Source organism: Rugosimonospora acidiphila (assembly GCF_039543385.1).
GTDB classification, from domain to species: domain Bacteria; phylum Actinomycetota; class Actinomycetes; order Mycobacteriales; family Micromonosporaceae; genus Rugosimonospora; species Rugosimonospora acidiphila.
Map to the genome: position 1 here is coordinate 1 of NZ_BAABJQ010000032.1, position 57,671 is coordinate 57,671.

General features: G+C 69.8%; 36 protein-coding genes and 2 pseudogenes. 15 read left to right on the forward strand and 23 right to left on the reverse strand.

All coding sequences use genetic code 11. The features are described from left to right. Nucleotides 1–297: 297 nt before the first annotated feature. Nucleotides 298–540, reverse strand: coding sequence for a hypothetical protein (locus ABEA87_RS35245; RefSeq protein WP_345637206.1), 243 nt, complete (start codon nt 538–540; stop codon nt 298–300). Between the two features lie 160 nt (nt 541–700). On the opposite strand from ABEA87_RS35245, the gene ABEA87_RS35250 reads away from it, so the two are divergent. From ABEA87_RS35250 to ABEA87_RS35260, 3 genes are all read left to right on the forward strand, one after another. Continuing rightward, a complete protein-coding gene (locus ABEA87_RS35250; protein ID WP_345637208.1) occupies nt 701–886 on the forward strand; it encodes a DUF2255 family protein in 186 nt (61 codons plus the stop codon). A 322-nt stretch (nt 887–1,208) separates the two neighbouring features. Continuing rightward, nucleotides 1,209–2,195: an aldo/keto reductase gene (locus ABEA87_RS35255; RefSeq protein WP_345637210.1), complete on the forward strand. Its 987-nt coding sequence runs from the start codon at nt 1,209–1,211 to the stop codon at nt 2,193–2,195. Between the two features lie 404 nt (nt 2,196–2,599). Further along, entirely contained in the window at nt 2,600–3,046 is a 447-nt protein-coding gene (locus ABEA87_RS35260) for a hypothetical protein (RefSeq protein WP_345637212.1), read from the forward strand. Nucleotides 3,047–3,055: 9 nt separating this feature from the next. On the opposite strand, the gene ABEA87_RS35265 is transcribed toward ABEA87_RS35260, so the two are convergent. The 9 genes from ABEA87_RS35265 to ABEA87_RS35305 all read right to left on the reverse strand — a co-directional run bounded on the left by ABEA87_RS35265 (nt 3,056) and on the right by ABEA87_RS35305 (nt 21,865). After that, nucleotides 3,056–5,164: a GMC family oxidoreductase gene (locus tag ABEA87_RS35265; protein WP_345637214.1), complete on the reverse strand. Its 2,109-nt coding sequence runs from the start codon at nt 5,162–5,164 to the stop codon at nt 3,056–3,058. After that, nucleotides 5,161–8,253: an alpha-mannosidase gene (locus ABEA87_RS35270; RefSeq protein WP_345637216.1), complete on the reverse strand. Its 3,093-nt coding sequence runs from the start codon at nt 8,251–8,253 to the stop codon at nt 5,161–5,163. Before ABEA87_RS35270 ends, ABEA87_RS35265 begins: the two co-directional genes overlap by 4 nt. Nucleotides 8,254–8,280: 27 nt before the next feature. Beyond that, a complete protein-coding gene (locus tag ABEA87_RS35275) occupies nt 8,281–12,246 on the reverse strand; it encodes a hypothetical protein (RefSeq protein ID WP_345637218.1) in 3,966 nt (1,321 codons plus the stop codon). Nucleotides 12,247–12,280: 34 nt separating this feature from the next. Beyond that, a complete protein-coding gene (locus ABEA87_RS35280; RefSeq protein ID WP_345637220.1) occupies nt 12,281–16,210 on the reverse strand; it encodes a beta-galactosidase trimerization domain-containing protein in 3,930 nt (1,309 codons plus the stop codon). A gap of 83 nt (nt 16,211–16,293) precedes the next feature. Next, nucleotides 16,294–17,466 (reverse strand): mandelate racemase/muconate lactonizing enzyme family protein, encoded by a 1,173-nt coding sequence (locus ABEA87_RS35285; protein WP_345637222.1) that lies wholly within the window; start codon nt 17,464–17,466, stop codon nt 16,294–16,296. Beyond that, nucleotides 17,463–18,320: an NAD-dependent epimerase/dehydratase family protein gene (locus ABEA87_RS35290; RefSeq protein ID WP_345637224.1), complete on the reverse strand. Its 858-nt coding sequence runs from the start codon at nt 18,318–18,320 to the stop codon at nt 17,463–17,465. Before ABEA87_RS35290 ends, ABEA87_RS35285 begins: the two co-directional genes overlap by 4 nt. Continuing rightward, nucleotides 18,317–19,897: a type 2 periplasmic-binding domain-containing protein gene (locus ABEA87_RS35295; RefSeq protein WP_345637226.1), complete on the reverse strand. Its 1,581-nt coding sequence runs from the start codon at nt 19,895–19,897 to the stop codon at nt 18,317–18,319. The genes ABEA87_RS35290 and ABEA87_RS35295 overlap by 4 nt, the downstream gene beginning before the upstream one ends. A 25-nt stretch (nt 19,898–19,922) precedes the next feature. Beyond that, complete coding sequence (locus tag ABEA87_RS35300) at nt 19,923–20,888, reverse strand: carbohydrate ABC transporter permease (RefSeq protein WP_345637228.1); 966 nt, start codon at nt 20,886–20,888, stop codon at nt 19,923–19,925. Between the two features lie 14 nt (nt 20,889–20,902). Continuing rightward, nucleotides 20,903–21,865 (reverse strand): ABC transporter permease, encoded by a 963-nt coding sequence (locus ABEA87_RS35305; protein ID WP_345637230.1) that lies wholly within the window; start codon nt 21,863–21,865, stop codon nt 20,903–20,905. Nucleotides 21,866–22,048: 183 nt separating this feature from the next. Between ABEA87_RS35305 and ABEA87_RS35310 the strand changes: the two genes are divergently transcribed. Then, nucleotides 22,049–23,686 carry a hypothetical protein gene (locus ABEA87_RS35310; protein WP_345637232.1) on the forward strand — a complete coding sequence of 546 codons (1,638 nt, stop codon included), beginning with the start codon at nt 22,049–22,051 and terminating at the stop codon, nt 23,684–23,686. A 232-nt stretch (nt 23,687–23,918) separates the two neighbouring features. Here ABEA87_RS35310 and ABEA87_RS35315 read toward each other — a convergent pair whose 3' ends face one another. The 8 genes from ABEA87_RS35315 to ABEA87_RS35350 all read right to left on the reverse strand — a co-directional run bounded on the left by ABEA87_RS35315 (nt 23,919) and on the right by ABEA87_RS35350 (nt 34,630). Continuing rightward, nucleotides 23,919–24,686, reverse strand: a complete 768-nt coding sequence (locus ABEA87_RS35315) for a sugar phosphate isomerase/epimerase family protein (RefSeq protein ID WP_345637233.1) — start codon at nt 24,684–24,686, stop codon at nt 23,919–23,921. Nucleotides 24,687–24,736: 50 nt separating this feature from the next. After that, nucleotides 24,737–25,372 carry an SGNH/GDSL hydrolase family protein gene (locus ABEA87_RS35320; RefSeq protein ID WP_345637234.1) on the reverse strand — a complete coding sequence of 212 codons (636 nt, stop codon included), beginning with the start codon at nt 25,370–25,372 and terminating at the stop codon, nt 24,737–24,739. Beyond that, on the reverse strand, nt 25,369–26,343 hold the full coding sequence (locus ABEA87_RS35325; protein WP_345637236.1) for a Gfo/Idh/MocA family protein: 975 nt from the start codon (nt 26,341–26,343) through the stop codon (nt 25,369–25,371). The genes ABEA87_RS35320 and ABEA87_RS35325 overlap by 4 nt, the downstream gene beginning before the upstream one ends. A 68-nt stretch (nt 26,344–26,411) precedes the next feature. Further along, a complete protein-coding gene (locus ABEA87_RS35330; protein WP_345637238.1) occupies nt 26,412–27,458 on the reverse strand; it encodes a Gfo/Idh/MocA family protein in 1,047 nt (348 codons plus the stop codon). Then, a complete protein-coding gene (locus tag ABEA87_RS35335) occupies nt 27,455–31,489 on the reverse strand; it encodes a hypothetical protein (RefSeq protein WP_345637239.1) in 4,035 nt (1,344 codons plus the stop codon). Before ABEA87_RS35335 ends, ABEA87_RS35330 begins: the two co-directional genes overlap by 4 nt. Nucleotides 31,490–31,505: 16 nt before the next feature. Next, on the reverse strand, nt 31,506–32,597 hold the full coding sequence (locus ABEA87_RS35340) for a Gfo/Idh/MocA family oxidoreductase (RefSeq protein ID WP_345637240.1): 1,092 nt from the start codon (nt 32,595–32,597) through the stop codon (nt 31,506–31,508). Nucleotides 32,598–32,604: 7 nt separating this feature from the next. Continuing rightward, the gene (locus tag ABEA87_RS35345) at nt 32,605–33,657 is read right to left on the reverse strand and encodes a zinc-dependent alcohol dehydrogenase (protein ID WP_345637242.1); all 1,053 of its coding nucleotides are present in this window, start codon (nt 33,655–33,657) and stop codon (nt 32,605–32,607) included. Next, entirely contained in the window at nt 33,632–34,630 is a 999-nt protein-coding gene (locus ABEA87_RS35350) for a sugar phosphate isomerase/epimerase family protein (protein WP_345637244.1), read from the reverse strand. Before ABEA87_RS35350 ends, ABEA87_RS35345 begins: the two co-directional genes overlap by 26 nt. A 162-nt stretch (nt 34,631–34,792) precedes the next feature. On the opposite strand from ABEA87_RS35350, the gene ABEA87_RS35355 reads away from it, so the two are divergent. From ABEA87_RS35355 to ABEA87_RS35375, 5 genes are read left to right on the forward strand one after another with little or no spacing between them, the layout of a single operon-like run. Then, nucleotides 34,793–35,857, forward strand: coding sequence for an Ldh family oxidoreductase (locus ABEA87_RS35355; protein WP_345637246.1), 1,065 nt, complete (start codon nt 34,793–34,795; stop codon nt 35,855–35,857). Continuing rightward, nucleotides 35,854–36,828: an NAD(P)-dependent oxidoreductase gene (locus ABEA87_RS35360; RefSeq protein ID WP_345637248.1), complete on the forward strand. Its 975-nt coding sequence runs from the start codon at nt 35,854–35,856 to the stop codon at nt 36,826–36,828. The genes ABEA87_RS35355 and ABEA87_RS35360 overlap by 4 nt, the downstream gene beginning before the upstream one ends. Continuing rightward, nucleotides 36,825–37,553 (forward strand): orotidine 5'-phosphate decarboxylase / HUMPS family protein, encoded by a 729-nt coding sequence (locus ABEA87_RS35365; RefSeq protein ID WP_345637250.1) that lies wholly within the window; start codon nt 36,825–36,827, stop codon nt 37,551–37,553. The genes ABEA87_RS35360 and ABEA87_RS35365 overlap by 4 nt, the downstream gene beginning before the upstream one ends. Before the next feature lie 51 nt (nt 37,554–37,604). Continuing rightward, nucleotides 37,605–38,636 (forward strand): lactonase family protein, encoded by a 1,032-nt coding sequence (locus ABEA87_RS35370; RefSeq protein ID WP_345637251.1) that lies wholly within the window; start codon nt 37,605–37,607, stop codon nt 38,634–38,636. 34 nt (nt 38,637–38,670) lie between these two features. Further along, complete coding sequence (locus tag ABEA87_RS35375) at nt 38,671–39,726, forward strand: glycoside hydrolase family 172 protein (RefSeq protein WP_345637252.1); 1,056 nt, start codon at nt 38,671–38,673, stop codon at nt 39,724–39,726. Between the two features lie 154 nt (nt 39,727–39,880). Here ABEA87_RS35375 and ABEA87_RS35380 read toward each other — a convergent pair whose 3' ends face one another. Further along, nucleotides 39,881–40,837: an LLM class F420-dependent oxidoreductase gene (locus ABEA87_RS35380; RefSeq protein WP_345637253.1), complete on the reverse strand. Its 957-nt coding sequence runs from the start codon at nt 40,835–40,837 to the stop codon at nt 39,881–39,883. A 173-nt stretch (nt 40,838–41,010) separates the two neighbouring features. Here ABEA87_RS35380 and ABEA87_RS35385 point away from each other — a divergent pair. Beyond that, a pseudogene (locus ABEA87_RS35385) lies at nt 41,011–41,088 on the forward strand (MerR family DNA-binding transcriptional regulator); the annotation flags it as partial. A 54-nt stretch (nt 41,089–41,142) separates the two neighbouring features. On the opposite strand, the gene ABEA87_RS35390 reads toward ABEA87_RS35385, so the two are convergent. After that, nucleotides 41,143–43,509 (reverse strand): phosphoketolase family protein, encoded by a 2,367-nt coding sequence (locus ABEA87_RS35390; RefSeq protein WP_345637254.1) that lies wholly within the window; start codon nt 43,507–43,509, stop codon nt 41,143–41,145. A gap of 275 nt (nt 43,510–43,784) precedes the next feature. On the opposite strand from ABEA87_RS35390, the gene ABEA87_RS35395 reads away from it, so the two are divergent. Beyond that, nucleotides 43,785–44,978 (forward strand): acetate/propionate family kinase, encoded by a 1,194-nt coding sequence (locus ABEA87_RS35395; protein ID WP_345637256.1) that lies wholly within the window; start codon nt 43,785–43,787, stop codon nt 44,976–44,978. Nucleotides 44,979–45,095: 117 nt separating this feature from the next. On the opposite strand, the gene ABEA87_RS35400 is transcribed toward ABEA87_RS35395, so the two are convergent. Then, a complete protein-coding gene (locus ABEA87_RS35400; RefSeq protein ID WP_345637258.1) occupies nt 45,096–47,867 on the reverse strand; it encodes a helix-turn-helix transcriptional regulator in 2,772 nt (923 codons plus the stop codon). Nucleotides 47,868–48,204: 337 nt separating this feature from the next. Here ABEA87_RS35400 and ABEA87_RS35405 point away from each other — a divergent pair, with 337 nt between their 5' ends. After that, nucleotides 48,205–48,909, forward strand: a complete 705-nt coding sequence (locus ABEA87_RS35405) for an alpha/beta hydrolase (protein WP_345637260.1) — start codon at nt 48,205–48,207, stop codon at nt 48,907–48,909. Nucleotides 48,910–49,717: 808 nt separating this feature from the next. Here ABEA87_RS35405 and ABEA87_RS35410 read toward each other — a convergent pair. After that, nucleotides 49,718–52,393, reverse strand: coding sequence for a hypothetical protein (locus ABEA87_RS35410; RefSeq protein WP_345637262.1), 2,676 nt, complete (start codon nt 52,391–52,393; stop codon nt 49,718–49,720). A 242-nt stretch (nt 52,394–52,635) separates the two neighbouring features. On the opposite strand from ABEA87_RS35410, the pseudogene ABEA87_RS35415 reads away from it, so the two are divergent. Both ABEA87_RS35415 and ABEA87_RS35420 read left to right on the forward strand, forming a co-directional pair. Then, nucleotides 52,636–52,791, forward strand: a pseudogene (locus ABEA87_RS35415) (transposase); the annotation flags it as partial. Nucleotides 52,792–53,150: 359 nt separating this feature from the next. Continuing rightward, on the forward strand, nt 53,151–55,811 hold the full coding sequence (locus tag ABEA87_RS35420; protein WP_345637264.1) for a family 43 glycosylhydrolase: 2,661 nt from the start codon (nt 53,151–53,153) through the stop codon (nt 55,809–55,811). A 129-nt stretch (nt 55,812–55,940) separates the two neighbouring features. Here ABEA87_RS35420 and ABEA87_RS35425 read toward each other — a convergent pair whose 3' ends face one another. Beyond that, nucleotides 55,941–56,993: a LacI family DNA-binding transcriptional regulator gene (locus ABEA87_RS35425; protein ID WP_345637266.1), complete on the reverse strand. Its 1,053-nt coding sequence runs from the start codon at nt 56,991–56,993 to the stop codon at nt 55,941–55,943. A 275-nt stretch (nt 56,994–57,268) separates the two neighbouring features. Here ABEA87_RS35425 and ABEA87_RS42780 point away from each other — a divergent pair, with 275 nt between their 5' ends. After that, nucleotides 57,269–57,442 (forward strand): hypothetical protein, encoded by a 174-nt coding sequence (locus tag ABEA87_RS42780; RefSeq protein ID WP_425571015.1) that lies wholly within the window; start codon nt 57,269–57,271, stop codon nt 57,440–57,442. Nucleotides 57,443–57,671: the final 229 nt, after the last annotated feature.

A 57,671-nucleotide genomic window follows, 5' to 3' on the forward strand; every position in this document is an offset into this window, starting at 1 on the left:
CCCGGCCACGCGACGGCCGCCATACGCCGGGATGCCGGCCTGCTCCGGACTGATCTTCGCCCGCCGCGAGGTGAGGAACGCGCGTACCTCGCTGCGGTTGTCCATGCCCATACCTCTAGGCTAGGCAGCTCGCCCGGCGTGAGGGGGTTCCTGCCGTTACCCCCTTTGACCGATGTCCGCCCACCGCCTGCGGCGCAACGTCCTCCAGCCGAAAGACGCCGGCGCCAGCCAGAACCAGGCGACCGCCTTGTCCCCTTTATCCGCTCACCCGCATTAGTCCTGATTTGGGCTGCGGCGTCACCCGCACCCACGGCCGCGCGTCGTTTGGCGTTCGCCAAGCTCGGCTTCGCCGTGGTCACCTCGACGCCACTCGTCGACGTCGCGCTGCCGATATAACTTGCGGATCACGGCGGCGGACCTGGCGGCGGCCGGCAACCGGATCAGCGACGTGACGGGCGGCACGGTGAACGAGCCGCCGACGCCGACCGGCACGTCGACCCCGCCTCGGATCGTCGGCGCCCGCCGTTCCATGAGCGCCACGCAGGGGGACCCCGCCAGTACCCGTTTCGGCAGAAGCTCCCTGGGCCCGGGAATGCGGTGTGTGCTGGTGGACGTCGGACGCGCCTGCGTCAACGGCCTCGGGCCTGCGGACGTGATTCGGCCCGATCGGGCATGGGGCCAAAGCAGGGAAGGAGGCGCTGTGACACGGGGATCGAGGACCGCGTCCTGGGCGAGCGACGAGCTGGCTGCGGTCGGCGGCGCGGAGGAGCTGAGGCTCGCGTCATCGCGGCCGGACGGCACGCTCCGGCCGTACGTGACGATCCGGGTCGTGCGCGCGGGCGATGGCCTGTATGTGCGCTCGGCGCGCGGCCCGGCCAACCCCTGATTCGTTCGTGCCCTGCGTAGCGGCGCGGGTCGCATCCGGGCCGCCGGCCTGCGGCGTGACGTGATCTTCGCCCAGCCGGCCCCCGGAACCGTTTCATGTCCGCTACAGCGCACTTAGGGCTGGACAACGGCGTCGGGACGCCCGCTCTCGGGTTCGGCGTCTTCCAGACCCCGCTGGAGCAGACCCGCTCCGCGGTCGAGGCGGCCCTGTCGACCGGCTGCCGGCGCACATCGACACAGCAGCCGCCTACGGCAACAGGCGACAGTCGTGCCCGCGGTGGAACAGCGGAGTCTCACCTCAATGAACGACACGGAGGAAGAACATGCGTATCGCCAAGCTCGGCGAACTCGAGGTCGCCCGGATCGGCCTGGGCGCGATGGGGATGTCCCACGGCTACAGCGGCGCCGGCAGCGACGACGCGGAGTCGATCCGTACCATTCACCGTGCGCTCGATCTCGGCGTCACGCTCATCGACACCGCGGAGATCTACGGCCCGTACGTCAACGAGGAGCTGGTGGGCCGGGCGCTGAGGGGCCGCCGCGACGAAGTCGTACTGGCCACCAAGTTCGGCCTGGTCGCACACAACGGCCGCGGCCCAGGGACGCTCGACAGCAGCCCGGACAACATCCGCATCGCCGTCGAGGGATCATTACGGCGCCTCGGCACCGATCACATCGACCTCTACTATCAGCACCGCGTCGACCCGCGGACCCCGATCGAGGACACCATGGAGGCACTCGCCGCCTTGGTACAACAAGGCAAGATCCGCCAAATCGGCCTGTCCGAGGCCTGGATCGACACCATCCGCCGCGCACACGCCGTCCACCCCGTCGCGGCGCTGCAATCGGAATACTCCCTCTGGACCCGCGACCCGGAGCAGGTGCTTCCCGTACTGCGCGAACTGGGCATCGGCCTGGTGGCGTACTCACCGCTCGGCCGCGGCTTCCTCACCGGCTCCCTACGATCCATCGCCGACCTCGAGAGTCTCGACGATGACGACTTCCGGAAGACCAACCCGCGTTTCACCGGCGAGAACTTCCAACGCAACCTGCGGATCGCCGACGAGGTGCAGGCGGTCGCCGATGAAGTGGGCGCCGCCTCGGCCCAGGTGGCCCTGGCCTGGCTACTCGCCAAGGGTCACGACGTCGTTCCCATCCCTGGCACCAGGCGGGTCAGCCGCGTGGAAGAGAACACCGCCGCGGACACGGTCGAACTCAGCCCGGAACACGTCGCGGCCCTCGACGCCCTCACCCCGGCCGAGGGTGACCACCACACCGAAGAGCAGATGCAGATGATCGAGCGGCGATAACCCCACCACGACACGAGGCCGAGCCGATTTTCCGACAGGCCGTCGACCTGGGCATCACCTTCTGGGACACCGCGAACATCTACTCTCTGTAACGGAGCGGACAGCCCGACGAGGAGTAACGGTGCGGGTACCGCTGCCAGCCGTGAGGGCACCGGAACTCTTTCCCATCCTCAGGTTGTGCGGTGCCGACCGTACGGCCAGGCCCCGTACGGTCCAGAGTCTCAATGCCCGCAGGGTCCTCATCGGGAAGTGCAGGAACTCCACCCCGACGAGGACCTCTGCGCGGGCTGAATCAGTTCCGGTAGCGGTCGGCCGGGGCCGACCGCGACAGGTTCTGGATCATTGCCTGGCGGGCCGCGTCGAACCTGTCCCAGTCAGCGATGTCCGGCAGGGACAGCAGAGTCATGGGCTCGCCCACGTCCAGCCCCGCGAGGGCGGCGTCGACAGCGTCCCACTCCTGCGGAAACGCCGAGACCTCGATACCGGAACGCAACAACGCCACCCGTCACGCCAACCAGGGACTGTGCACGCTCGCCCGCGAGCTGCCGAACTTCACGCTCGCCGGGTACTGGTGGCAAAACTTCTACCCCGACGCCATCGCGCAGATCATCGGCGAGCGGCTCGACATGGTGCCACTTCCGAGTCAGTGCGGCTTCTTCTCTGACGCGTACACGATCGAGTGGACCTACGCGAAGGCGATGATCGTCCGCAAGTCCTTCGCGAAGGCGCTCGCCGAACGCGTCCAGCGCGGGCAGTACAGCGTCGAAGACGCGTTGTCGATCGCGTCGTCCGTGCTGCGCGATACGCCCGAGCGGCTCCTGCGGATGGCGCCGCGACCCGGTACCGAATAGTCCGGAGTCCTACCCGATACCGTAGGCCGCGACCCGAGCCTGCCCGGTAAGCATGTGGTCGGCCACCCGCAGCGCGTTGGCGAAGATGGTGAGCACCGGGTTGACCCCGCCGTTGGTGACGTGCAGGCCGCCGTCGGCGACCCGGACGTTGGGGTGGCCCCAGATCCGGCCGGTCGGGTCGGTGACCGAGGTGGCCGGGGAATCACCCATCCGGGTGGTGCCGGCCTGGTGCTGGCCGCCGCTCGGCCCGCGGCTGCGGCCGGCCACCGCCGGTACCACCGTGGTGGCGCCGGCGGCGAGCAACCACTCGACGCACCGTTCGGTGAGGAACGCCCGGCCGCGGTGGTCCTCCGGGTGCGGGGCACCGCTGAGCCGGGCGACCGGGACCCCGAAGCGGTCCGCGACCGCCGGGTCCACCCGAACCCGCGCGGTCGCCGTGGTGACCTCCTGGATCGGGCCGGCGACCCGCATCATCCGCCGGGTCAACTCGCGCATGCCGCGCTTGGCGGCGGCACCGTGCCGGCCGATCAGGCCCGCCTCGGACAGCTGGCGGAACACGGTGGCCGGGGTGGGTACGAATTCCTTGGCGATAATGCCGCCGCCGACGATGCCGGCATTGTCGTGCCGGAACCCGCCGACCGCTATCGACGCTCCCGGGCCGACCAGATCCTCGATCTGGTCGGGGAAAATGCCGACCGCGCTGGTGTACAGGTGCCCTTGCAGGTACCGGCCCACCTGGTCGGTGCCGTTGCCCAGGCCGGCCGGCTCACCGTCGTGCGCGGAGTTCAGCAGCAGCCGGGCGGTCTCCACCGCCCCGGCGGCGATGACGAATTCCGCCGCCGCGACCTCGCGCTGCCACCGGCGGCCGTCTCGTTGCCCCACCAACGACACGCGTTGCACCCAGCCGCCGGAGCCGACCACGAGTCGACGCGCCTGCGCTTCGAGCAGCAACTCGCACCGGCCGGTTGCCAGTGCCCGGGCCAGCATGGTGTTCTGGCTGCCGTTCTTCGCGTCGACCGGGCAGGCGAAGCCGACACACATGGCGCACTGTTGGCAGGCGGGACGACCCTGGTACTCGGTGGAGTTGATCAGCAGCGGGACGGTGACGGGGTCCCAGCCGAGTGTCCGCGCGCCGGCGGCGAGCCGTTCGTGCGCCTGGCCGGCGGGCAGCGGCGGCATGGGTAGCGGCCGGGCCCGCTGGCCCGCGTACGGGCCGGTGTCGGGGCCGCCACTGACCCCGATTTCCCACTCGGCCCGTTCGTAGTACGGCGCGAGCTCGGCGTATCCGAACGGCCAGTCCGCCAGGGCGCTGCCATCCGGCACGCCGTAGTGCGTGGCCATCGTGAAGTCGAGCGGTCCGAACCGCCACGCCTGGGCGCCATACACCCGGGTCCCGCCGCCGGCCGTGAACGCATTGTTGTTCCACTGCGGATCCCGAGGGTCCAGCAGTGTCCGGTGGGTGCCGTCGTCGAGCACCCGCGGATGCCCGGTCGCGGGCGGGCCGGTAACCGGGGCCAGGCCCCAGTGCATCCGCGGACTGCGCAGGTGATCGGTGGCCAGCTCGGCAGTGGCCGGCCAGCTGCCGGCCTCTATCACCAGAACGGAGCGGCCTGCCTCGGCCAGCACACCTGCGACGGTACCGCCGCCGGCGCCGGATCCCACCACGACCACGTCGTAGCGGTCCCGCAGCTGGTCTGGACTGATGAGGTGGGGGCCGCTGCCGGCCGACTCGTTGGGTGGGGGCCCGCACGGTGCGGGGCGCCAGCCGAGCATTTCCCAGGACGCCTCGCCGCGGTTGCCGCCGTTGCCCTCATCGGCGTAGTAGCCGGCCGCGATCAGCCCGGCCAGCCAGGCCCAGTCCTGGTCGTCGGCGAGCTGGTCGAGCACGGCGGCCTGGCGGTCCGCGCCGACGAGGGCGAAGGCGACGCCGTACGCGGTGAGTGTCCGCGCGTCGACCAGCCGGAGCACCCGCCGCAACCGGGGTGCCCAGTCTGGACGCTCGACCAGCACCCGGTGGAGGAACTCCTCGCCACCCGCCGCACTGGCCGACGGGTAGTCGTCGGCGGGGATCACCGCGTCCAGCACCGCCCGTAGGGTGTCGGTCAGGGAGTCCATCATCGCCGGCCGGCGAGCCGCAGGGTGGATATCTCGAACGGCTGCAGCGCCAGGGCGACCGCACCGTCCGCGGTGGACGCGTCCGCGATCGGCCGCTCCAGCAGGTCGACCAGCCAGGCTCCGCCAAGCGGGAAGCCGGTGCGCACCTGGGTCCGCGCCTTGCCGCCCCGGGACTCGTAGAGCCGGACGACGACATCGCCGGACCGGTCGTCGGCGAGCTTGACCGCCTCCACGACCACGGCCGGGTTGTCCACCGTGACCAGCGGCGGCACCGCTCGGACTGCACCCGCCGGGCGCAGCGGCAGGTCGAACGCGTACCCCTCGGCCACCGCGTCGGCGATGGTGGCGCCCGGGACGAGCGCGTAGCTGATCCGGTGCGGCCCACGGTCGGTGTTCGGATCCGGGTTGCGCGGGGCGCGCAGCAAAGTCAGCCGTACCGTCGTGGTGGTCGCCGCGCCGGCTCGCCCAAATCGCTGGATGTCGTGTCCGTACGTCGAACCGGTCAACACCGCGATACCGTAGCCTGCCTCGTCGAGGTGGATCCAGCGCTGCGCGGGCAGCTCGTAGCGGGCCGCGTCCCAGCTGGTGTTGGTGTGGATCGGCCGGTGCAGGTGGCCGAACTGGATTTCGGCGGATTCGCGGTCGGCGTGCAGGTCGAGCGGGAAGGCCACCTTCAGCACCCGCTCCACTTCCCGCCAGTCGATGTCGGTGACCACGTCGAGTCGGCGGCTGCCGGCGTGCAGAGTCAGAGTCTGAGTCAGCGTCGACCGGCCGAACGAGCGCCGGACCTGGATCGCGCCCAGCAACGGCCCCTGGTCGACGACGTCGATCGCGTCAACGACAACGAGATCGGTGCGGCGGTGCCGGTAGTGCGGGTCGAGGTTCCAGGCGTCCCAGTTGGTCGGGTGGTCGGGGTGCAGCTGCAACAGGTTGGCGGTGCCACCGGCCGGGATCACCTCGCGGCCGGCGACATGGTCATAGATCGAGGTGATCAACCCGTTTTCGTCGAGGCTGATCCGGATCAGTCCATTGTCGAGCGTCCGGCCGTCGACGGTCACCGGGAGCACGCCTGCGGGGGTCCCGCCGACGATCGTCCCGACGCCGAGCGCCGGTGCTACCGCCCAGGTGGCGGCGCGGCCGTCGGACAGCTCCTGCTGGCCCCCGCCGGTACTCGGCTCGGCCGACAAAGTGATGACCTCGGCCCGATCGTACGGGGCCGCGTTGAGGACAGCGGCTCCCGCGGAACCGCCCAGCGCGGCGACCGCCGCGTCGATGATGCCGGTCAGCTCCTCCCCCACCCGTGCGTAGGCGGCCCGGGCCTCGCGGTGCACCCAGGCGATGGAGGTACCCGGCAGGATGTCGTGGAACTGATGCAGCAGGACGGTCCGCCATAGCCGGTCGAGCGCCTCGTAAGGGTAGGCGAATCCGTTGTGTAGGGCCGCCGTGGCCGCCCAGAGCTCGGCCTCGCGCAGCAGCCGTTCGCTGCGGGCGTTGCCGGCCTTCATCGCGGCCTGTGTCGTGTAGGTGCCGCGATGCGACTCCAGGTACAGCTCGCCGGACCACACCGGCGGGTCCGGGTACTCGGCCATCGCCCGGTCGAAGAAGGCGCTGACCGACTCGACCGTGACGGTGGCGGAGCCCTCCAGGTCGCGCAGCCGGCGCGCCTTTTCCAACATCTCCCTGGTCGGACCGCCGCCCCCGTCACCGTAGCCGTACATCGCCAGCGAGGTGGTGGCCACGCCCTTTTCCGTGTAGCCACGGGCGGCGTGGGCCAGCTCCTCGCCGGTGAGGGCGGAAGCGTAGGTGTCAATCGGCGAGTGGTGGGCGAACAGGCGGGTGCCGTCGATGCCCTCCCACCAGAAGGTGTTGTGCGGCAGTCGGTTGGTCTCGTTCCAGCTGAGCTTTTGCAGCACGCACCAGCGTGCGCCGGCCAGCCGGGCCAGCTGTGGCAGGGCCGCGCTGTAGCCGAACGAGTCCGGCAGCCAGACACCCTCGGTCTCGACCCCGAACTCGTCCCGGAAGAACCGGGCGCCGTGGATGAACTGGCGGGCCAGCGCCTCACCGCCGGGCAGGTTGGTGTCCGACTCCACCCACATACCGCCGACCGGCTGCCAGTTGCCGGCCCGCACGGCGGCCTTGATGCGTTCGAAGACCAGTGGCTGGTGTTCCTTGACCCAGGCGTACTGCTGCGCCTGCGAGCAGGCGAACACCAGCTCCGGGTAGTCGTGGGCCAGCGCGGTCACGTTGGCGAAGGTCCGGCCGCATTTGCGCATGGTCTCCCGGATCGGCCACATCCAGGCGCTGTCGATGTGCGCGTGGCCCACCGCGGAGATCCGGTGGGCACTGGCGTGGGCCGGCCGGGACATCGCGTCGGCGAGGGCGGCCCGGCCGCGCCCAGCCGACGCTGAGATGTCGTTGAGGTCCAGGGTGTCCAGCATCCGGTCCAGGGCGCGCAGGATCTGGTGCCGGCGGGCCTCCTGCTCGGGCAGTTCCCGCATCAGCTCCCAGAGGACTTCCACGTCCAGGACGAGCTGCCACACCTCCTCGTCCAGCACGGCGAGGTCGGCGCGGGTGAGCCGGTACAGCGGCTCGCGGTCGGCGGTCAGCTTGTCCCCGCGCGGATCGCCGGAGCCACGCATCGCGGCGAGGTGCGGGTTCGCCGCCCCCTCCACATAGAGCAGAACCTCTTCGCCCCCGGCCGACGACGGGGTGATGGGTACATAGGTGTTGCGCGGGGCCAGGCCCTTGATGGGTCGCCCGGCCGGGTCGTACACCATCCCCTCGACCTGCCGCCCCGGGCTGGGATGGCTGAAGCCGAGGTCGATGACCGCCTCGACCCGCCGCCCGACCCAGCCCGGGGGGACCTGGCCGCGCACCCTGAACCAGGTGGTCGACCAGGCCGGCCCCCAGGCCGAGCCGACGGCGAAGGGCGTGTACGACGCCGCGAGGGCGTCCGTGACCGGGACCGGTTCGTCCGGCACCGGCCAGGACTCGACCCGCAGGCCGGTCGAGTCGGCGTAGATGGCCGGCCGGAGCCGGCGGATGAGCATCTGTTCCACGCGGTTCTCGACCAGGTGGCGGTCGTCGTGCACGGTATTACCCTCTTCGGATCGCAGTGATTACGGGTAGACGGCCGGGTCGTAGAAGCGGATTTCGACGCCATTGATCTTCGCTGCCGCGGCGCTGTTCGAGGAGAACAGCTCGATCTGGTTGGTACCGCCGAACTTGACCTTGTTGGTGATGTTCACCAGGAGGTTGTCGCCTGCCCGCAGCGCCGGGTACAGGTCGCCGATGACGGTGCCGTTGATGAGGATCCCGCTGAGCGAGGCCCCCGGGCGTTGCACGTAGAGCACCACATTGGACCCCGCGTGCGACGCGTCGATCGTCACGTCCCGGGCGGCGAAGGATCCGGTGAAGCTGCCGGGCAGGCTGACTTCTCCGGTCTCCTGCAGCCCATTGGCGGAGGTGACGGTCCAGGAGCCGGAGAGGTCCTGGCGTGCCGTCGGCTCCGGGATGTGGTACGCCCACGCTTCGGCCGTCACGCCGGTGGCGACGCTGGCGCCCTGGATTTCCAGTGCCATGACGTGATCGCCCGGCGGCAGCAGCGCGGTGGCGGGCAGCCCGGACAGTCCCCCGGCGTTGAAGTCCCGGATCAGCTTGCCGTCCAGGTAGATCCGGCCGGTGTCGTGGAAGGTGGTGTTCTCCCGGTCCATGGCCAGCCACAGCTCGATGTCACCGCTGGTCCAGTCGGCCGGGATGGTGAACGTCCGGCGAAGCACGGCGTGGCGCACCTCGGGGTGATCCGGGTGGGTCCAGATGCCGAGGCTGCGCCGCTCCCACCCGGAATCGTCCACATCGGACGCCGTCAGCGCGGCGATGTCGGCCGCAGCCGCGCCGTCCACCGGCAGGAACGCCCAGTCGTCGCGGAAGGCGACGACGTTGCGCTGCAGCTCAGCCCGGGTCGGCAGCGGCGTCGGGTCCGGCTTCGCGGTGCCGGACCACCAGTCGCGCTGCAGCGTCAGCCACTCCAGCGGCGAACCGACCACATCGGAGCGTGGGCTGATGAACATCCGCGTCTCCCAGGCGGGCAGGATGATGCCATACACCCCAGGCTGACCGTTCGTCGTCGTCACTGGGGTGATCGTCGACGAGTTCAGTTCGCTCAGCTCGGTGGGCGGGTGCGGGCCGGTGAACTTCAGGTTCGTGGTGACCGGGTTGGCCGTGTCGTTGTAGAGCACCCACACGTCGTGCAGGCCGGTGTTGGAGATGAAGTGCCGGAACACCACGTCCGCCGCGGAGGCCGGCACCCGCTCGACCTTCAGGTAGTCCATCACCTGGCCGAGAAACCGGGTGGTGTCGGGGGCCGGGTTCCGGTCCATGATTTCTTCGAAGTGGCAGCCGAGGTGAATGATCCGGCCGTTGCCCAGCTTGCGCATTCCGGCCGCCACCGTGCCGTCCTCCCACAGCAGCAGGTTCTGCGCGTCGGCGGCGACCTTGCGCAGCCGCAGCCCGCTGCCGCGGACCCCGGCCAGCCAGGTGGTGTCGGTGAACACCGGCTGGCCCGCAGCCGGGGTCAGTGGGTGCGAGGCGTCCGCGCTGTAGGACTGCTGCCCGAGGGCCGGCTGGTGGGCGGTGTAGGTGTCCTTGCCGGTCACCTCGTACCCGGTGAGCCGGTTGATCGGCCAGGCGTCGACCTCGGTGGGGGTGTGCCGGCCGGTCTGCATGTAGGTGATGAAGGTGCCGCCCTTGCGCACCCACGCCTCGATCTGGTCGACCAGCTGCTCGTCCATGAACGGGGAGTTGGCGTCGATGATGACCTGGTACTTGTCGACCGTGCCGTCGGCGAAGTCCAGGTAGGACACGCCGTCTCGGGGGCACACCGGCAGCAGCGCGTACCCGCTGTTGGTGGCGTAGTAGCCACCGGGCAGCCACACGTTGGGGTCGGGCTGCCACGGGAACGCGCCGTGCCCGGGCAGGCGCATGTCGTAGAGCACCGCGACCTGCGCGGTTGGCACGTGGTACTTGCCGATGCTCTCGTACATGGTCCGGTTGGCCAGGAACAACGCCAGCACATCGGGCCGGGACATGGCGTCTTCCTGAGACGGGAAGTAGGTGATCCCGTTGAGGCCCTCGCTGATCCACCGACCGAAGCAGTACCGGAGCTGATCGGCGTTCTGGGGGCCGGCGCCCGGCTCCGCCGTGGACGGTCGCCCGACGCTGCGCATCAGCAACGGATGGAATTCCGCCCAGTAGCCGGCAGCGTAGCCGGTGTTGTGGAAGTTCGCGCCGTATTCCGCGGCGACCTGCTTGAGTAGGTCGGCGTAGCTGTCCGGGGACATCAGGTTCACCGGCCGCTGCGCGTCCACCTGGCGGATCATCTCCACGCCGCGCCGGATCGCGCCCTGCCGGATCCACCGGCTCCAGTCCTGGAAGTCGACCCACTGGGCGTTCTTCTGCGGCCCCAGGCTCGGGTACTGCTTCGGCTCGTCGCCGGTCAGGAAGGCACGGTAACCGAGGTAGCCCTGCGGCAGAGTCAGCGTGACCAGGTTGTCGCCGGCCTGCAGCAGGCCGGTCACCTCGACCGAGCCGAAGTGCTGGAGCAGCTGCACGGGGATCCCGGCGGTCGGGTGGCCGTTGATCGAGACGGGCATCGGCGCCGCGAAGCCGCTGTTGAGGTCGAAGCTGTACAGCCACACGCGTGGGTGGGCGGCGAGCCAGTCCGCGGACACCGCCACCGTGCCTCGGGCCAGCATTGCCTGCCGGGGCAGGAACTCCACCCGGTCGCTGCCCGGCATGACCAGGCTGCCCCAGGAGGTGTCGTCGAAGCCCGGCTGGTCCCAGCCGGAGGGCGGCGCCACGGCACCCGGGTACAGCACCCGCCAGGTGCCGGTGAGGTCGACCGCCTCGGGTCCCCAGCCGACGAACGAGGCCACCTCCGGCACGTGCACGTCATCCCACGATGCGATCGCGCCGGCGCTGCCGTGCCAGGCCGTCGCCAGCGCGGACAGTTCCTTGTACCGGTTCGTAAGGAACGTGCGGAAGGATGCGTCCGCGACCGGTCCGTACTCGACCAGGGCGACCGAGGCGGGCGCGCCGCTGAGCTCGCCGTGCGGCTCCAGCCAACCCACCACATTGTCCGATCCGGCGTACTGCCGCACGGTGTCCTGCAACTGGCCGAGTTCGGCGTCCATCGCGGTCGTCGCGGCGTAGGAGATCGGCCCCACCCCGTAGTTGGACGCTCCGGGGTTGCCGTAGTAGCCGGTGTACTGCGGCATCTTCTGCATCGTCTGCTCGCGGTACCGGTTGGGCAGCCACATGCCGTCGGCGATCTGGGTGTTGATGTGGGCGGGGATGCCGCGCCTGGCGAACTCCGCCGCGACCCAGTCCCAGTCCGGCACCCGGGTCAGCCCCTCCGCGCTGTTGATTTCCAGCGGCTGGTCCCAGAGGGCCACGCCGAGGCCGTTCTGTTCGATGAAGTCGAAGTCCTGGCCGTAGTCGTACACCTTGGTGTGGTCCCACGTCAGCGGCAGCGCGAACGGCGCGAAGTAGAACAGCAGGCCGTACTTGTCGAACCGGTCCAGGTACAGCGGGACGTCGACCTGCGGGCCGAAGTCGGCGGTCCGGGCACCCTTCGGGATGGCCGTGGCCGCGTGCGTGGTGAACTCGGGCTTCCCGTTGGCGGCCAGGATGACCACGGTCTTGTCGGAGGTGAGCGCGGCGACCACGCCGGCCGCGGTCTGGTAGAGGGGCAGCGTAAGCGGACCGAGGGACAGCGTCGTCCTGGTCACTCCGGGCAGCCGGGTCAGGTCGGACAGGTATTTGGCGTGCACCAGCTTGGCCGAATCGGTGCTGGCGCACTGGATCCGCAGCACCGACAGGTCACCGATGCGCAGTGAGTCCGCGGCCAGGGTGCCGTAGCCGCGCAGAGCCGTGGCCGGCAGGTGCGCCAGGGGTGGTGAGCCGGCCGCGGGCGTCGCCGGGGCGGCCGCGGCCGGGTCTGCCTCGCCCAGCAGCACCGAGGACCCCAGGCCGGCGGCGGCCATGCCAGCCGCACCAGACAGCAGTCTTCGTCGCGATACTTCCATCATCGTTGTCCTTTCCCGGCGCGATGCGCTCGGATCAGGGGTAGACGGAGGGGTTGTAGTAGCGGATTTCGATGCCGGTGACGTTCAACGCGGCGGTGGGGATGACGGAGACCAGCTCGATGCGGTTGGTCTGGCCGAAGCGCACCTTGGTGGTGATGTTGACCAGCAGCGTGTCGCCCAGCCTGGTTGCCGGATAGATATCGCCGATGAAGGTGCCGTTGATCAGTACCCCGTTGACGGACGCTCCGGGCCGGTGCACATACAGCACCGCGGTGGAGCCGGAGCGGGAGGCGTCGATGCTGACGTCCCGCGCCATGAACAGTCCGGTGAACGCGCCGGGCATGGTGACCGTGCCGGCGTCGTGAATGCCGTCGGTGCCGGTGAGCGCCCAGCTGCCGCTGAGGTCCTGGGTGGCGTCCGGCGCGGGCAGGTGGTAAACCCAGGCGTTCGAGGTGACGCCGGTCGCCATGCCACTGCCCTGCACCTCCAGGGCGATGAGGTGCTCGCCCGGCGGGAGCAGGGTGTTCGCCGCCAGCCCGACCAGCCCGCCGGCGTTGAAGTTCTGGATCAACGCACCGTCCACATAGATCCGACCGGCGTCCTTGAACACTGACGATTCTTTGTCGATCGCCATCCACAGTTCGGTGTCGCCGGTGGCCCAGCCGGACGGAATGGTGAAGGTCCTGCGCAGCACGGCGTGCGCTACGTCCGGGTGGTCGGGCATGCCCCAGACACCGAGATCCCGCCGCTCCCAGGCCGAGTCGTCCACTCCGGGCAGGACCAGCGCGGCGATCTGCGCGGCGGTGAGGTCGTCCACCGGCTGGAACGCCCATTCGTCGCTGAGAGCCACGCTGTTGCGCTGCTGCTGGGCCGGAGTCGGCAGCGGAGTCGGGCTCGGCGCGGTGGTGCCGGCCCACCAGTCCCGCTGCAGGTTGAGCCAGTCGAGGGCGGAGTGCGGCACGTCGGTGCGCGGGCTGAGGTAGAGCCTGGTCTCCCAGGCCGCGAGGCTGATGCCGTACACCCCGGGTACGCCGTTCACGGTCGTCACCGGAGTGGTCGCGGTGCCGGTTATCTGGCTCAGCGCGGTGGGCGCCCCGGGCGAGGCGAACGTGAGGTCGGTGCTGATCGTGCCGGCCGACTCGTTGAACAGCACCCAGACGTCGTGCAGACCAGTGTTGGAGATGTAGTGCCGACAGATCCCGGCGGTGGCCTTGGCCGGCACCCTTGCCACGTCCAGGTAGTGCAGCACCTGGTCGAGCAGCGCGGTCGCGGAGGTGCCTGAGACGTGCCAGCCGAGATGAATGATCCGGCCGTTGCCGAGCGGACGGGTGCCGACGGCGACCGACCCGTCGTCCCACAGCAGCACGTCCTCGCACTCGGGCGCGACCTTGCTCAGGGACAGGCCGCCACCACGGACGTTGGCCAGCCAGGAGGTGTCGGCGAGCAGCGTCTGGCCCGGCGCCGCCGAGATGGGATGTGAGACTCGCGGCTGGTACGACCCGTTCTGTTCGTACGGGTCGATGCTGGCCACGTCGTACCCGGTCAGGTCGCTGATCGGCCACGCGTTGGCGTCGGTGGTGGTGTGCCGGCCGGTCTGCACGTAGGTGATGAAGGTGCCGCCGTCGCGGACCCAGGTCTCGATCTGTTCGATCAGCGCATCGTCCATGAAGGACGTGTTCGAATCGATGATCACTCTATACCGGTTGACGGTGCCGTCGGCGAAGTCCGCCTCGGTGACCGCGTCGCGCGGGCACAGCGGCAGCAACAACGCCGTCATCGGCTGCTTCCAATAGCCACCGGGGACCCAGACATCAGCGTCCGGCAGCCACGGCCACGTCCCGTTTCCGTTGACCCGGAACCCGTTCAGCACCGCCACCTCGGCGGGGGGCACGTGGTATTTGCCGATGCTGCGGTACAGCGCGATGTTGTCCTGGAACGCCGCCAGCACGTCCGGCTTGGACATGATGTCCTGCTGGCTGCCGAAGTAGTGCACGCCGTTGAGGCCCTCACTGATCCACCGGCCGAAGCACGCCTGGAGCTGCGCGGCGTCCGGCGCCCCGTTGCCCGGCTCCGCGGTGGACGGACGACCCGCGCTGCGCGACAGCAGGGGGTGGTAATCCGCCCAGACCCCGGCCATGTAGCCGGTGTTGTGGAAGTTCCCGCCGAAGTCCGCGGCGACCTGCTTCAACAGGTCGGCGTAGGTGTCCGGGGACATCAGGTTGACCGGCCGGGTGGCGTCCTCCTGGCGGATCATTTCCACTCCGCGCCGGACCGCGCCCTGCCGGATCCACCGGGTCCAGTCCTGGAAGTCGATCCAGCGGGTGTTTTTCTGCGGTCCGAGCAGGGGGTAGTGCACCGGCGCCTCACCGGACAGGTAGCACCGGTATCCGATGTAGCCCTGTGGCAGGGTCAGCGCGATCAGGTTGTCCCCGGCGCTGACCCAGTCGGTCACCTCCAGCGCGCCACAGTGCTGGCCACCCATGATGGCCGCGGCCGGGATGCCGCCGGTGGCGTTTCCGTTGACGGTGACCGGGATGGTGGTCTGGGTGTTCAGGTCGAACAGGTACAGCCACACGCTCGGATGCGCCGACAGCCACGCAGCCGGCACCGGCACGGAACGCCGGGCCGCCATCAGCTGCCGGGGCAGGAATTCCACCCGGTCACTGCCGGGCATGACCACGGTGCCCCAGCCGCTGTCGTCGAAGCTCGGCTGGTCCCAACCGGTCGGCGGGGATCCGGTGCCCGGGTAGAGCACCCGCCAGGAGCCGGCCACGTCGAGAGCGTCCTCGCTCCAGCCCAGGAAGGACGCGACCTCGGGGACGTGCACGTCGTCCCAGGACGCCACCGCCCCGCTGTTGCCGTACCAGGCCTGGCTCAGCGCGGCCGGGGTGGCGTACCGCTCCTGCAGGAAGGTCCGGAAGGAGGCATCCGCGACCGGGCCGAACTCGGCCAGCAGCACGGAGCCCGAGCCGCCGCTCAGCTCGCCGTGCGGCTCCAGCCAACCCACCACATTGGGGTGTCCGGCGAACTGCCGCACCGTATCCTGGAGCACACCGAGCTCGGCGTCCATGCCGGTCGTCGAGCAGTACGAGGTGGCACCGACCGCGTAGGTGTAGGACGCGGGGGTGGCGTAGAAGCCGGAGTACTGCGGCATCTTTTGCATCGTCTGGTCGCGATAGCGGTTGGCCAGCCACAGGCCGTCGGCGAGCTGGGTGTTCAAGTGGACCGGGACGTCGCGGGCGAGGAACTCCTCGACGGCGAAGCCCCAGTCGGGCACCCGGGCCAGCCCTTCGCCGGTGTTGAGCTGCTGCTCGTTGTCCCAGATGACGCCGCCCAACTCGTTGTCCTCGACGAAGTCGAAGTCCTGCCGGTAGTCGTACGGCTGGCCGCGGGTCCAGCCGGGCGGTAGCGCCAGCGGCACGAAGTACAGCAGCAGGCCGTACTTGTCGAACCGGTCCAGGTACATCGGCACCGTCGTCTGGGCGGCGAAATCCGCGGCGATGGTGCCGGCCGGGATCGCTGACCCGGCCGAGGCGGTGAACTGCGCCGCGCTGGTGGCGGCGATCACCCGTACCGCGTCGCCGTCGGTCAGCGCCGCGACCACCCCGGTCGGAGTCTCGTAGACCGGCACCGTCAGGCCGTTCACGGTCAGCGTGGTCTGGCTGATTCCGGGCAGCCGGGTCAGGTCGGACAGGTACTTCGCGTGCACCAGCTTGGCCGCATTGGTGTCCGCGCACTGGATGGCCAGCAGCGAGCCGTCGGTGCCCAGCGCGGTCAGCTCGGCGGACACCGAGCCGAAGCCGCGCAGCGCCTTCGCGGGCAGGCTCACCGGGTCCACCGTGGCCGGTGCCGACAGCAGCGGTCCGGCCGCGGCCGCCTGGCCGCCGCCCAGCAGCGACGAACCCAGGCCGGCGGCGGCGACTCCGGCGGCACCGACCAAGAAGCTCCGGCGGGACAGTTCCATGAGCGATCTCCTTCCGGCGGGCACGGTGAGGAGGACCGGCGGCGATCCGCGGCCGGCTTCGGAATGGTCGGGTGATCCCCCGTCTAGTCGAAGAAGCCCTGGTCCTGTTCGGACAGGTACCGCTTGGCCTCGTCCACGTTGAAGTCGATGCCGAGGCCGGGCGCGTCCCAGACCTCGATGAAACCGTCCTTGACGATCGGGTCGGGCAGGCCGGTGATGATGTCGTACCACCAGTCAGGGCGTCCGACCGGATATTCGAAGGCGAGGTAATTGTCCGGGAGCGTGGCGGAGACCTGAACCAGCGCGGCGAGGCCGATCAGACCGTCCAAGGTGCCGTGCGGGGCGATCAGCACGCCGTACACGTCGGCGAGTTCGGCGACCCACTTGAGTTCGGCGAGGCCGCCGACGTCCAGCGGATCCGGCCCGATCACTCGGACCGCGTTGGTGGACAGCAGCTCCACGAAGTTCTGCCGTAGGTAGATCTGCTCACCGGTGTGGATGGGGGTGGTGGTGCTGGCGGTCAGCTCGCGGTACTGGCGGGGGTTGATGTAGGGGGTGTAGTCGCCGGTGAGCAGGTCCTCCAGCCAGAGCAGGTTGTACGGCTCGACGGCCTTGGCGAACTTGATGGCGTCCGGCAGCGTCCACCCCGGGCCGCAGTCCAGGGCCAGCCCGATGTCGTCGCCGAGCAGCTCCTTGAGTTCGGCGACCCGGTTGATGGTGTCCTTCAGCGCCCACTCGGTGAGCGGGCCGCGGGTGGAGTAGGCCCAGCCGTCGCGCGGTTCGGAGTATGTGAAGTTGGGCACCTTCGACATGCCGCCGTGGAACGCCGATCCGCCCTTGATCATGGTGAAGCCCTCGGGCCCCGCCTTCAGGTTGGCGATCTGTTCGGCGAGGGTGTCGCCGGGATAGTTCTTGCCGCCGTTGTAGACCCGCACCCGGTCCCGGACCTTGCCGCCGAGCAGCCGGTGGATCGGCAGGCCGGCGGCCTTGCCGGCCAGGTCCCACAGGGCCACCTCGATCGCGCTGACCGCCTTGCCCCACGGCTTGAAGGCGCCGAGCCGGCGGATCTTCAGCATCGTGCGCTCGACCTCGGTGGGGTTCTCCCCGATCACATATGGCGCCAGGATGTCGAACAACGGCCGGACGAACTCCCGGGTCCGCTCGACGCAGCCGTACCCGCAGATCCCCTCGTCGGTGGTCACCCTCACCACCAGGGTGTCGCCCAGCAGTGCGGTCCGGACATCGGTGATTTTCACGCGGTGGTGCCTCTCCACGAGTACTCGGGTACGAAGCCCAGAATTTCCCGGGCCCGTTCGATCGACCAGGCGCTGGCCGTGCCCACGATCGGGGTGCGGATCTCGGTCTCCGGGTAGAACTGCGCGAGCAGCTTCTCGGTGGGCACCTCCGACAGGCTGTCGGCGGCGCAGATGTTCAGCGCATGGAAGCCTTCGGGCACCGCCAGCGCCAGCTCGCAGGCCCGGGCGGCGTCGTTGATCTCGGTGTAGCACCACAGGTCGCGGGACGGCGCCGGTGCCGAGGCGGCCAGCCGGGCGGCGGCGGCCCGGACCTCGCCGGCCGCGCCGAGCCAGTGGAACCGCAGCGCCACCACGCTCATCCCGTACCCGTCCACGAATGCCCGACCGGTGGCTTCGTCGACCACTTTCGACAGGCTGTACGCGTCCTGAGGGGTGAGCGGGTGGTCCTCGTCGACCGGTGCGTAGCGGAACGGAAAGGGACGTTTGGCGAACGTGGTGCCGTACGCGCAGACGCTCGACGCGATGGCCGCGTGTCCGATGCCCGCCGCGGCCACGGCCGCGAGCACGTTGAACGTCGCGGTGGTGTTGACCGCGAAGACCTCCGGCTCGTTGTGGCCGCCCTTGGCCACGTGCACCACCGCGTCGCAGCCGGCGGCGACGCGGCGGACCGTGTCGGCGTCGGTGAGGTCGGCGACCACCGGCGTCACCCCGGCCGGTGGCCGGGTGGCCGGGCTGACCCGGTCCACCGCGACCACCTCGACGCCGGCCGCGGCGAACCGGGCGCCGACCGCCATCCCGAGCTTCCCCGCGCCGCCGGTGACCAGGACCCGGCGCGGGGTCCGTGCCGCCGTCACTTGTGCTTGCCCCCACCGGTCTGCTGGTACAGGTCGTTGGCGGCCTTTTGCAGCTGCGAACCGCCCTGGGCGTTCCACTGGCTGACGAAGCTGTCGAATGAGGACAGCGGCGCCGCCCCGGTGATGATCTGGCTGAATGCCTTGACCTTCAAGTTCTGCAGGTCGGCGGCGTACTGCCCGGAGCCGGGCACGGCCATCGAGTTCTCGAACAGGTCGGCGCGGGCGTACTTGCCGTAGGTTGCGATCATCTGCTGGGCGGTCGGATCCGGCTGGGCGAGCGACGCCGCGATGTCCCAGTTGGGCTGGCCGATGAAGGGGGCGCCGTACGAGTTGAAGCCCTCCGCCTGCCGGGCCAACGGGTCGACGTACTTGCCGATCCACTCGAAGCCGCCCGCGATGCCCTTGGCCGAGTCGGTGAGCTTGTACATGGTTCCCTCGACGCCGATGGACAGCCGGGTTGCCAGTTCGTCGTCGCTCCAGACGCGGTCCCAGATCTGCAGGACGTGCTTGAGCTTTTCCTTGTCCTTGGCCGCGTCCGGGCTGAAGGCGACGGGCCAGCCCGCGGCGCCGAAGGTCCAGCCGTTGCGCCCGCCCGGGCCCTGCATCGGAGCGCTGAAGGCGATGTTGCCGTTCGGGTTGGTCTTCCTGATGGCGACCAGCCGGCCGCCGGCGTTGGTCAGGTCCAGGTCGCTCGGGCCTCCGTAGTCCCACATGGCGACCTTCCCGGCGACGAACTTCGGGGACGGGTCCGGCCCCATGCACTCGGGGTCGATGTAGCCCTTCTTGTACCAGGCGGCCAGCAACTCCAGCGCCTGCTTGGTCTCCGGCCGGACGGAGTCGTTGACCACCTTCCCGCCCGAGACCTGCCACTGCATGGGCAGCACGCCGTAGGCACCGAAGATTGTCATGAAGGCGCCGAAGAAGCTCTGACCGTTGGTGCTCATGCCGTACACACCGATTTTCTTCAGCGCCGCGAACGCGCTCTCGTACTCGTCGATGGTGTCCGGCACGCCGCTCACCCCGGCCTTTTCCAGCAGGTCACTGCGCCACTCGGTGAACGCGTTGGCCCGCGAGCCGGGGCCGCCGATGCCTGGAAAGCCGTAGTTCTTGCCGTCGAACAGGGTGGTGGACCAGGCGGCCGGCACGTACTTGTCCACGCCGGCCGCGAACTTCGGCGCGTTCTCCCGGACGAAGTCGACCGGCACCTCCCCGAAGGCGCCCTGCTCGGCGAACTTCTGCAGCATGTCCGGGCCGTTGATGGCCATCACGTCCGGAATCTTGTTCTGCGCGAGGTTGGTCTGGAACCTGGTGGAGTAGTCGTCCATCGACAGTGCGTAGACGTCGGTGAACGTGATGCCGAACGTCTTCTGCATCTCGGTCATCGAGTACGCGCCCTTTTTCAGGCCGCACGGTTGGTAGTAGTAGTTGATGGCGGCGCTGTTGGTGGACTTGCTCGTGTCGTCATCGCTGCCGCAGGCCGCGGTGCCGAACACCGTGACGCCGGCGATACCGGCGGCCGCCGCGAGCAGACCGCGCCGGCTGACCTGGACGGGATTGTGTGTGGGGTGTGTGGTCATGACATGCCTCTTCTGATCGGCGGCTTCAGCCCTTGACCGAGCCGAGCAGGATGCCTCGCGCGAAGTACTTCTGGAGGAACGGATACAGGGCGATGATGGGCAGGGTAGCGATCATGACCGCGGCGGCGCCCAGTGTCTGGCTCGTCGGTGCCGCGCCGAGCATGGCCGGATTGGTCCCGCCGAGGATCGGGTCTGCCTGGGTGAGAACCGTGTCCCGGATGAACATTTGCAGGACCTGCTTGTTCGGGTCGTTGATGTACAGCAGCGCGTCGAACCAGGCGTTCCAGTTGGCCAGGGCGGTCCACAGTCCGACGACGGCGAGGACGGGTTTGGACAGGGGCAGGATGATGCGGAACAGGACGCGCATTTCCGAGGCACCGTCGGCGCGGGCTGCGTCGATGAGCTCACCCGGAATGGCCTGGAAGAAGTTGCGCATCAGGATGACGTTCATCGCGGCGACCGCGCCCGGCAGCACCAGCGACCACCGGCTGTCCAGCAGGCCGAGGTTCTTCACGAGCAAGAACAGCGGGATGAAGCCACCGGAGAACAGCATCGAGAACAGCAGCAGGAAGTTGATCAGGCGCCGGTGCGGGAAGCTGCGCTGAGCCAGCGGGTAGGCCATCATCGCGGTCAGCACGACGGTCAGCACGGTCGCCGCCACGGTCCGGGCGATGGTGTTCAGGTAGGCGCGCAGGATGCCGGACGAGGCGAGCACGGCGTGCCAGGATGCGGTGGACGGGTCCGTGGGCAGGATGTGCAGGCCCGATTGCTGGGCGTCGGCGGGGGTGGACAGTGAGATGGTGAGCTCGAACAGGAACGGGTACAGGGTGGCGATCGCCAGCACCGCGAGAACCACCACGATGAAGATGTCCAGTACCCATTCCCCGGGGGTGCGGCGCTGGCGGCGACGCCAGCGGCGCCCAGGTGCGGCGGGCGGCTCGACCAGCGATCCACTGGCGGAAACGGCGACGGTAGCGGTAGGTACGGCCATGGATATGGCACTCCTCACCAGAGGCTTTGGTCGGGATCGAGACGACGCACCACGCGGTTGCCGATGAACACCAGCACCAGCCCGATGACGGACTGGAAGATGGCCGCCGCCATGCCCTGTGAGAAGTCGTACGACAAGACATGGCGCAGCACATAGGTGTCCAGGATGTCGGCGCTGTCTTGCGTGATCGGCGTCATCAGGTTGTAGATCTGGTCGAACCCGACGGCGAGGAAGTGGGAGATCTGCAACAGGAACATGATGGAGATGGTGGGGGCGATGCCCGGCAACGACACGTGCCGCATCCGTTGCAGGCGGGAGGAGCCATCGACCCGGGCGGCCTCGTAGAGCTGCTGGTCGACTCCGGCGAGCGCCGCGATGTAGATGATCGCTCCCCAGCCCACCCCGGCCCAGATGGCGGAGACGACGTAGATCACGTAGAACTTGTTCGGCTCGTAGAGCCAGGCCTGGCTGGGTAAGCCGAAGACGTGCAGGACGGCGTTGACCGCACCCAGCTGACCGAAGAACTGGAACAGGATACCGGCCAGCACCACCCAGGAGATGAAGTGCGGCAGGTATGAGATGGTCTGCACCAGGCGGACGAACCACTTCCACCGGCACTCGTTGAGCAGTAGTGCCAGCACGATCGGTGCCGGGAAGATCACCACCAGGTTCAGACCGGCGAAGACGACGGTGTTGCGCAGCGCGTGCAGGAACTCCGGCCCGGAGAAGAGGCTGGTGAAGTTCTGCAGCCCGACCCACGAGGAGCCGCTGATCCCACGGACCACACTGTAGTTCTGGAACGCGATGACGATCCCGTACAGCGGGCCGTAGGCGAACAGCAGGAACAGCGCGAATCCGGGGAGGAACATCAGGATGAGGTAGCGGTGGCGCCAGTACGAGCGGCCGAGCTTGCCCAGACGTGCCCCGAGCCCTCGCGACTGCCCGGTGGTCGCCAACGCCGGCGTGCTCGACACCATTGCACCGCCTCTTTCAACCGGTCAACCCGCGCCAGGATGTTAGATACGTAACTCTCGCAAGATTTATACCAGCCCTCGCAATGGAGTGTCCATACGCCGCACATCGCGAGTTTGACCATCACTGTCTCCAGGTCGGCCGGGGATAATAGATTCTTCGATACGGGCTGAAGTATGCTTCAGAGCATGGCCCTGCTTGAGCAAGCCCCAAGCCCAGGGACCCGCGCGGCCGCCCTGGATCGCATCCGCGCGTCCCTCGACTCGCTGTCACCATCTGAACGTCGGGTCGCCGAACGCGTGCTGGCCGATCCCGCCCAGGTCATCGCGTTGGCTATCAACGAGTTCGCCGCGCTGTGCGATGTCGCGCAGCCCACCGTCTCGCGCTTCTCCCGCAGCGTCGGCTTCCCCAGCTACGTCGCGCTGCGGCTGGGCGTGGCGGCCGACTTCGCCGCCGACGGAGCCGCCGCGACCGGCGGGTCCACCGACCCGTTCGCCGCGGTGGCGGGCGGCCTGCGCAGCGACGCTACCGCCTCCGAGGTCGCCAAGGCGGTGCGCCACGCCTCGCGGGTGGAGGTGTGGGCCTCACCGGTGTTCGCCGCCGCGGCCAGCCTGCTGGCCGCCCGGTTGGCCCGGCTCGACGTGCCCGCGAGCGCGACCGTCGTGCCGGAGTACTGCGCCCAGCGCGCGGCCGCTCTGCCCACCGGCGCGGTGGTCATCCTGCTCGGCGGCGCGGGCGACGAGGAGGCGTGGCTGGAGCCGATCAACCTGGCCCGCGCGGCGTCGGCCCGGATCGTGTACGTGGCGCTGCGCTCGGCCAGCCGGCTGCTCAAGCTGGCCGACATGTTCATCCCCCTGCCGGGCACCGCCGCCGTGGAGCTGACCGGGCCGCTGCTGGCGGAGACCCTCGCGGAGCTGGTGCGCGACATCTCGTTCTACGCCGGCCCACCCGGGCCGGCCTCACCCTGGCGGGGCTGGCCGCATCGCCGGCAGTTGCTGCTGTCCACCAGCGGAGCACCGATCCCCGCGATCCTGCTGAGCCAGCCGCAGCCGGCGAAGACGCCGTCGCTGGTCATCTTCTACTCCTACGTCGGCGCCCGCAAAGAGGAGCTGGCACCGCCGCAGGGAGCCGGCGACTACGTCTCGCCGTACTTCGTCTCCGCTCTACTCAACGCCGGCCACAACGTGCTGCTGCCCGACCCCCCCGGGCACGGCGAGCGCAAGTGGGTCTGGCAGGACACCAACGAATTGTTCCGCGCCGGCCTGCTCGACGAGGGTCCCGACTACCTCGAACAGGTCACTACCGAGACCCCGGAACTCATCGACGCCGCGCTCGCCCTGGGCGTGGTCTCCTCGCCCGCCCAGATCGCGGTGGCCGGTCAGTCCGGCGGCGGCATGCAGACCCTGCTGAAGCTCGCCGCCGACCCCCGCATCGGCTGCGCCGTGGCGGTGATGCCGATCTGCGACATCACCCTGCTGAGCAGCTTCGCCGACCTGGGCGAGCGCCGCCGGACCATCGCCGGCGGGCCCAGCCCCCGGATGGGTAACCAGCTGGCGCCACGGCCACTGCTACTGATCAGCGGCGGCCAGGACATCGTCGCCCCGGCCAGCCACATCGAGAGCTTCCACGAGGGCGTCGCCCCGGCGTACCGCCGGGCAGGCGCGGAGGACAACCTGCGGTACCTGCGCCTGGACGACGTGGCGCACCGCTTCGACGGCCGGCAGGTCGACGCGATGCTCGAATGGCTCGACCGCCACCTGTCCCCCACCTCGCCGGCGTCCAAGCCACGCCGCCGGACCACAACGAAGGCACGCGCGGCGAGGTGAGGCTGCCGGCCCACCGCAGGGCGGTGCCGCTCCGGTGGGCCGGCAGCCTCGCCGCGAGCGTCACCGTCGCGGACGGCAGGTTGACCGGCGTCGCTCGTGGCGGTGAAGTCACCCGGTCACCGCCGAGCGTTCGCTCGCGGACCTGACCTCCAGCACGTGCGGCCCGAAAGTGCCGGAGGGCCCGGTCCGGGCTACCGCCGCGCGGCGATCCCGGCCGGGCCCCCCGGCAGGCTCACGCCGCCTCGTCCGCCCGCCGCGCCAGTCCCTGGCCGATGAGCCACTCGGCACTGTCCAGCACGGCCCGCAGCACATCGGTGGCGCAGCGGTCGAGTTCCACGAGGTGCCACTCGGCCGAGGGGCAGGCCGCCACGATGTCGGCGAACGGCAACACGCCGGCGCCCACCGCCGTCATCGGCGCCGCCGTGTCGGTGGCCGGGCCGTCCTTGAGGTGCAGGAACCGCACCCGGTCACCGAGCCTTTGCAGCAGCGCGGGTACGTCCTGTCCGCCGACCGCGGCCCAGTAGGTGTCCACCTCCAGCACCACCTCGGGTGGCAGCGCGTCGGCGAACACCTCCAGCGCGCAGCGCCCGCCCAGGTCGGCGAACTCGAACTCGTGGTTGTGGTATCCGAGCCGGATGCCCTCATCCGCGAGCCGCGCGGCTACCTCTCCCATGTCGCGGGCGAACTGCCGCACCCCGGCCTCGTCGCTCCACATGCGACGGTCTCCGGACGGCACGATGATGGTGTCGGTGCCCAGCGACCGGGCGGTCGCGACCGCGCCGTCGAAGTCCTCGGCCGGGCGGTTGTGGATGCTGGACACGACCAGGCCGGCCGCGTCCAGCTCGGCGCGCAGCCGCTGCGGCGACTCGGCCTTGTTGTTGAACGGCTCGACCGCGCCGTAGCCGGCGTCGGCGAGAGCCTTGAATACCGTCGGCCGTTCGTCGGTGGGCACGTCGCGCAGCGTGTACAGCTGCACGCCGAGGGGATTGATGGTGGGCATGTGGACTCCCGTTCCTAAATGGGGTGATGTATGGGTGGGCGTGACTGGGTTCAGTCGCGCTGCGCGGTGACCGCGGCCAGCCAGGCCCCCGCGATGAGGGCGTGTCCGGCGGGAGTGGGGTGCACCCCGTCGGTGGACCACTCCGCCGGGCTGCTGGCGGTGGCGGCCTGCGCCATGAGGCCGTCCGTGGCGACCAGGGTGGCGCCGAACTCGTGTGCCATCCGGCGTACCACGACCACCTTGGGATCGAGGTCCTCGCGCCAGTCCCAGACCTGTTCGCGGACCGGCACCAGGAACGGCTCCAGCAGGATGAGCGAGGCTCCCTGGTCCACCGTCGCGGTGAGGACTCGCCGGTACCGCTCGGCGAAGTCCGCGACCGGGGTCGGGTCGTCGTTGTCGTAACGCCGGCACACATCGTTGACCCCGACCATGATGGAGACGACATCGGGTTTGAGGGCCAGACAGTCGGTGTCCCAGCGGGAGACCAGATCGATGGCGCGATTGCCGCCGATCCCCCGGTTGAGAAAGCGCACCCGGTGCCCGGGGTGCTCGGCGGTGAACCGGCCGGCCGTCATGGCGGCGTAGCCGGAGCCGAGTGAACTCGGGTTCTCGCGATCACGGCCCGCATCGGTGATGCTGTCGCCGATGAACAGCACGGTGCTCTCGGGCCGAATGGCCAGTGTCATGCCGGAACCTCTCTGTGCGGTGGCGCTGGTGCGCTCTGCTGCCGCGCCCGGATGGCGATGCGGGTCGGGTGCAGCTCGTCGTCCACGGACAGCGGCATCGGTGCCCCGTCGAGCAGATGACCCACGAAGCGGTCGAAGTAGTCGGGTGCTGGCGCGACGGCGTCCAACCGGCCGCGGTCGGTGTCGCCGACAAACAGCCGCCCGCGGGTCTCGCCGGCGGTGACCTCCACCATTCCCGCCGAGCCGAACACGCGCAGCTCGTCGTTGCCCCACCGATCGACGCCGGCCGGGTTGAGGTAGTTGACGGTCGCGGTGGCCACGGCGCCGGAGGCGCAGCGCATCGTCAGCGAGGCGGCCATGGTGAGGTTGCGGCCCGGCGGGCAACCCGAGGTCGTGCACACCCCGGTCACCTCGGTGATGCGCTGCCCCGCCGCGTGTTCGATCAGGCGGAAGGCGTGGATGCCGGCGTTGCCGATCAGGCCGCCGTCCACCTCGTCGTCGTACGGCCGCCCGTCGTGGTACGGGTACGACTTCTGCACCGCGATCTGCGCCACCGTACCGATGGTGCCGGCCGCGACGAGCGAGCGCAGTGCCAGGTACGGCTGGTCGAACGCGGTACCGGCCATCTCGCGGAAGGCCACGCCTGACTCGCGGGCGGCGCCCAGGATCCGGTCGAGATCCGGTTCGGTGAGTGCGGCCGGCTTCTCGGCGTACACCGCGCGCCCGGCGCGCAGGCAGTCGACGGCGTCGCCGGCCTGGTCGCCGCGCCGGGGTGAACACAGCGACACCAGGTCCACGCGCGGGTCCCGCAGCAGCTCCGCGAGACTGCCGTACCTGCGCACCGACGGGTCGTCGCGCAATCGACCGGGCAGCAGCCGCGGCGGCACGCCGGCGGTGGCCACCAGCCGCGCCCGCGGATGGCCGTCGAGCAGCCGCTGGATCTGGTGTCCGTTGTGGCCGTAGAGGCCCACGCCGAGACCGGGTGCGGAACTGCTCCCACCCCGACCGCGGCCGTGCGGGCCGGTGCCGAGCATCACGATCACACGCCGACCGCGGGAACGTCCTCGATGCGCCCGGAGCCGGCTGCCCGCCCCATCGCCGCCAGCACGCTGACTCCGGCCACGATGTCCTCGACGTGGCGCGGCCCGGCGCCGGGATGTCCGCCGTGGACGGCCTTGACGAACTCGTCGCAGTGGTACGCCCCGTTCTCGGCGTCGATCACCGTTTGCCTCAGTACGGGATGGCCGCCGCGAGCCAGCTCGAGCGTCACGGTGCCGGATTCGTCGCGGGTACGGGTGACGGTGCCGCGCTCGTAGGTGAGCGTCGCCCGGTCCCGGTACGGCCGGCCGTCGTCCACGCAGAACGAGGAGTAGACGCCCGCGATGACGCCGCCGTCGAAGCCGACGGTGAGGTGGGCGTTGTCCGGGGTCGGTCGGCCGGTGCGTAGCCGCCGCTGCATCACCTGCACCTGACGGGCCGGCCCGAACAGCCGGATCAGGTCGTTGATGAGGTAGATGCCGAGTCGGCAGATCGGTGCGACCGGGCAGCGCTCGGGATCGTCGAGCCAACTGCCGTCGGCGGTCTCCTGGTAGGACGCCCAGATCGCCGCCTGCGCGCCGACCGGCCGGCCAAGGTCGAGCTCGCCGCACCACTGCTGGATCTGAGCGAGGTCGGCGGGCAGCCGCGGGGACGGCGAGTTGAGCCACACCACCAACCCGCGTCGACGAGCCTCGGTCAGCACGTCGTGTGCCGCGGCGGGGTCGAGCTCGAACGGCTTGGTGGTCATCACATGCTTGCCCGCGCGGATCGCCTGACGGATCAGGCCGGCCCGACCCACCGGTCCGGTGAACAGCGCGACCGCCTGAATGTTCGGATCGGCCAGTACCGCCGGCAGGTCGGGATACTGGTGCGTGGCGAACCGTGCGGCGGTGCCGGCGGCGAGATCCTGGTCGAGATCACACACGCCGGCGACGCGGATCAGCCCGTCGGCTGCGCGCAGCTCGTCGAGCATCTTGCGGCCGAAGTGCAGACCCACCACCGCCAGGTCCACCGGCACGGTCGTTTGCGCCGCGGGGTTCGCGGTCACTGGCGCCACGCCGTCCAGTGCCGGCGCTGCGGCCGCGGATAACTCAGGATGGGCTGCCGCTCCTCGATCCATGGATTCACCTCTTCATAGCCGTTTTCGTAGCTCTGGGTGGAACGCCTGAACACCTCGTCCGGCCGGGGATCGGCGTCGATGACACCGGCCGGGTCGGTGTCGCGTGCCGGGGATGGTGGGCTCTCCCCGTTGCCGTTGACCGCGCTGACCCGGTACTCGACAATCTTCCCGGCGCCCGCGGCCGCCGCGGCGGTGCCGCTCGCGGCCTCGACGTCGACGTACCGCCGCCCGAGGCCGGCGGCGACACACGTGTACTCGGATTCCCCGGCGCGGCGGCGGTACAGGCGGTACTGGTGCGCCCCCAACACCTCCCCCCAGACGGCCACGATGCCGCCGCCGGCGGCTCGGGCCAGCAGCAGGCCGTCGGGGTGCGGCGGCGGGTCGGCGGTGACGTAGACCGGGTAGGGCCGCGACGGGCTACCGTCGGTGTGCTCACCCACGGCCACCACACGCACATGCACCTTCACCCCGTCGGTCAGACCGCTCAGCACGTACCGCGGTTCATCCACCGTGGACACGTCTTGCCAGGTGGTGCCGCCGTCGGTGCTGCACTGCACGCGGTAGGACACCGCCCCGGCCACCGGGGTCCACACGACGGCGCATCCGCCCGCGCGGTTCTCGGTGCGCACCACCGTGGGTCGGCCGGGCGTCGGTGGCCCGTCGAGCCACTCCCAGCGGTGGCGGCCGGCCGGGATGCGCAGGCGTAGGCCGTCGCCGGTCCGCTCACCGGCGAGCGGCTGCCCATCCAGGTAGAACACGCGCCCCTCGCCGGACGGCGGCCCGGCGAGGACCACCGTGGCGGCCGTGGGCGCGCTGATCGTGCCACCGGCGGCGCCGGACCGGCCGGTGCGCACGCCCACCGCGACCCTGCCGTCGGTGGTCACCGTGACCCCGGGCACCCCCAGCCGGGTACCCGCGAACAGCGCCGCCTCGTGGTGGTCCTCGGCGAGTCTGCGCACGATCCCTACCGTGCCGTCGAAGACCACGCCGTGGCCGTCGTCGAACGGCCGGGCCCGCGCGGTGAGGAACACCAGATCCTCACGGTCGCCCACCCGTACCCGGCACCCGTGCGGCGTCGCCTCGGCGCGTACGGCGTCGAGGTGGCTGACCACGGTGAGGAAGCTTCCCGTTCCGTCGTAGTAGCGGCCCTTGGTCGGCCGCCACTCGTGCTGGGCGTCGCCCCGGCCCTCCGGCTCGGGGTCGGGCGGCACCAGGGTCGGCCGCGCGCCGGGCACCAGCTGGGCGATCGACGGGAACGGCGCGCCGTCGTCGACGAACCACGACAACCGCCCGGGCACCCCGTCGCGTACCTCGTCGAACAGCACCAGGTATTCCGCGCCGCAGAGCAGCGCGTTGCGCGCGGTGTATTCCGGCGTCGCCGATCCCGCGGCGATGACCCGGGCGAACTGCGCGAACCCGAGGTCGTGCAGCGGTTCGGTGAGCTCGTTGGGTCCGACGCCGCGGTACGCGCCCAGATCCCGGTACCCGCCGGGTTTTCGGACACCGAAGTTGGTGCACCGTTCCACGTCCCCGCGTGCCAGGTCACCGACGTCCTCGACATTGTTGGAGCTGTAGCGCTGCCCGGCGGCGTAGTAGTACACGACGCCGTTGCCGCCCCGCGCCGCCCGGCCCCACCGGTAGTTCGGGCCGGCGTCGATCTGCTGCAGGTGCACGCTGACCTCGTCGGGCGTGCCGACCGCGGCGCGCAGCACGAAGCCGTATCCGGTGAACTTCGCCGACTCCAGCTGCGGGTCGGTGCCGCCGTTGTCCTGCCAGCCGCCGGCCTGCAGGTGGCTGCCCGCGTCGTAGCTGCCCGGCCGTCGCGGCTCCCCGTCGTGGGGGCTCGGCGGGACCGCCCACAGCAGGTACTCGGCGAGCAGCGGGTCGTAGTTCACCAGTTCCTGGCCGAGCGCGCGCAGCCCGCGGTACGGTTCGCCGCCGTGGGCGTGCGCCCCCTGCGGGGGCAGGGTGCGCCGGCCGCCGGCCGCGCGCATCGGGGCGGAGAGGGTGTTGAGCAGCCACCAGCCCAGCGCCGAGGTCTCCGGCCGGGCCGCCCGGTTGTGACCGTCGAAGAACCGGCGCAGCAGGTGGCCGATGAGTACCGTCAACTCGACCGGGCGCCAGACGTAGCAGCCGAGGTTCTCCGTCCACCTGCCGCCCTGCGCCCACCACAGCGGTACGTCCGGACGAGTGTGATATTTGAGATTCAGCGCGGTGGCCCGTTCGATGTGGTCGACCATGCGGCGCGCCTGAGGATGGGTCGGGAACAGGAACGGCAGCGCGACCACCGTGGCGAGCACGTCGGCGAGGAAGTTCGGGTGGCCGGCGAGCATCCGGCGGGTGGGCATCAGCGTCTCGTCCGCGAACACGTGCGCGAGGAACTGCAGCGCGGCGCCCAGGTCGCGTCGCTCGCCCTCGCCCAGCGCGCCGGCGACCTCGTCGAACAGCGGGATCAGCAGCTCGTGAACTTCGCGGCTGCCCACCGGCGTGGGGCCGTGGTTGCTGCGCGGCGTGCCGTCCGGGATGGTGTTCAGCGTCGGCGCGTCGCGGGCGATCAGGTCGCGCAGCAGGTCGACGCGCGCGACCAGGTCCTTGTCGGTCGGAGGTGCCGGCCTTTCCGGCTGGGTGGGCCGCGCCGGCGCTCGCGACCCGGTCGGCGGGGGCTCGGTTGGCGCGCCGCCCGCGTCGGGCAGTGCGTGGTGGGCGGTGTCGAAGAAGCGCGGATAGGTCGACCCGGGCTCGACGTGGTCCAGGGTCCAGTCCTTCACCTTGTCCAGCGGTAGCCACGCGTGCCAGCGGTGCAGGGTGTCGATGTGGGCCAGCGGGAAACCGCTGCCGTCCACCGCCCGCACGTCACGCTCGTGGGGGTACGCGGCGACGGCCAGACTGCGGGTGCCGGTGGCCAGCGGGAAGTGCCAGCGCAGCCGGCCGGCGTCGAAAAAGAACCGGCCCGCGAGAGTGGTCGAGGAGGACCAGATGGCCCACTCGCCGTCGTCCCAGCGCTCGTGATCGGTGATGAACACGCCGACGGAGACCCCGAGCGGTTCGGACCAGAACGCCGCGGCGGGCAGCCGCCACCAGGTCAGCCAGTTGTGGTAGGGCACCAGCACCATGGGCATCGCCCCGGCCGGACCCAGGGCACGGTCGACGGGCTCCCAGGCGGCCTCGCCGTACCCGGCCAGCGGCGTGTCGGGAGACTCGGGACGGTTCGCGCAGTACCGGTGGGTCCAGCCGACCGCGTACCAGTCGAAGACCAGCGCGGCGTCATCGGCGGCGGCGAAGCCCTCGATGCGCTCGTCGAGTTCGACGAACTCCATGCCGGCGGTGACCCGCACGGTCAGCCAGTAGCGCCGGTCACCGGCGAACCGGAGGTCCACCGTGTACTCGCAGAAGACCGGGCCCCGGCCGCCCGGCCGGATCTCCACCCGCTGCGGCGTACCGGCTCCCGCGAGCGTGGCTTCGCCCAGCCACCGGGAGGCGTCGCCGAAACGCAGCAGCGCGCCGCCCGCGGCCGCGGAATCGCTGCCGGCGATCTCCACCCGCACCAGGCCGTTGTCGACCGTGATCGCGTCGCCCCGCTGCGCGACGCGCGGAGCGGCCATCGCGTCGGCCCGCTGCTCCACACCCACGGTGCCGGGCGAAATCTCGCCCGGCACCGGTGCCGACATGACCGGAGCGGGCGCCAGACGCACCGCGCGACTGGCACCGGCGGGCAGGTCGGTCAGCAGATACACGGTGGCGTCGGCCGATCCGTCCGGCGCGCGGCGCACCCGACCGAGCTGCGCCGGCACCGGCCGGTCGTCGCGCGAGGCGACCAGTCCCCCGGCGGGATCCCAGCCGGCGGGAAGCCCGACCGGTACGGCGATGCGCGAGAGCGGCCAGTTGAATCGCGGGTGGCGCAGCTCGTCGGCGACGACGACCTCGACGCCACCGGCTGTGGTGCGTACGGTCACGGACATCCGGCTCCCCCTGCCATCACGCCGTGGCCTGCCGGACGCTGTGGTCCACGGCGACCGCCGTACCGCACTGGAGCGATGCGATCGCCGCCTCGGCCACGGCGAGTGCCGCCCGGACGTCGGCGGCGCCGGCCATCGCGGGGCGCTGCCGGGCGAACCGGGCAGGATCGATGCCCGCCCGCCAGGCGAGGACCAGGTCGCGGAAGTCGGTCAGCTCCGCCACGTACGCATCGTGGAACAGTTCCACATTGAGCTGATGCGTGCCGGCGCTCACACCGTGCGACCCGTAGTGGCGGGCGTCCGGCTCCGGTGCCCCGCCGGCCGTCACCATTCCGTCCGGGCCGAAGACCTCAAGCCGCACGTCGTAGCCGTAGCTGGTCTGCAGGCTCGCCTCCGCGGTGGCCAGCGCGCCGTTGTCGTACCGGATGGTGACCACCGCGGTGTCCAGCAGGCCGGCGGGCGCCCAGTCCGGCCGGACCAGCGCGGCCGCGACGGCGTGCGCGTCGATCGCGACCGCGTCGCTGTTGAACCAGTTGAGGATGTCGAAGTCGTGGATCAGCGTCTCGATGAAGATGGCGTGGGGCTTGATGGTCGCCGGATCCAACGGTGCCGGGTCGCGGGTCAGCGAGCGCATCAGGTGCGGCGTACCCACGGCACCCTCGCGCACCAGCCGGTACCCGCGGGCGAATCCGGCGCCATAACGCCGGTTGAACCCGATCTGCAGCGGCACCCCGGCCGCTTCGACGTTCGCGATCCCGGCGTCCAGTCCGGACAGTGTGAGGGCGGCCGGTTTCTCGCAGAAGACCGCCTTCCCGGCGGCGGCGGCCTGGCTCATCTGAGCCGGGTGGAACCGCGGCGGCGAGGCGATGACCACCGCGTCGACGTCCGGGTCGGCCAGCACGGTGTCGGCGTCCGCGGCGACCTTCGCCACCCCGAGCCGGCGCGCCAGCGCGGCGGCGGACGCCTCGTCGGGGTCCGCGATCGCCTCGAGGACCAGACCGGGAACCCGTTGCGCGACGCTCGCCGCGTGGAAGCGACCCATCCAGCCGACCCCGAGGACGGCAACACGCAGCGGGCCACGCGCGTCCACCTCCAGGTGGGTGTAGCTCATCCCCGCCTCACCCCTGCCACGGAGGGGTCATCCTGATCACCGACTTGATGTTGCGTCCGGTCGCCATCGCCTCGAACCCCTCCTGCCAGTTCTCCAGCGCGTAGACCCCGCCGAGCACCGCGCGCGGGTCGAGGCGGCCGGACGCGAACAGACCCAGCACCCGCTCCCAGGTCTGCCAGGAGTGCGAGAACGACCCGTGCAGGCTGACCGCCTTCTGCACCAGCCGGTCGAGACCGAACCCCAGCGGCTGCGGCCCCCACCCGACCTTCACGATGGTGCCCAGCGGACGGACCAGGTCCAGCGCCTGGTCCAGCGCGACGCTCACCCCGGTGGCGTCCACCACGAGGTCGGCGCCGAACCCGTCGCCGAGCGCCGCCACCGTGGCGCGCGGGTCCTCGCGGGACACGTTCACCACCCGGTCGGCGCCCATTTCCAGCGCCTTCGCCAGGCGCGGTTGGTCGATGTCGGTGCCGAGCACCACGACCGTACCGGCGCCACGCAGGCGCACCATCTGCACGGCCAGCGCACCGATCGCCCCGATGCCCTGGACCACGACGACATCGCCCGGACGCACCGCCGCGCGCTCCACCAGCGCGTTGTAGGCCACCGCGAACGGTTCGGTCAGGGCGGCGTGTTCCGGCTCGATGCCGTCGGGCACCCGGTGCAGCACCCGGGGTTCGGCAAGGACCAGCTCACTGAACGCGCCGTCACGCGTCGCGCCGTAACCCTGCCGCCCGGGGCACAGGTTGTAGCGCCCGGTGCGGCAGAACGGGCAGGTGCCGCAGATCTCGGCCGCCGTCTCGCAGACTACCCGCTCGCCGACCGACCAGCCGGACACGCCCTCGCCAACGGCGGCGACCGTGCCGCACATCTCGTGGCCGAGCACTACCGGAGTGGCCGACGGCCAACTGTGGGTGTGGTGCCACATATGCAGGTCCGACCCGCACACCCCGACATACTCCGCGCGCACCAGCACGCTGCCCGGTCCGGCGACCGGATCGGCGACATCGCGGACCGCCACCTCGCCGGGACGGTCACCGAACTTGACCAGCGCCCTCACCGTGCACCAACCTCTCTGACCGCGGCTCGCGCGGCCGCGCCTGTCTGGCCGCCGCCTGGGTGGCCACGAACGCTCTGGTGGATCCGCCGAAATACCGGTCCCGGGCCTCGCGCAGGAAACGCACCGACTCCTGCAGTTCGGCCATGCCGTTCACACCGTCCTCGATGCTGATCCACCCGTCGTACCCGACCTCGACGAGCGCGCCGAAGATGCGCGGGTAGTCGTTGAGGCCGCGACCGATGACCCCGTGAATGAGGTGCGGCGAGTAGCCGATCGTGCCGTCCGAGCCGCGCAGGTCGGCGAGCGTCGCCCCGGGCGCCAGCGCGCGGTCCGAGGCCTGCATCGTCACCACGCGATCGGCCACCTCGACCAGCAGTTCCACCGGATCGTCACCGGCGACGATCGCGTTCGACGGGTCGAACTGCACGCCGAAGTGCACCCGCTCGCCGATGCGCTCCAGTAGCGCGAGGAACACCTCGCGCCGCTGCGCGAACTCAGGGTAGGCCCAGAATCCGTCCTTGTAGTGGTTCTCGATGGCCAGCGTGACGTCGAGCTCACGGGCCAGTGGCAGCAGCGCCTGGATGGCCGTTGCCGCGTAGTCCAGCCCCTGCTGCACCCGCACTCCGGGGTGACGCTGCCCGGACAGGACCCGGCAGCTGGCGCCCGGGCCACCCAGCCGGGCCGCGACGCGGATCATCTCGGCCTGCCGGTCGAGTTCGCGGGCCCGCACGTCCGGGTCCGGATGGGTGAAATCAGGAGAGGCGCACAGCATCGGCATGTCGAATCCGGCGTCGCTCAGCGCCTCACCCACCGCGTCCAGGTCGACCGAGCCGTCCTCCGGGAACATCCCGGAGTACAGCTCGAGACCGTCCACGGGCAACTGCCGGGCCTGCGCGATCCAGTCGAAGACCGTCATGGTCCGGTACCGCACGAGCGCGTCGAGCTCACCCTTGGGAAAGACACTGATCCTCATCGCTCGGACACCACCTACGTCACGAATCCCGCGTCATCACTCGGCGACAGCATACCAAATTCAGATCTTCAGAATAGCCTATTCGACGGGTACTATCCTTCCTCGAGGCCGCCGGACACCAGAGCCGCCGGCGGCAAGCAGCGTCGGCGATGGGAGCACGGCATGCAGTCGGTCGCGGTGGGACAGTCGGTCGCGGTGGGACAGTTGCAGCCGTGGGTCACCCGGCTCGCCGCGGCACTGGGCTATCCCGAGGCGGACGCGGCCTACCTCGCCGCCGCGCTGGTGGACGCCAACCTGCGCGGCATCGACTCGCACGGCGTCATGCGACTGCCGATCTACGCGCAGCGCATCGAGCGCGGACTCGTCGACCCCACGGCCACACCCGCGGTCGACGTGACCGCGGGCATCGTGCGGGTCGACGCCCGCGGGGCACCCGGCCAGCTCGCCGCCCGCGCGGCGTGCGACGCGCTGATCGCGGCGGGTCGCACCCACCACGTCGCCACGGCCACCGTGCGCGGCAGTGCCCACTTCGGCGCGGCCGGCTTCTACGCGCGAGCGCTGGCCGCCGCCGGGTTCGTCGCCCTGGTGGTGTCCAATTCGGAGCCGATCGTCGTGCCGTTCGGTGGGCGCGAGGCCCTGCTGGGTACCAACCCGATCGCGTTCGCCGCACCCACCGCTGACGAGCCGTTCAGCCTGGACATGGCCACCAGCGCGAGCGCCATGGGCAGGGTGATGGTGGCGCAGACCAGGGGCGAGACCATCCCACCCGACTGGGGCGCCGACAACGCCGGCCGGGCCACGACCGACCCGGCCGCGGTCGCCGCGCTGCTCCCACTCGGTGGCGCGAAGGGTTTCGCGCTGGGCATGCTGGTGGAGATCCTGGCCGGCGTGCTCGGCGGCGCGGCGATCGCCGGCGAACTCGGCAACCAGTACCGCGATCTCGACCGGCCGCAGAACATCGGCCATTGGATGCTCGCCCTCGACGTTTCGGCGTTCATGCCGCCGGCCGAGTTCGCCGCGCGGATGCGGACACTGTCCACAATGGTGCATACGAGCGCACCCACCGATGCGAGCCGGCCAGTGCTGCTGCCCGGCGAGCCCGAGGCGCGCACCCTCACGCTGCGTCGACGCGACGGCATCCCGCTGGCCCGCGACACGGTCGAGGAGCTGACCGCCCTCGGCGGCCGGTATGGTGTGCCCTGGCTCCCGCGGGGCGAAGCCGCGTGAAAGTGTTGCTGCCGACCAGCGTCGAACTGGCGCCGGAGGCGGTCGACGGCGTCGCGTACGTGCCGTACGACCCGCAGGTCCCGATTCCGACACACCATCACGACGCCGAGGCGCTCGTGGTGTGGGGCAACCCCGACGCGCTGCTGCGCGACGCCGCCCGGCGGCTGACCCGCGTGCGGTGGGTGCAGACTCTCGCCGCCGGGTACGAGGCGTTGCGCGGCGCCGGCTTCGCCGACACGGTCACCCTCACCTCCGGACAGTCGCTGCACGACGACACCGTCGCCGAGCACGCCCTCGCCCTGTGCCTCGCCGCCGTACGCAGCCTGCCCGACGCGATGCGGGCGCAGCGGCTCCACCGATGGGCCACCGAGATCGGCGGGCGCCAGTCCGAACGCCTCGATGAGCCGCTGCGTACCCTCCACGGCGCGCGGGTCACCGTCTGGGGTTTCGGCGGCATCGCGACCCGGCTGGCGACCCTGCTCGACGCGCTGGGTGCCCGGGTCACCGGCGTCGCGCGCCACGCGGGCACCCGGGCCGGCTATCGAGTACACGCGGTCGCGGACCTGCCGGCGCTGCTGCCCGACACCGACATCCTCGTCACGATCCTGCCCGGCACGCCGGGCAACCGCGGGGCGCTGGACGGGCCGCTGCTGGGCCTGCTGCCACCACGCGCGTGGCTGGTCAACGTCGGCCGGGGCGAAACCGTCGACGAAGACGCCCTCGTCGCGGCGTTGCGGCGCGAGGCGATCGCCGGCGCGGCGCTGGACGTCTTCGCCACCGAGCCGCTGCCCGCCGCCTCGCCGCTGTGGGACCTGCCGAACGTCATCATCACGCCACACGCCGCCGGCGGTCGCCCCCGCGGCGCCGACGCGCTCATCACCCAGAACCTGCGAGCGTTGCGCAGCGGCGCGTCGCTGCGCAACGTCGTACCCCGCGAAGAATCCACTGTGGAAGGCGAAGATTCGGCATGAGCACCGGGAAAATCCGGCACCTGACCCGCGAGACGATCGAGTCGCCGCTGGTGCAGGTCTCGCTCGACCTCACCTCGGTGCACGACGCGCTGGAGACCGCCACCACCGCCGTGGCGGCCGGCGCGGACTGGATCGAGGTGGGTACCCCGCTCGTGCTCGCCGAGGGGCTGCACGCCGTCCGCGCGCTGCGCGAGGAGTTCCCGACGCACCCGCTCGTGGTGGACCTCAAGACGATGGACGGCGGCGCGTTGGAGGCGCGGATGATGGCGGAGGCGGGCGCGGACGCGGTCATCGTCATGGGCCGCGCGCACGACGCCACCATCACCGAGGTGTGCGCGGCGGGCGAGGAGTACGGGCTGCTCGTCATGGGCGACGACCTCGCCGCGCCCGACCGGGTCGCCGAGGCGGTGCGCCTGCAGCGGCTGGGCGTGGGCATGGTCGTGCACCACATCGGCTACGACCACCGGCGGCTGAACCCCGGCGGACCCACCCCGCTGACCCAGCTGCCCGCCATCGTGGCCGCCACCACGGTACCGGTGCAGGCCGTCGGCGGGCTGTCCATCGACCAGGCGATAGACTGCCCCGGCATGGGTGCGCCGGTGGTGGTCTTCGGCGCGCCGCTGGCCATCGACTCCGGGTCGTTCCGCGCGGCAGACGGCGACCTACTGGGTATCCTCACCGAGGCGTGCCGGCGGGTGCACGCGCAGACCATCCGGTACCCGTGACCGCCCTGCCAGCTGGAATCCTCCAGCACCCGCGAACGGAGAAACGGCTACATGAACGCGCCTGATCGCCGGGTGTACGTCGGCTGCTACACCAATGGCGCGCCGGCGAGCGAGGCCGGCATCGTCTCCTTCGCACTCGACGGCGACGGTCTCCTGCACCGACCCACCGTCACCCCGGCGTCGAACCCCAGCTTCCTCGCCTCGGCCGGCGGGTTGCTCTACGCCGCCCACGAGACCACGCCCGGCCGGGTCCGCACGTACCGCCGTGGCGCGGGCGGATTGACGCCGTATGCCTCGACGACCACCGGCGGAGACGGTCCCGCACACGTCGCGGTCGCCGCCGACCGCAGCCACCTGGTGATCCCCAACTACGCCTCCGGGCACGTCACCGCCCTCACGATCGACGGCGACGGGCACCCGGGCACCCCGTCGGTGTGGGTCGGCACCGGCTCCGGGCCGCATCCCGGCCGCCAGCAGGGGTCGCACCCACACCAGGCCGTGCAACTGCCCACCGGCACCTGGCTCATCCCCGACCTCGGCACCGACGCCATCGTCGAACTGGCGGTCCGCCCCGGGGCCGCGCCCTCGTGCGTGGGCCGCCACCCCCTCCCACCCGGCTGCGGCCCCCGCCACCTCGTCGTGCGTGACGACTGGCTGTTCGTCGCCGGCGAACTCGACTCCCACATCCACGGGCTGCACCGCCTCGACGGCGGCTACCGGTGGCGATGGTCGGTGTCCACATTCGACATCGACCAGATCATCGCCTGCCCGACGAACGACCCCTCGCACATCCAGCTCGGCGAGGACCGCACCCACCTCTACGTCGCCAACCGCGGCCGCGACACCATCACGGTGTTCACGGTGCGCTCCGACGCCGCCGGTACCCGCCTGGAGCTGGAACAGGAACGCTCCACCGAGGGCCACTGGCCCCGCCACTTCGCCGTCACCGGCGACCGGCTCTACGTGGCGAACCAGCTGTCGGACCGGGTCTGCGTGTTCGCCCTCGACCCCCGTACCGCGACAATCGGCGAACTCCTGCAGTCGGTCGATGTCAGGGCACCCGCCTGCGTTCTCGTCGCATAACCGCCCCCCTGATCAGCCCTCGCGCGGAGGAACCATGCACCCCAACATGTCGATGCTGTCCACCAACCTCAGCCGCTCGATCAGCGCGGAGAACCCGACCGGTGAGCCCGGTGCCGGCGGCGCCGCCACCGAGGGCACCGGCGCCCACCCCGCCCGGGATCTGGGCCGTGGCTGGAAGGTCTCGCCCAGCATCAGGCTCGCCGCCGGCGCCACGGCCACTCTCGGCGAGCTGCCAGGCCCCGGTACGATCCGCCACCTGTGGCTGACCACCCATGAACAGTACTGGCGCACCATGGTCCTTCGGGTCTACTGGGATGGAGCCGCCGACCCTGCGATCGCGGTGCCGCTCGGCGACTTCTTCTGCCAGGGATGGGGCGAGTTCGCCCAGGTGAACTCGGTACCGGTAGCGGTCAACCCGCGCGGCGGGCTCAACAGCTACTGGGAGATGCCCTACCGGCACGGCGCCCGCGTCACACTGGAGAACCTGAGCGACGACGAAGCGAGCGTCTACTACCAGATCGACTACGAGCTGGGTCCGGTCGCCGAAGGCGCCGGCTACCTGCACGCCGCGTGGCGGCGCAGCAACCCGTTGGGCGACCGGCAGGTGCACACCATCCTCGACCGGGTCAGCGGTCCTGGCCACTACGTCGGCACGTACCTGGCCTGGGGTACCAACTCGTCAGGCTGGTGGGGCGAGGGTGAGCTGAAGTTCTATCTCGACGGTGATGACGAGTTCCCCACCATCTGCGGCACCGGCACCGAGGACTACTTCGGCGGAGCGTGGAACTTCGACGTACCCGGGCAGGGCTACACCGCCTACAGCACGCCCTACCTGGGGATGCCACAGGTACTGCGCCCCGACGGCCTCTACCGCAGCCAGCAGCGGTTCGGCATGTACCGCTGGCACCTGCCCGATCCGGTGCGCTTCCAGGAGGACCTGCGGGTGACCGTACAGGCCTTGGGTTGGCGCTCCGGCCGCCGGTACCTGCCACTGCACGACGACATCGCCTCCACCGCCTGGTGGTACCAGCGGGATCCCGGGCACGCAGGCGTAGCCACCTTCGACCGCGACCAGCTCGAGGCCCTCTGAATCCCCGGCGCGGCCCGACCTGTGCGCCGAACTCCTCCGGCCGGCGCCGTGGCGCACGTCCCATCGCGCCGGCCGAGAACGAGGTCCCCGCTGACGCGCGTGCTGATGCCCGAGCAGAAGCGTTCCCGCCGTCTGCCGGGGTTGGCAGCATCGGTCATGAGGCTGCGGTCCGTTCGCGGATCTCCACCGCCTTCTCCAGCATTTGCCGAGTGCTGGTGAACCAGTCCTGCAGGTTCAGATCCACGATGAGCTCGTCTGCGCCAGCCTCTGCGGCCGTGTCGATGTCGTCCATGATCTGGTCGAGGGTGCCGACGAACGCCGATCGGTCAGGTCCTGCCGGGCGGTCGGTGAAGGTGACGTTTCCGACCACGACCAGCTCCATCCGGCTCGGGTCCCGGCCATACTCAGCAGCCATTTCCCGGATACGGTCCCAGTTCGCGCGCAGTTCCGCGGCTCCGGCTGGCCCGGGTGTGGTGAGCAGCGGCAGCCAGCCGTCCGCGCGTTCGGCGATGCGCTGCATGGCCGTGGAACTGCCGCTGCGGCCCAGGTTGCTGGCACCGCCGGCGAGCATCACGGGGATTTTCGAAGCGGGCTTGGGCAGAACCGCGGCGTTGTCGATGATTACGCGTGGGCTCCGGAAGTTCACCGGGTCCGGCCCCCACACGGCATCGAAGACGTCCAGCGTCTCGTCGAGGAACCGGCCGCGATCGGCTCGGGTGGCGCCGGTGGCCTGGAGTCCGTCGGTGGACCAGCCGGCGCCCATACCTGCGACCACGCGGCCGCCGCTGATCTGATCGATCGTGGCCAGCGCCTTCGCTAGCTGTACGGGTGTGTGGAGTGCGGCGATCAGAACGGCGGTACCGAGGCGCACCTGTTCGGTCACCACCGCCGCTGCCGTGAGGACTGCCAGGGGGTCGGCGGTCTGCCGCCCGCTTTCGGGCCACGGCACGTCCGGCGGAGCATATGGTTCGACGGGCGTCTCCGCGAAGAGGAGCTGTTCGTACGTCCACAAACTGGCGTATCCGGCCGCTTCGGCCGTTCTGGCTGCTTCGACCAAGTCGTGTTGTAGGTCGACTCCCAACCTCTGGGGCAGACGAAGTCCGAGCTTCATTAGAGACCTTCGATGTAGTCGTGAGCGTCGTGGCCGCCGCGGGAACTGAGCCGAGCCTCAGACACGCCCCTGCCTTAGGCAGAGTGCGGATCTGAGCTGCTCTCGGCGGCCCATCCAGTGCGAGTCTCGAACCCTCACATAAATGTGAAGGTCAAGTCGTAAGCTTGAAACACATGCGGATCGGGGACCTCGCGGAGCGTACCGGCGTATCCCGTCGGCTACTGAGATGGTACGAGGAGCAGCGGCTGATCACACCCAGTCGCGCCATCACCCCAGCGTCTGACCCAACGCGCATGCGAACCGGGTCACCGTCCCTCAGCCGGCCACACCCAGTCCCGCACCTCGGGCAGGTCCTCGCCCGTGAGCTGCACGTACTCGCGGTGTTCGGCGTGCTTGTCGACCATCCGTTGGCGCAGCGTGGCGGCCCTGCGAGATAGGCCGGGTACCCGGTCGATGACGTCGATCACGAGGCGGAAGCGGTCCATGTCGTTGAGGACCAGCATGTCGAACGGTGTCGTGGTGGTGCCCTCCTCCTTGTACCCGCGAACGTGAATGTTCGAGTGGTTGGTGCGCCGGTAGGTCAGCCGGTGAATCAGCCAGGGATAGCCGTGGTAGGCGAACAGAACCTGTCTGTCGGTGGTGAAGATGGCGTCGAACTCCGAATCCGACAGCCCGTGCGGATGCTCCGATTCCGGCTGTAGACGCATCAGGTCGACCACGTTGACCACCCGCACCCGCAGCTGCGGAAGGCTCCGACGCAGCAGGTCGGTGGCGGCCAGCACCTCCACGGTCGGTATGTCGCCGGCCGACGCCAGGATCACGTCCGGATCGCCGTCGTCATTGGAGGCCCACTCCCAGATGCCCAGGCCCCGCCCGCAATGCCGGGCGGCGGCGTCCACGTCCAGCCAGGTGGGTGCCGGCTGCTTGCCAGCCACGATGACGTTGATGTAGTTGCGGCTGCGCAGACAGTGGTCGGCGACGGACAGCAGGGTGTTCGCGTCGGGTGGCAGGTAGACCCGGACCACCTCGGCCTTCTTGTTGACCAGGTGGTCGATGAAGCCGGGATCCTGGTGGGAGAAGCCGTTGTGGTCCTGCCGCCAGGCGTGCGAGGTGAGCAGGTAGTTCAGCGACGGGATGGGCTTGCGCCACGGCAGGTGCCGGATCACCTTGAGCCACTTGGCGTGCTGGTTGACCATCGAGTCGACGATGTGCACGAACGCCTCGTAGCAGGAGAACAGTCCGTGCCGGCCGGTCAGCAGGTATCCCTCCAGCCAGCCCTGGCAGGTGTGCTCGGAGAGGATCTCCATGACCCGCCCGCGCCGCCCGAGGTGCTCGTCCTCCGGCTCGATGGCGGCCTGCCAGACCTTGTCGCTGGCGCTCAGTACCGCGCTGAGCCGGTTGGAGACAGTCTCGTCTGGGCCCACGATCCGGAAGTTGTGGTACCTCTCATTGGCCACGAGGACGTCCCGCAGGAAGGCGCCCAGCACCTTGGTCGCCTCGGCGGTCTCGCCGGCCCGGACCCCGTACTCGCGAAAGTGCGGCAGCTCCAGGTCGCGCAGTGTCTGGCCGCCGTTGGTGTGCGGGTTGTCGCTCAGCCGTGCCTGCCCCCGCGGCAGCCAGTTCACGATCGCCGGCACCGGCGCACCGTCGGCGTCGAACAACTCCTCCGGACGGTACGACATCAGCCAGTCGCGCAGCATGCTCAGGTGCTCGCTGTCCTCGCGGGCGCCCTCGATCGGGACCTGATGGGCCCGCCAGGTCCCCTCGATCAGCTTGCCGTCCACCTCGCGGGGGCCGGTCCATCCCTTCGGCGTGCGCAGCACGATCATCGGCCACGCCGGGCGGTCGGTTGCCCCGTCCTCGCGCGCGGCCCGTTGAATGTCCACGATCTCGTCGAATACGGCGTCGAGGGTGCCGGCCAGCATCTGGTGCACCGCCTCCGGGTCGCTCCCTTCCACGAGGTATGCCTTGTGCCCGTAACCGAACATCAGCGCGTTCAGCTCGTCGTCGCCGATCCGCGCGAGTATCGACGGATTGTCGATCTTGTACCCGTTCAGATGCAGGATCGGCAGCACCGCACCGTCCCCGACCGGGTCGAGGAACTTGTTCGAGTGCCACGCGGCGGCCAGCGCCCCGGTCTCCGCCTCGCCGTCGCCGATCACGCAGGCCGCTACGAGCCCGGGATTGTCCAGCACCGCGCCGTAGGCGTGGGACAGCGAATAGCCCAGCTCGCCGCCCTCGTTGATCGATCCCGGCGTCTCCGGCGCCACGTGGCTCGGGATGCCCCCCGGAAACGAGAACTGGTTGAACAGCCGGGCCATCCCCGGCTCGTCCCGCGACACCCGCGGGTAGGTCTCGCTGTAGGTACCCTCCAGCCAGGCGTTGGCGACCAAGCCCGGGCCGCCGTGGCCGGGCCCGGTCACATAGATCATGTCCTGGCCGCGCTGTGCGACGATCCGGGACAGGTGCGCGTACAGCAGATTGAGCCCGGGCGTGGTGCCCCAGTGCCCCAGCAGGCGCGGCTTCACGTCCTCCGGCCGCAGCGGCTGGCGCAGCAGAGGATTGCCCATGAGGTAGATCTGTCCGACCGAGAGGTAGTTCGCGGCGCGCCAGTACGCGTCGAGACAGTTCAGCTCCGGCGCGCTCAGTGGCTCATCGTCGACAACGAACATGCTGCTTCCTCTCCCGATGGGCCGCCGGCCCAACCGGCCGCGGCCCTGCGCCCCGGGCTATGCCCCGCATGGGGTCAGACATTCCGCCGTGAACCCGGCGGCGCGCCAGTGGACTATTCCGGCGCCCGCCGCAACCGGTCGAGGGATCGGTGACGGCGGGAGCGGCCATACCGGGCGCATGGCGAACCGTCGGCGCCCGGGCACCGCGATACCGCCCCCAGGGCGACCCAGGAGGCATACCGTCGACGTGACCGCGATCGACAGGAGGTGGCGCGGTGCCCGAGGATGGCGGCGCGACGACCGGTGACCGCGGCGGGGCCGGTGCCGCCGGTCCGGTCCTCGTGCTCAACGCCGGCTCCTCGTCACTGAAGTACCGGCTCCTCGCCGGCGGCCGGGCGGAAGAACCGGAGGACCTGGAGCACGGGCAGCTCGAACGGATCGGCGAGCCCGGCGGCGAGGCGGCCGACCATGCCGACGCGGTCGGCCAGGTGATAGACCGGTTACACAACCGGCCGGTCGCCGCAGTCGGGCACCGCGTCGTGCACGGCGGTGACCGGTTCCGCGAGCCGGTCCTGGTCGACGACGACGTGTTGACCGCGATCGAGGAGCTGGCCCGGTGGGCGCCGCTGCACAACCGCGCCGCTGCCGCAGGCATCCACGCCGCCCGCGGCGCCCTGCCAGGAATACCGCACCTGGCACTGTTCGACACCGCGTTCCACGCCACCCTGCCGCCGGCCGCGTTCACCTATGCGATCGACCGCGAACTGGCCGGCGAGTACGGGATCCGGCGCTACGGGTTCCACGGCATCTCCGTGCGGTACGTGGTGGACCAGGCCGCGCGCCTGCTGGAGCGCCCGGTGGCCGAACTGAACATGATCGTCCTGCACCTCGGCAACGGCGCCAGCGCTACCGCCGTGGCCGGTGGTGTCAGCGTGGACACCTCCATGGGGCTCACTCCGCTAGAGGGGCTGGCGATGGGCACCCGTACTGGCGACATCGACCCGGCCGTCGCCTTCTACCTGGCCCGCGTCCGGAACCTGAGCCTGGACCAGATCGAGAACCAGTACCAACGCCAGGGCGGCCTGGCCGGCCTGTGCGGCGACAACGACGTACGCGCGGTGCAGTCGCGCGCCGCCAGCGGCGATCGCGATGCCGAGCTGGCGCTGGACGTATATTGCCACCGGATCCGCAAGTACGTCGGCGCCTACCACGCGGTGCTCGGCCGGCTCGACGCGGTCGTCTTCACCGCCGGAGTCGGCGAGCACAGCGGGCCGGTCCGGGCCAGGTCGCTGGCCGGCCTGGAGCCCATGGGCATCATGGTCGACCCGGAACGCAACGGCGCGGACGGCGGAGCGCGGCTCATCTCACCCGCCGGCTCCGCGGTCTCCGTCTGCGTGGTTCCTACCGATGAGGAGCGCTCCATCGCTCAGCAGACGGCCGCCGTGCTCGGCCTGGCCGGCAGCTGGTAGCGCCGTTCAGGCGCTCGAGCGGCGCCGCCTCCCGATCGTCGATGATCTCGATGGTCGTTGAGGCGGACGCTGGCGCGGGTCGTACTTTCGCAGGCGCGGCTGGAGTATGAGGACCTCTCATTCGACGGGGTCCCCACCACCGGGTGCGCGGTTGCTGTCCATGGTCGCGAGGGCATCTCTCAGGCCCGCCCGGGAAGTGATGCCGAGTTTCGGGAAGATGCGGTAGAGGTGCGCGCCGACGGTCCGCGCCGAGAGGAACAGCTGCTCCCCGATCTCCTTGTTGGTCATACCAGTCGCGGCCATCTGGGCGATGAGAGATTCCCGGCTGGTCAGGGTCACCCGTCCTGGCTGAGGGTTCGTCCGCTGACCGGTCGCCCGCAGTTCCTGGCGGGCCTTCTCCGCCCATCTCCTCGCGCCGAGGCGTTCGAACGCCGCGCAGGCCCGGCCGAGGTGTTCCCGGGCGGCAAGCGCCGACCGGCTCCTCCTCAGGTGTTGGCCGAACAGGAGCTCAATGCGGCCCCGTTCGAACGGCCACCGGTCGGCTTCCGGGGTTCCGAGCGCCCGGTCGAACAGACTCGATGCGGTGTCCTCGTCGGCGACGAGCGCCTCGGCGGCAGTCACCAGCATGCTGAGCCGGCCGGATATCGCCCCCACTCGGGCGGCACGGGCCGCCGCGACGTGCGCCCGGGCCTCGGCGTGGCGGTTGGTCCGGACCGCGGCCTCGACCACGTCGAGCACGGTCCAGATCGCCACCGGACGGTAGGGCGGGATGGTGCCGGCAGGGCTGATCGAGGTCGCCTCCTGGTACGCCTCCTCGTAGTCCTGGCGTCCCAGAGCGATAAGGGTGCGGGTGTAGTGGCAGAGCTGGCTCACCACTACCACACCTCTGGGTACGGCCCAGTAAATCAGCTCGTCGGTGATCCGGTACGCCGTCTCGTCGTCGCCGCGCACGGCAGCGAGAGTGGCGACCCAGTGATCGGCTGCCCAGCGGAAGAGCCGGAGCCCGTGTTCTCTGGTCAAGGACAGCGACTCGGCCAGGTACCGTTCGCTGTCGCGCCACTGGCCCATGAAGTAGGAGTCGAGCGCCAGCAGTGCCAACGCCTGCGTCTGCACATTCAGGTCGTCCGCGGCACGCCCCAGCCGCAGCGCACGGTGCAGAGCGGCTCGACAGCCCTGCAGCCGGTCCACCCAGGAGCTGGCCAGCCCGATGAGAACGATCTCGCCGGGATCGTTGACCTGATCCAGATGCTCGATGATTCGGTCGAGTTGCCGGTACTCGGCGTCGTCGGCGCTTACGGGATCCGAGTGCGTATGCCGCATCAGGACGACAATGTCGAATTCCGGCTTGCGCACGCGCGACACGAACGCGTCGAAGACCTTCCAGAGGTGGCTCCGCCCGCCGAAAAAGCAGACGTAGAGCAGCGTGAGCAGGGCTGCCCTGATCTGGAAGCTCGGATGCGACCGCTCGCTCACCGCGTCCAGGGCGCCGCTGAGGACACGGTGGGCAGTGTCGACGTCTCCGTCCGCGTTGAGAATGACGAACGATGTGGCCACCGCCATGTCCAGGGATCCCGCGTGGGCGGGATCGAGTTGACGAACCTCGCGCAGCGCGTCCCCGGCCAGGGCGATACCGTCCCCCAGGTGAGCACCGACGTAGGCGGCGGCGGCCAATCGCCGGGCGCGCTGCGCGTCGGCGGGGCTGAGCATCGAGGCGGTCGTGAGAGCGGTGACCGCGCCGACCGTATCGCCCCGGCCGACCAGCCGGTAGCCCGATTCTTCCAGCGAGGACGCCGCTTGCTCGTCAGGCTCGGAGCTGCTCTGCGCGATATGCCAGACCCGTCGGTCCGGGTCGTCACATACGGCCTCGGCCAATCGACGGTGGACCCGGCGGCGCTCGGCGGCCGTGGAGGCGTTGACAACGGCCGATCGCGTCAGCGGGTGGGAGAACACCACTCGGGTGCCACGGTCCACGATGTGTACCAGTCGCCCCCGTTCCGCGGGTGCCAGCGTCTCCAGGAGTCGCTCGTGCGACGCGACCTCAAGGACGCGCAGACTCCCCGTCGTTTCAAGAGCGGCGAGCAGCAGCGACCGTCGCGTGGTATCCGGCAGGTTCTCGATCCGGGATGAGAACGCCGCCTGCAGCCGCCGGTTCAATGGGACGACGGACAGGTCGAGCGTCGCCCCACCTTGACTCGGATCGGAGAGAATCAACGGCAGTTCGACGAGGGCCAGCGGATTCCCGGCCGCCGCGGCCAACACCCTCCGTCGGTTCGCCGGCGTCAACTCCGGGCAGCGAGCCGACAGAACCGCTGCTGCCGCCCGCCCGCCCAGAGGGGCCAGCACATACTCGTCCAGCCGTGCTCGCTCGAAGAAGCCCTCGGCCGCCGGACGCATCGACCCGAGGAAGCCGCCGCGCGCTCCGGTGAGCCGCCGGGCCAGGAGCGTGAGCACCGCGGCGCTCGACCGGTCCAGCCACTGCAGGTCATCGACGAGGACGAGGATCGGCGAGCGGCGAGCCTCGGCGCGCAGCAGGTTGCGCATCGCCTCGGCGACTGTCAACCGGTCCAGTTCTACCGAAGCCCGTGGATCGAACAGCGCCTCGAGGATGGCGGCCTGCTTGCCTTCGAGGGTGGAGATCGAATCGACGACGGGGCCCAGCAGCTGCTGCAGGCCGGCGAAGCTGATGTCGGCTTCGAACTCAACCGCGGTCGCCGACAGGACGCGGCCGCCCTCCCCCGTCCAGAGCCGGGCCGCGTGTCGGAGCAGGGTGGTCTTCCCGAGGCCGGCTTCGCCGACAATGACCAGCGACTGCCCGGACTCGCGTGAACGCTCGCAGAATCTGGCGATTACCGCGAGGGCTTCATTCCTGCCGACAATATCTGTCGTCATATCCCGTCATGCTCTGTGTCTCGACCGATGCGGTCCGCATCAGTAGGAGGCGAATCACCCTGAATTGTATCTTCACGGTCTGGCGGAACCTCCCCGAGCAGCGGCCTGTCCGATCGACGCCCTGGTCACAGACCTCGCTTTAGGTCCGAACATAGGACATTCCCTCCTCCCCGGCCAAGTCAGGGTGTAAGCGGGTCGGGAATCACAGTCATTTGACTGACGCACTCCGGCCGCTCCGGGCGCCAACCTTGGTCCTGGCGCTCGTCGCCCCCGGCCGGTGCAGCCGATGACGGTTGGCCGAGTCGATTCCCACGCCCTGCGATAAAGAGGAGTTCGCGTGCCCAATTTCCCCTCCCTCGTTCTTGTCCACGGCTCGTGGCACGGCCCGTGGATGTGGGAGCCGCTCATTGACGCGTTGCCGGGGGTGGACGTGCACGCTCTCGCGCTGCCCGCCACCGGCGAGGACCCCGCGACCCTTGGCGACCTGTATGACGACGCGGCGACAGTCGCGGCGGCGATCGCGGCCATCGACGGTCCGGTCGTGGTCCTCGGGCACTCCTCCGGCGGAATCCCGGTAACCGAGGCCGCGACCGCTGACAACGTCCGTCGCCTCATCTACCTCGCCGCGTTCCAGCTCGACACGGGCGAGTCGCTGTTCTCCAGTGTCGGCAGCACGCCCGCACCTTGGTGGAGAGTGCACGAACGGGAGGGGCTGAGAAGCAAGGGCTACGTCGTGCCGCTGCGCCCGGAAGAGATCTTCTTCAACGACTGCGACCCGCAGGACGCGAAGCGCCACGCCTCGCGGTTGACGCTGCAGTCGTGGGCCGCCAAGACCCAGCCACTCACCCGGGCCGCGTGGCGGTCGATCCCCAGCACGTACGTCGTCTGCGAGGCCGACAACGCGATCCCCGTCTTTGGCCAGGAAGCCATGGCACAGCGCGCCGACAAGGTCGTACGCCTCAACGCCGGACACGACTCGTTCCTGTCCAAGCCGGCTGAGGTCGCCGCGCTGATCCGCGAAGAGCTGAGCGCTCTGGTCTGATCGACGTGGAGGCGCAGTAAGGGAGACCGACGTCAGCGCCGGCTCGGACAGACAACCAGCTAGTGGCGTGTCAGAGAACCTTTGCCTGCTCGGGTGGGCCGTGTCCGGGGTGCGGCTCTGTGGCCTGGGGTTTCGCGGTGGTGGGCGTTGTTGTCGTGCCTCTGTGCTGGACTGTCTGATGTGCCGCGGCGTCGGGATCCGATGCTGTTCGGGTGGTTCACCGGACCGCCCGGGTTGGTCCGCGCCTAACCCGCGCGCAGCGGCGGCGGTGTTTGGGCCTGCTGCGGCGCGCGGGCGACGTCTGGGCCTGCACGTTGGAGATCAATCAGTGGCGGCGGCGTCGTCAGGTACCCCCGTTGGTCGGGTACCGGGAGCTGTGTGGGGAGTTGGCGGCGGCGGGTCCGGGCACGTTCGGTGAGCTGTGCACGGCGAGGGCGCGGTCGGTGTTGCGCCGGTTCTCCGACGCGTGGTTCGCGGCGGGCAAACGCCGCCGTGGTGGTGATGCGCGTCGAGGTCGGCGAATCCGATCGAACCTGGACTCGGTCCGGAGGTCATGCTCGTCGGGGGTGGCGGTCGTGAGCGCGTTTGGCGGGACCACGGGCTTGCGCGGTTCGCGCCATGCGCGCATAGCGGATCCCCGTTTGATCGTCTGGCGGCTTCGGGCTGGCACGCGGCCCACCTTACGAACCCTCGGCCGGCCAGGGGACGACCCGACACGGGAAGATGCGTCCCGACAACCACAACCACGTCCTGCCGCCAGATGCGGGTCCATGGAGCCGTAACCGCGTCCGTTGCGCGGTCGGCGACATCAATGACCGCCAGGAGTCGGTGGGGTCATGTGTAGCTGACCAATCAGGCTGGTCGCCAGCACCTCCAAGCCGCTGCTGATCCCGGCGGCAACGATGCCGCCCAGCGCGAGCACGAGCGCCGATGCCCAGACCGCGGTGAAGCGGGCGTTGTAGAGGTCGACGACATACCTCCAGCTGAGCCCTGTGCGGGCCATGATCACTCGATCGCCAGCGACGAACCCCAGCACGATGGCGAAGGCGAAGACCTGCAGCACCCAGACCCCGTAGCTGCGCCAGTCCGCCGGCTCGGATTCGATGAAATCGAAGATAAGAGGTGGGGCGACGATGATCGCGGCGAGGCTGATGCTCTTCGTGACGCCGGTGCGGCCCCGCAGCAGCGGGAAGAAGTACCCGAAGAAAAATCCGAACAGCCCCCACTCCCCGACCGTCCACGCGAGTTCGGACAGGTAGTAGAGCGTGCCGAAGGCACTTGATTCGGGTGACTCCGAGCGGACCTGACTCAAATAGATGACCGTCCACGGTAGGCCGACGGCGGCACCGATCCACGCTGCTAGTTTTCCGTGCCGCCATCGATCATCCAGTACCTGATCACCGACCGGTTGCTCGTCTGCCGGCAGCGCGCTGATACGGGCCTCCACGTGCCGCCGGCTCTTTTCGACAGTCTCCAACTCGGTATGTGGCGACGTGTCCAATGCGGATATCAACGCCAGACGGCGTCGACGTAGCGCGTCACGCTCCTTCGTCACCAGCGCGGCGCGCTCAACGAGCCGACTGCTGAGCCCGGGGTCGATCACCGGTCCCCCCGGGCGCAGCAGTACACCGGTCAGCGCGGCGCCTGCCAGAACCGTCACCGGTATATACGCCCATCGGTCATCCCAGTAGAACGTCAGCGCGGCCAGCACCGCGGCGCCCAGCGGGACGATCGACTCCCCGACCTCGGCACTGAAGCAAGCAAGTTGACGCAGACCCACCAGGACAAGTCCGGTGAGCACGAACCAGTTGAGGTCTGTCAGCCAATCCAAGAAGTTGACCAGTTCAAGCACGCCGACGTCGTGCTGCCGGTCGCCTCCGGGTATCAGCGCGACGATGTACGGCACGGTGGGTACCACGACCAGGGCGGCCACGACTGACACGGACAGTCGGCTCCGGGCGCCACGCCTGGCCGCGACCGCGGTCAGTGCCCTGGCCACGAACACCGCATAAGTGCCGACCGCCACGGCTGCGGCCGCAGTGAAGACGGCGACCCGGTCAAGGTTGACATTTGAATAGTCGACGGAGTCGAGCAGCCGATGTCCGGCGACCGTGGCGTCCAGGACGGCGACCACGCCGGCCGCCAGGCACCATGGGCGCCCGGCGCCCAGCACCCCGGCCAGCACACGTACGCACCCCATGACCACTACCGACAGTGCCGCCCACCCGAGCGCGGCCTCCACGGGCCCGAGCGACGATGAGCTGTGGGCCATCATCAGGAACAATGCGACCGTGGCGAGCTGCGCCAATCCGAACAGCCCGAACGACGTGTAGGCCAGCCAGTCACGGGACCTCGGCGCGTGGTGGATACGCTGGTCCACACCGGCGCGCCGCCGCGAACCGTCCGACCTGGTCCCGCATGCGACCGCGAGCGGAAGCAGCAGCACGACGGTCAGCACCGCCATGCTCTCAGCTACGCCGCCGTCGTCCGGCTGCCACCTCCCATGTGACGCCCAGGCCGCGAGGTGACTCTGGAAGAAAGGCCCCACGGCGACCTCGACGTCCAACAAGACGGCGAGCACCGCGCTGGCCAGGGCGACCCCCGCGCACACCGCGGCGCACCGGACGAGCCGATCTCCGAGCGGCCCGAACCACGGGCGCCCTCGCCTGAGCCACAGCAAAGCCAGGATCGATGGCACCGCCGAGAACAGCCGCCACAGGCCGCCCCCCACGACCGGCACTCCGGCGCCACCGACGCGGCGGAGGGAAGACACGACGTTACTGTCGTGCAGATGCCTCCACTTCGCGACGACAAGGTCAGCGGACTCGGCCTCGGTGCGGTCGATGGTGGCGGTCGACCCTTGATAGGTCACGGAGTTGGCGGGCGCGGGGACGAACACGGACTGGTCGCCGCGCTCGATCACCACCCGGTCGGTGTCGGCGTTGAGGGCTTGCGCGGACGCCACCCGCACGTCAATCTCGGGCAGCATCGTGTTGTACGGATCGGCGTCGAGGTGGAGATGACCGGTTGACTCGTCAACGCGTATCGCCGTGGGCGCGTGAAACGTCAGTAAGGTCGTAACCCGGTCGTGGAAGCCCAGTGGGAACTCCCCCACACTCACCGTGCCGAGCAGGTCCTCCACGAACTCGTCCGTGTCGTCGACCCGCTGGCCGGCCTCCGTCGCCTGGTAAACCGGATCGGTCAGCGGCAGCCACAGGTCGTAGCTGGCGTAGAGCGTCCCATCCGAGACGTGCAGGTTGAGCTGGCGGCGGATCGGCTGCGCATTGCCCGCGCCTTCGGCGGCTCTGCCCTGCCAGAATCGCTGAGGGGACCTCCATAGTGGCGAGGCATCGACAGCGCTGTCGAGCGCAGGCCCGACGAGCGTTGTCATGACGTCGAGCGCGACGACCGCGACCACGGGGAGGACGACGATCGCCGCGATCCGCTTCCACCACCGTCGGGTAGCACTGCCGCGTGTGCCCACACCAGCTCCCGAGTCATTGACCGATGCCTAGGTGTGCGATCCTGCCAAAAGTGCCTTGGAAGCTGTCCGAGCCGAACGGCTAGAACTCGACCGTCCAGTAGTCCACCACACCCGCACATCGTGGCGTTCTACGAACAGCTACGTACAGACTTTTCCGATCACCCGCCATACGATCCGCACTCACCGTGGATGTCGATGCGGCTGGCTGTGGGTATCGACCACCTCATCATGCACCTGAGCTTCGGCAGTACCCCGCGATCGTCAAGCTCTGGGAGAACGCCTGGGCGGAGTTCACGCCGTTCCTGGCTTTCGACGTGGAGATCCGTAAGGTCATCTGCTCCACCAACGCGATCGAGAGCGTCAACGCCCGCACCCGCAGGGCTGTTCGCGCCCGCGGCTTCATGCGGCGACCGCCGTGAGACGCGCGACACATGGCCGCCGCTGACAGCAGCATCGCGGCAGGAATTCGGGCCGCCCATAGAAGAACGCCCAGCACGTCGTAGCAGGACAGCGGGTTCGCCTGCCCGTTCGGCATCGCAAGCTTCGCGCCTGCCGGCCCCGGCTCGCCCGAGCCCGGCTCTGCCCGAGGTGTTGACAGCTGCGCAAGCGAAATGGCAACGTTGCCATTTGTGATCATGGCAGGACCTCACATAGGAGTGGGCTCGTGATGCATGGACGACTATCTATTAATCGTGCGAAGCGAGGCAGGATCGGCGCCCTCTTGACGGCACTGGCGACGGCCTGTGCACTAGCAGCGGTGCCCGCCACGGCCGAGGCGCACGGCGCACCGAATCCCTACCCGCTCAGCCTGAATTCGCTGAATGTCCAGAACCCATTCGTGTTCGCCGACCCGAAGACGCGGACGTACTACCTGTACGCGCAGAGCCCTGATCCCTCGAACACCGGCATCGTGGTGTACCGGAGCAAGAACCTGAAGTCGTGGTCCGCCCCGGCCACGGCCTACACCGTCCCGAGCGGCGCGTGGAACGCGGACGAGCCCGCGACCGCGCCTGAGGTTGCGGCGTATCACGGCAAGTATTACCTGTTCACGACGCTGCACAACAGCGGGGACATCATCGAGCACGGCGGCACCTCGAACCGGTTCGTCGACACGAGCCCCGAGGCGACCATCGTCGCGGTGTCGGACTCGCCAGCGGGCCCGTTCGCCGACGTCAACCCCAAGAGTCCGCCCACCGACCTGTCCCTGATGACGATGGACGGCACGCTCTACGTCGACCCCGATGGTGTGCCGTATCTGGTCTACGCCCACGACTGGGTCCAGAAGATCGACGGAACCCTGGAGGCGGTGCAGCTCGACAGCTCCGACCTGTCCTCCGCGGCCGGAACGCAGTTCTTCCTGTTCAAGGGCTCGGACGCCGCGTTCTACCAGGACCGCAACTTCGGCAGCGACGACCCGACGTACAACGCCGCCAACACCGACCAGTTGTCGCCATTCAAGGTCTACGACCCGCAGGTCACCAGCCTTCCCGACGGAGGCCTGGTCATGCTGTGGACCACGCAGAAGCAGGGCCAGTACGTCGAGATGCAGGCCGTCTCGCGGACCGGCAACATCCGGGGACCGTGGGAGCAGGAACAGGCCCTACTGACCGGCGACAAGGGCGGGGCGATGTCGTTCGAGACCTTCGACGGCACCCGCATGCTGCTCGCGCAGGACAACATGACCGGCGGCAGCGGCCACATCGAGCTTTATAACGCAAGCCTGACGGCCACAGGCTTCCAGCTTGACCAGCACCGGGCCGACCTCGACGGTGTCCGGAGCATCTCGCTGCGCGACACGACGCCGCCCGACATCTACGTGCCATCCACCCGGGTCGTGACGACGAGCTCGGCACGCGCGACCAGCGCCTCGGTGCACTTTGTGGCCTATGCCCGCGATGATCGTGACGGTTGGGTGCCCGTGACGTACTCGACGCGCCCGGACTCGTCCTTCAAGCTGGGCCGCACGACCGTAACTGTGCACGCGAAGGACTCCGCCGGCAACCGGTCGTCGGAGTCGTTCGTGGTGCAGGTGCAGCGGCCGTCGTCGTCGACGACCGCTGCGCAGCCCAAGGCGACCGATCCCACGGCGCTGGCGACCAGCTTCCCGCTCACCATGCCGCAGATGACGCTGCACGACCCGTACATCCTGCCGGATGAGACGAGCCACACCTACTTCCTGTACACGGCAAACAGCTCGAGCACGAGCGGTGACCCCGCGCACGGGATCATGGCGTACCAGAGCAAGGATCTGATCCACTGGTCGGTCCCGAAGGTCGTTTACACGGTACCGACCAGCCCGGACGCGTGGAACGACAGTGAGTCGCCGTGGGCGCCCGAGGTGCACCTGTACGACGGGAAGTACTACCTGTTCACCACGCTGCACAACCCGTCGGACATCACCGACCCGAGCCAGCCCGGACCGGACTCGACCCGGTGGATCGCGACCTACCGCAGGGCCAGCATCCTCGCGGTCGCGGACAGCCCGGTCGGTCCATTCGTCGACATGAACGTCAAAGCGCCACTGACGGACCCGACGTTCGACACGCTCGACGGCACGCTCTACGTGGACCCGACCGGCAAGCCGTACCTGGTCTTCGCCAACGAGTGGCTGCAGAAGCTCGACGGGACCATCGACGCGCTGCCACTGTCGAACGACCTGTCGACCGCGACCGGCGAACCGATCTTCATGTGGAAGTCCTCCGACGCGCCGTGGTACAAGGACCCGCTCTACGGTGGGCGCTACACCACGGTCACCGACGACAAGCAACTCTCGGCGAAGCAGCTCACCGGTGACGTGACCGACGGCCCCGAGTTGTACACCACGCCGGACGGCAGCCTCGTATCAATGTGGGCCACCTACCGCGACGACACGTACATCGAGACGCAGGCCATCTCCCGAACGGGCAACATCGCCGGACCATGGGAGCAGCTGCCACCGCTCGTCTGGGGTGACAAGGGGCACGGCATGGTGTTCCAGGACTTCAACGGCGACATGCACATGATCATGCACAACCACATGAGCAGCGGCACCCCACGCGGCGAGATCTACGACATGCAGCTGACCAACGACGGCTTCAAGGTGCTCGCCCACCGCGAAGACCTCGACGGGGTGGCCGGAGTGGACATCACCGACAACCTGGCTCCGAAGATCTACGTACCGTCGACGCGGGTCGTGAACACGTCTTCGCGTACCGGCGCCGCGGTCTCGTACTTCGCCGAGGCAACCGATGACCGGGACGGCGCCGTGGCTGTGCAGTACTCGAAGTCACCCGGCTCCCGATTCCCTGTCGGCCGCTCCACGGTGACAGTCACGGCACGCGACGCGGCCGGGAACGTGTCACACGCCAGCTTCGACGTCGTGGTCAAGCGCACCTCACCAGCGCCCGGCGGTGGAAACGGCCACTCACCCGGACGGTAGTGCCGGCAACCATCTCTAGGCAGCCAGGGGGTCCCGGGCCGGCAAGCCCGGGACCCCTGGCCCTGCAGAAAACGAGCACCGGGCAATCGGGCATGACCGGCTCGTGCACGAACGACCTCAGGTCACACCTCATGGACGACGGTGCGGGGCGGGACTTGCCGTACTTGATCGGATCACGAGCTGCGCGGGCACCAGCAGGTGTTCGTCGTCCAGCGATCCCTCGCCCCGGATCTGACGCACAAGCAGGTCCACGAGATTCAGCCCGATCACCGTGAAATCCTGGCGGACGGTGGTGAGCGCAGGCCGCAAAAAACCCGCGAGCGCGACGTCGTCGAAACCGACGACACTCACGTCACCGGGAACGGCGACGCCCGCGTCGGCGAACGCCGCCATCAACCCGACGGCCATCTCATCGTTCGCGGCAAACACGGCCGTAACGTCCGGATCGCCGGCGACCTTCCGGCCGACGGCATAGCCCGACTCTGGTGACCAGTCACCGCGCAGCACCGGCGGGACCTCACGTCCCGCCGCGCGCAGGGCGTGACGCCACGCCTCGGCGCGTACCCGCGACGAACCGGAGTCGGCCGGCCCAGCCAGATGGTGCACCGTCCGGTGGCCGAGCACGAGAAGGTGCTCCACCGCGAGTCGTGCGCCACCACGGTGGTCCGTGCTCACGACCGGGTGGTGGCCGACGAATCGCGAGTCCGACACCACCACGGGCAGGCCCGGCGGCAGTGCCAGCGTGGGCGGGGTGCCGTCCTCAGCCCGGATGATCATGAGCCCATCGATCGACTGATGGGTCAGCCGGTGCACGGCCGCACTGACATCCGCCGTCGATGGCGTCTCGACGTCGACGAGGCTGATCGAGTACTGCTCGCGCCCGGCGGCCTCGACAACCGCCTCGATCGTGCGCGACTCCCCCGTGCGATTCAGCTGATGAGCGATCACACCGATCACGCCGAAGCTGCCGACGCGCAGCGCGCGAGCGGCGTGGTTCGGCGAGTAGCCGAGTTCCGCCATCGCCGCGAGGACGCGTTCGCGGGTCTCCGGCCGCACCTTGTCCGATCCCCGCGCTACTCGGGAGGCCGTCTGGGGTGAGACGGCGGCCGCGCGCGCGACCTCGAGCAGGGACGCGCGGGAACGCCGATCTGGGACGCGATCGGTTGGCCCAGTGTTCGCCATGAACTGAGACTAGCGGGCCTGACTGTCCCAACGCCGGACACCGCCCACCCAGTGCGACCTCGAGAGAAGCTACGCTGTGACAAGTATCCAGGACGTGATCGTGGCGACTCGCGGGATACGCCGGGCGAGAGACCTTGCCGCTGCGGCAAGGTCTCATCCCCACTCAAGGCGGTGCGGCCCGCGCTGACGCGCTGGCCGCCAGAGCACCACTGTCGGCGTGGAAGCGACGTAGCTGCGGGGACGGAGCGAAAGGACCACGCCTGTATGACTGGGCATTGGTCTCGTTGCCAGACACCGGCACCGCCGAGCACGGACACGCTCGATGGCTGCTGATTCGCCGCAGTATCGGCGATCCAAGTGAGCTGGCGTACTACCTGTGCTACGGCCCCGTCGACACCACCGACGGGGAACTGATCCGCGTCGCGGGAGCCAGGTGGGCCATCGAATGATGCTTCCCGACCGCGAAGGGCCAGATCGGCCTGGACGAGCATCAGGTGCGCCGCTACGACACGTGGTACCGCCACATCACCCTCGCCATGTGGGCGCACGCGCGCTCGGGCCAGCCACTACCAGCGAAGACTCCGAACCTGAAAGTGCGGCTGGAGTACTAGGCATTTCGTCGGCGGCGTCGTGCCGGTCATGGCGGCCACACCTCGCCGCTCAACCTGGCCACCGCCG

What these genes read in the sequence shown, in the direction of transcription:
- ABEA87_RS35255 (WP_345637210.1), top strand. Translation starts at nt 1,209, where the DNA reads ATGCGTATCGCCAAGCTCGGCGAACTCGAGGTCGCCCGGATCGGCCTG.
- ABEA87_RS35260 (WP_345637212.1), top strand. Translation starts at nt 2,600, where the DNA reads ATGGGCTCGCCCACGTCCAGCCCCGCGAGGGCGGCGTCGACAGCGTCC.
- ABEA87_RS35265 (WP_345637214.1), bottom strand. Translation starts at nt 5,164, where the DNA reads ATGATGGACTCCCTGACCGACACCCTACGGGCGGTGCTGGACGCGGTG.
- ABEA87_RS35275 (WP_345637218.1), bottom strand. Translation starts at nt 12,246, where the DNA reads ATGGAAGTATCGCGACGAAGACTGCTGTCTGGTGCGGCTGGCATGGCC.
- ABEA87_RS35280 (WP_345637220.1), bottom strand. Translation starts at nt 16,210, where the DNA reads ATGGAACTGTCCCGCCGGAGCTTCTTGGTCGGTGCCGCCGGAGTCGCC.
- ABEA87_RS35295 (WP_345637226.1), bottom strand. Translation starts at nt 19,897, where the DNA reads ATGACCACACACCCCACACACAATCCCGTCCAGGTCAGCCGGCGCGGT.
- ABEA87_RS35300 (WP_345637228.1), bottom strand. Translation starts at nt 20,888, where the DNA reads ATGGCCGTACCTACCGCTACCGTCGCCGTTTCCGCCAGTGGATCGCTG.
- ABEA87_RS35305 (WP_345637230.1), bottom strand. Translation starts at nt 21,865, where the DNA reads ATGGTGTCGAGCACGCCGGCGTTGGCGACCACCGGGCAGTCGCGAGGG.
- ABEA87_RS35310 (WP_345637232.1), top strand. Translation starts at nt 22,049, where the DNA reads ATGGCCCTGCTTGAGCAAGCCCCAAGCCCAGGGACCCGCGCGGCCGCC.
- ABEA87_RS35315 (WP_345637233.1), bottom strand. Translation starts at nt 24,686, where the DNA reads ATGCCCACCATCAATCCCCTCGGCGTGCAGCTGTACACGCTGCGCGAC.
- ABEA87_RS35320 (WP_345637234.1), bottom strand. Translation starts at nt 25,372, where the DNA reads ATGACACTGGCCATTCGGCCCGAGAGCACCGTGCTGTTCATCGGCGAC.
- ABEA87_RS35335 (WP_345637239.1), bottom strand. Translation starts at nt 31,489, where the DNA reads ATGTCCGTGACCGTACGCACCACAGCCGGTGGCGTCGAGGTCGTCGTC.
- ABEA87_RS35340 (WP_345637240.1), bottom strand. Translation starts at nt 32,597, where the DNA reads ATGAGCTACACCCACCTGGAGGTGGACGCGCGTGGCCCGCTGCGTGTT.
- ABEA87_RS35350 (WP_345637244.1), bottom strand. Translation starts at nt 34,630, where the DNA reads ATGAGGATCAGTGTCTTTCCCAAGGGTGAGCTCGACGCGCTCGTGCGG.
- ABEA87_RS35355 (WP_345637246.1), top strand. Translation starts at nt 34,793, where the DNA reads ATGCAGTCGGTCGCGGTGGGACAGTCGGTCGCGGTGGGACAGTTGCAG.
- ABEA87_RS35365 (WP_345637250.1), top strand. Translation starts at nt 36,825, where the DNA reads ATGAGCACCGGGAAAATCCGGCACCTGACCCGCGAGACGATCGAGTCG.
- ABEA87_RS35370 (WP_345637251.1), top strand. Translation starts at nt 37,605, where the DNA reads ATGAACGCGCCTGATCGCCGGGTGTACGTCGGCTGCTACACCAATGGC.
- ABEA87_RS35375 (WP_345637252.1), top strand. Translation starts at nt 38,671, where the DNA reads ATGCACCCCAACATGTCGATGCTGTCCACCAACCTCAGCCGCTCGATC.
- ABEA87_RS35380 (WP_345637253.1), bottom strand. Translation starts at nt 40,837, where the DNA reads ATGAAGCTCGGACTTCGTCTGCCCCAGAGGTTGGGAGTCGACCTACAA.
- ABEA87_RS35390 (WP_345637254.1), bottom strand. Translation starts at nt 43,509, where the DNA reads ATGTTCGTTGTCGACGATGAGCCACTGAGCGCGCCGGAGCTGAACTGT.
- ABEA87_RS35400 (WP_345637258.1), bottom strand. Translation starts at nt 47,867, where the DNA reads ATGACGACAGATATTGTCGGCAGGAATGAAGCCCTCGCGGTAATCGCC.
- ABEA87_RS35425 (WP_345637266.1), bottom strand. Translation starts at nt 56,993, where the DNA reads ATGGCGAACACTGGGCCAACCGATCGCGTCCCAGATCGGCGTTCCCGC.